This window comes from Microbacterium aurantiacum (genome assembly GCF_021654035.1).
Classification (GTDB): Bacteria; Actinomycetota; Actinomycetes; order Actinomycetales; family Microbacteriaceae; genus Microbacterium; species Microbacterium aurantiacum.
Genome location: NZ_JAJPDW010000001.1, coordinates 852,390 through 907,500, shown reverse-complemented (window position 1 = coordinate 907,500; position 55,111 = coordinate 852,390). Strand labels below are relative to the sequence as shown.

Genomic DNA, 55,111 nt, shown 5'->3' with positions numbered 1-55,111 from the left:
CGACCTCCCCGCCCCACTCCTCCCCGGCATCGCCGAGCAGGTCTCTGACGCCGTCTCGGCGGTCGAGAAGCGCGTGGATGCGGTGCGGACCGACCTCGAAGCGGCGCAGAAGGCCGAGGCCGAGCGCCTCGCCGCCGAGGCGGAGGCCCAGCGCATCGCCGAGGAGGAGGCCGCTGCTGCCGCCGCCGCCGCCGAGGCCGCTGAGGCTGCGACGTCGACCGGTTCGTCCTCGGCATCCGCTGCCCCCTCCCGCCCCGCGGGCGTCTACACGCCGGCCGGCGACGCACAGTCGATCGCCTACGGCATGCTCGGCGGCTACGGCTGGGGCGATGACCAGTTCGGCTGCCTCGTGGAGCTGTGGAACAAGGAGTCCGGCTGGAACTCGCAGGCCTACAACGCCTCGAGCGGCGCGTACGGCATCCCGCAGGCCCTCCCGGGCAGCAAGATGGCTTCGGCCGGCGCCGACTGGGAGACCAACGCCGCCACCCAGATCTCGTGGGGCCTCGGCTACATCGCCGGTCGCTACGGCTCGCCGTGCGGCGCGTGGCAGCACTCGCAGTCGGTCGGCTGGTACTGATCCCACGCACTCTCCGCGCACCGTGAACGGCGCCGGGGGACGCCGCGAGTCGGCGTTTCCCGGCGCCGTTTTCGTTTCCGGGCGGGAGCCGGGCGTAGCGTGGGACGCATGGCCGCCCCCGGATCCCGTCGCGCGCGAGCGGCGCGTCGACGCACTCACCGGGTCGCGGCATCCGGGAGCGATCTGACGGATGCCGAGTGGCAGAGGATCCTCGACGCGTGGCGTCGCTGCGCCTACTGCGGCGTCGACGGCGTCGCCCTGCAGCGGGACTGCGTGCTGCCCATCTCGCGCGGGGGCCGCTACACGCTCGAGAACGTCGTCCCGGCGTGCCGCTCGTGCAACGCGTCGAAGTGCAACGCGGAGGTGACCGGGTGGATGCGGCGCCGACGCCTCGACGAGCCGGCGTTCCTGCGCGCGTGGGTCGAGATCGGCCGCGAGCTCCGCGCCCCGATCGCCTGAACGCCCGCGCGTGCCCCGCGTCAGCCGTCCGACGTCCGGGTGTGCAGCCGCTCTCCCTCGGCGTTGAAGATGCTCAGCACCTCGGCGCGACGCGGCCCGGGCGCCCACATCGCGTGCGGCTCGCGGGTGTCGAACTGCGCCGCCTCCCCGCGTCCGAGATCGAGCTCCTCGTCGCCGAGACGCAGCCGCAGTCGCCCCGAGAGGACGTAGAGCCACTCCCAGCCGTCGTGCACGCGCGGCTCGGGCGTCTCGCTCCGCGGCTCGTAGACGATCTTGAAGGCCTGCACGGGCGATTGCTCGACGGTGAGCGGCGCGATCGTCATCCCCTCCGCGCGGCGTGCGGGGCGGCGCACCCGCGGATCCCGCGCGGGTTCGACGAGGAGATCGTCGATGCGGATGCCGAGTGCCCGCGTCACCGGGAGCAGGAGCTCGAGGCTCGCCTGGCGCTTCCCGGACTCCAGCCGCGACAGGGTGCTGGGCGAGATCCCGGCTGCGCGCGACAGGTCGTCGAGCGTCCACTCGCGGGCGCGCCGGGCTTCACGCAGGCGCGGCCCGAGTCGGTCGAGTTCGCCCACGACATCCCCCTCTTGCTGATTTCGCATACTGGCTTGCCATCATTGCACTCCTGCTCGCACGATGGGCACATGCACACCTGGGATGCCCTCATCGTCGGTTCCGGACCCGCGGGCCTTGCCGCGGCTCTCATGCTCGGCCGCGCGCGCCGCCGCGTGCTGGTCGTGGACGACGACCTGCCGCGCAACCGCTTCGCCGCCCATATGCACGGCGTCGTCGGGTTCGACGGTGTGCCGCCGGAAGACCTCGCCGCCCGCGGTCGCGCGGAAGCCGAGGGCTACGGGGTCGTCTTCCGGAGCGCCCGCGTCACGGGCGTCGCGGACACAACGCCGGGGCAGGATGCAGGGCTCCGTGTGACGGTCACCGGCGGCGACACCCTGACGGCGCGCGTCGTGATCGCCGCGAGCGGCGTCGTCGACGAGCTCCCGGCGATCCCGGGCCTCGCCGAGCACTGGGGGACGCACGTGCTGCACTGCCCGTACTGCCACGGCGGGGAGGTGCGGGACCGCAGGCTCGGCGTGCTGCTGACGTCGCTCTTCGGTCTCCATCAGGCCGACCTCCTCCGGCAGTGGAGCGCCGATCTCACCGTGTTCACGCAGGGCCTCGCGCTCGACGACGATGCGCGACGCCGCATCGAAGCGCGCGGCACCCGCATCGTCGCCGCGCCCGTGACGGCCCTCACGAGCGCGGACGGAGCCCTCACCGGCGCCACCCTCGCGGACGGCACGACCGTCCCGCTCGACGCGCTCTTCGTCGCGGCGGTCCCGCGCCCGCGCGACGCGTACCTCGATGCCCTCGACCTTCCCCGCGACGAGAACGTACCGGGTCGCCCGATCGCGACCGACCCGCAGGGCCGCACCGCGCACCCGCGGGTGTGGATCGCGGGCAACATCGCCCAGCCGTACGCCAACGTTCCGCTGTCGCTCGGGCAGGGATCGATGGCGGGCGCCGGGGTGAACATGGTCCTCGTCGAGGACGACATCCGGACGGCGCTCGCCACGGATGCCGCGCCTCCGGCCGACCCGGCGGCCCGCTGGGAGGCGCGCTACGCCGAGCGGCCCGCCATCTGGTCGGGCCGGGTCAACGCCGCCCTCGCCGACGTGGTGGCCTCCCTTCCGCCGGGTCGCGCGCTCGACCTCGGGTGCGGGGAAGGCGGAGACGCGGTGTGGCTGGCCCGCGCGGGCTGGCAGGTCACGGGTCTCGACATCTCTCCGACGGCGGTCGAGCGTGCCCGCCGCGCCGCAGATGACGCCGGAGTGGGCGAGCGGACGCGGTTCGTCGCGACCGACCTCGCTGAGGTCTCCGCGTTCGAGCCCGCCGACCTGGTGATGGCGAGCTTCCTGCACTCCAAGGTCGACCTCCCGCGCACGGCTATCCTCCGTCGCGCCGCGGCCGCCGTCGTCCCCGGGGGCCGTCTTCTCGTGATCGGTCACGCCGAGCCGCCGCCGTGGGCGGGCCACCACGGCCGGCACGCGCCGATGTCCACGCCCAGCGAGGATCGCGCGGCACTCGCCCTCGACCCGGCGGAGTGGGAGGTCGAGATCGAGGACCTCCGCGCGCGCCCCGCGACCTCACCCGACGGCGAGGCGGTGACCCTCCGCGACGGCGTCCTGCTTCTCCGCCGGCGCTGAGCCGGCATCCGCGCCGTGCGAAAGACGACGCGATATCGAGGGAAGGGTTCGCCCGTCAACCCCCTCCGGCCGGACGCTCGGATTTGGTGGACTACCGCCATGACCGACGCTTCGATCCCGCCTCGTTCGCCCGGCCCCGAACCGGATACCTCCACCGCCGCCCAGTCGGTGCACGTCGACGACGACCTCGACCCCGAAGACGCTCCCGCCATGGTCGACGAGGGCGACGACGTCGAAGAGGTCGAGCCGTGAGCGCCCCGAAGCCCCTCCAGAAGGGCGACCGCGTCAGCTGGAACACGCCGCAGGGGCGGACGCAGGGCCGCATCCTCGAGCGCCGCACGTCGGACTTCACGTTCGCCGATCAGGACTTCATCGCCACCGAGAAGGAACCGGCCTACATCGTGGAGTCGGAGAAGTCCGGCAAGAAGGCCGCCCACCAGCGCGCGGGCCTGCGGAAGATCGCCGCGAGGGACTGACCCGCGGCGCCATCTGACCCGCGGCGCCGCCTGACCCGCCGTGAGGGCCTGACCCGCCGCGAGGGCCTAGCCCGCCGCGCCCCCGTCAGCGAGGAGCGCCGCGGCATCCTGCGCGAAACCGAACACCGTCGCGAGCGCCGGCATGTCCACGGGATCCTCCGCGGCGGCCGTCACGACCACGACCGTCGCCGGCCGCCCGGGGGCTTCCAGCACCCACGACCCCGCGAGCACGCCGACCGAGCTCCCGCCCTTGTAGGCGGCGACCTCCCAGGCGTCGTCGAACGCGACGCCGGGATTCGCCGACAGGATGCCGCGCACGGGCGCACCCGCTTCGGTCTCGGCCGCGGCCTGCAACGCCGCATGGACCGCGACGACATCGGCGTGCGTGGCGAACCAGTCGGCACCGCCGGTCCAGACCGCCTGCGCCGGGTCGATCGCCGACACCGGCGGCACCCCCGCGGGAAGGTCCGCCAGCACGGCCTCCCGCGCGGCGGGATCGGATGCCGCACTCCAGCGCTCGGCGAGGGCGTCGTCTCCCCATCCGAGCCAGAAGAGCGCGCGCGTGGACGGGAAGGGCACGTCGGTGTCGAGCCGCGAATACCCGGTCTCGGCGAGGGCGGCGGTGACGGCATCCGTGCCGACCGCGCGCATGAGGGCATCCGTGGCGGTGTTGTCGCTGATGGCGATCATCTTCTCCGCCGCCTCCTGCACGGTGACCTCGGCGCCATCGGGGAGGTTCTGCAGCTCCCCGCTCGGGAGGCTCCGCACCTCGGGGTCGATCGTCACGGTGTCGTCCCACGCGAGCGTGCCGTCCTCGACGGCGTCGACCACCGCCAGGAGCACCCACAGCTTGAACACCGATCCGATCGGATGCGCACCTCCCGGTCCGATCTCGAGCACGGATTCGTCGGCGCCGAGCTCGGTCACCGTGAGCGAGACGACGCCTGTCTCCTCGACGTCCGCACGCAGCGCGTCGAGGTCCGCCGCGGGGGTCCGGTCGGGGGCGGGCTCGGCGAAGAGGAGTCCGGTCATCCGCCCAGCGGCGCTGACGGCGACCGACATGTCGAACGCCGTCGACTCGGCGGCGATGCCCGCGACGGCCTGCGCGTCATCGCCCTCGTAGGAGGTCACCGTCCACGGCCCGAGCGTCCGGAGCTCGGCGAACACCGCCAGCAGGTCGTCGGCCGACAGCTCCGCGAGCGCCGTCTCGTCGAAGCGGGCTTCGATCTCGCCGGCGCTGCTCGGCTCGCCCGCGTTGATCTCGTCGAGCACCCACTGCGCCTGGGTGCCGACCGGGGTGTCGGGAATCGTCACCGCGGTCGGGGTCGGGTCGCCGCCCCCTCCCGCCGGTGAACAGGCGCCGAGCGCGAGGGCCGCCGCGGCGAGCGCGGCCCCGATGACGAAGCGGACAGGACGACGAGACGGATGCCGGGGAGTGGACATGCCTCCAGCCTGTCGCGCCGGCGGTGCCCGCACCTCCCCCGCACGTCGGAGATCGCTCCCTCGGGCGAGGGGCACCCGCGCACGCGCACGCGCACGGACCCGCGCTCCACTCAGGCGGCGGGCAGCTCGGCGCTGGCTCGGCGACCGACGGACCCGGATCGGATGCCGCGAGCGAAGCGATCCCCGCCCCGGTGACGACGCCGATCTCGCTCGCCGAGATCGAGGCCAACCCCGCCGGCTTCTCCGCCGACTCGCACACGGCCGACTTCGCCGCGGGTGTCGTCCGCGGCCAGCTGACGGCGATCCCCGTCGGCGGCGTCGACACCGGCGCGGGCGGCACCGCTGCGGCCTCGTCGTCGACGGGCCTCGTCACCGGCGTCGCCGTGGGCGGACTCGTCTTCGCCGCCGCCGCGGGTGTCGTCGTGTGGCGTCGCCGCACCACCACCTCGTGACCGCATCCCCCGTATCGCCGGGGCGCTCCGCGCACACGCGCGGGGCGTCCCGGCGCGGTCGTGCCCACAGCGCCGCTCTCGCGGCGGCGGTGCTTCTGCCGATCGTCCTGACCTCGTGCACGACCGGGGACACGACGGATGCCGCGCCCGCCCCGCCCGCGACGGCGTCCGCCTCCCCCGCCCCGGCGCAGCCCACCGGCCCGGCGCCCGCGCCGTCCCCGAGCGTCGCGCAGGCTCCGCCGACGCAGGTGACGATCCCCGCGATCGATCTCGACGAGCCGCTCATCGACCTGGGGCTCCAGGCGGATGGGTCGATGGAGGTGCCCGTCGACTTCGACGACGTCGGCTGGTACACCCCCGGCGGCCGCCCGGGCGGGCGCGGCCCCGTCGTCATCGCCGGGCACGTGGACTCCCCCACCTGCCCGGCGGTCTTCCTCCGCCTGAAAGAACTCGTCCCGGGCGACACCGTCACCGTGACCGCCACCGACGGCACGCCCCACGACTACGTCGTGACCGAGGTCCTCGACGTCGCGAAGAACGCGTTTCCCACGGCCGAGGTCTTCGGCGCCACCGCGACCGACACCCTGCGACTCATCACGTGCGGCGGGATCTTCGACTCCGCCGCGGCGTCCTACACCGACAACCGCGTCGTCTTCGCCGAGCACGTGTGAGTCATTCCCACAAGACCACGCGCCGCCCCTCGACCTCGACGACCCGCGCGGGCGTCTCGTAGAGCGCCGAGAGCTTCTCCGCCGTCACCACCTCGGTGACGGGGCCGTGGTGGACGACCCGGCCGTCGCGCATGGCGATGACGTCGTCGGCGAACTGCGCCGCGACGTTGATGTCGTGGAGCACGACCACGACGGTGAGCCCCCGCTCCGCGGCGAGCTCCCGAACGAGGCGGAGGAGGCCGACGGCATGCCGGGGGTCGAGGTTGTTCAGCGGTTCGTCCAGGAGCAGGTGTGGTGTGTCCTGCGCGATCGCCATTGCCACGAACGCCCGCTGGCGTTGCCCGCCGGACAGCTCGTCGAGGAACCGCGTGCGCACCGCCTCGAGGTCGAGGAGGGCGATCGCGCGCTCGACGTGCACGCGGTCCTCCGCGGAGCGACCCGACCCGCCGTGGGGGAAGCGGCCGTAGGCGACGAGGTCCTCGACGCTCAGCCGGATCGCCAGGTGGTTGTCCTGGCGGAGGATCGCCAGCAGTCGGGCGATCTCGCGGGTCCGGGTGCGGGCGACGTCGCGCCCGTCGACGGCGATGGCTCCGGCATCCGTTCCCACCAGACGCCCGACGGCGGCGAGGAGGGTCGATTTCCCGGCACCGTTCGGGCCGATGATGGCCGTCACCCCCGGACGGATGTCGAGGGTGACGTCGTCGACGGCGACGAGCGCGCCGTGGGTCTTGGTGACGGCATCGATCGTGATCATGTCAGCGGGCCCTTCCGGTGAGGACGAGGAGGAGGAAGAACAGCCCGCCGGCGAACTCGATCACCACGGGGAGCTCGGTGGCGAAGCCGAGGACGTGCTGGAGCAGCAGCTGCCCTCCGACGAGGGTGAGCACTCCGATCAGGACGGCGGCGGGGATGCTGAGGACGTGGCGGTGCCCGACGAGGCTGTACGCGAGGTTCGCCACGAGGAGTCCGAGGAAGGCGACGGGACCGACGAGCGCCGTGGAGGCGGCGACCAGCGCGGAGACCACGAGGATCACGTGCACCGAGGTCGCCCGGTGATCGACGCCGAGGGAGATCGCCCGGGTCTCGCCGAGGCTCATCACGTCGAGCGCGCGGCGGATCGGCCAGAGCGACGCGATCGCCACGGCGATGACGATGCCGGCGGGGAGGAGGAGCTCGCGGTCGATGGAGGTGAAACTCGCGAAGAGCAGGTTCTGCACGATGGCGAACGTGTCGGGATCCAGCAGGCGCTGGAGGAACGCCGTGACCGACCGGAAGAGGACGCCGAGGACGAGGCCCGCGAGGACGATGACGTGCAGATCGAGCCGGAGGCGGACGAACAGCCACAGGTACAGCGCCGTGACCGCACCCGCCATCAGCACGAGCTGAACGCCCCACGACGCCAGGGGCGGGGCGGCGACGAGCAGCGCCGGACCGATCGCGAACGCGGTCACGACCTGGATGGCCATGTAGACCGCGTCGAAGCCCATGATGCCCGGGGTGAGGATGCGGTTGGCGGTGATCGTCTGGAACAGCACGGTCGAGACCCCGACCGCCGCCGCGGCGAGGATCATACCGATGACCGTGCGCGAGCGGAGACCCACGACGTACTCCCACGCCGCAGGGAGGTCGACGAGGAGGTACAGGGCCACCGCGGTCAGCGCGAGGAGCGCGAGGAGGGTCAGGCGGAGCCGCGGCGAGCGCAGCGTCGCGCGGACGGGAACCCGCGAGAGGAGGGCGGTCATGCGTCCACCCGCGCTCTGCGCTGCCGCGCGATCGGCCGTCGGACGGCGTCGGTGGGGCGGGCGGTGCGCAGGAGGATCGCGAGGAAGACCACCCCGCCGATCACCCCCATCACGACAGAGATCGGCAGCTCGAATGGAAAGCGCACGACGCGGCCGATGATGTCGCTGAGGAGCACCAGCGCGGCGCCGAGGAGAGCGACGAGCGGCACCGCCCGGCGCATGTTGTCGCCGATCAGACGGCTGACGACGTTCGGGGCGATGAGGCCGAGGAAGGGGATCGCCCCGGTGACGACCACCATCACGCCGGTGACGATCGCGATGATGCCGACACCGAGCGTCCGGACGCCGCGGGTGTCGAGTCCGAGCCCGCGCGCGGCGTCGTCGCCGAGGCCGGCGACGGTGAACCGGTCCGCGGCGATCCAGGCCACCAGCGCCGCCGCCGCGGCGACGTAGAGCATCTCGTAGCGTCCGCGGAGGATGCCGGAGAAGTCACCGATGCCCCAGCTCAGCAGCTCCTGGAGCGCGTCGGCACGATAGGCGAAGAAGGTCGTGACCGCGCCGATCACCCCGCCGTAGAGGATGCCCACGATCGGGACGAGCACGCTCGATCGCGACGGGATGCGGTGGACGAGCGCGAGGAAGCCGAAGACACCTGCGAGGGCACCGAGGGTCGCCGCGACCGCCTTCAGCCACAGCGGTAGGCCGGGGGTCGTCAGCAGCACGACCAAGAGCGCGAGGCTCGCGGCATCCGTCGCTCCCGTCGTTCCCGGTTCGACGAAGCGGTTACGCGTCAAGAGCTGCATGATCAGCCCGGTGATCGCGAAGGCCACCCCGGCGAGGATCAGCGCGAGGGTGCGCGGGAGCCTGCTGGCGAAGAAGACGAAGCCGTCGAGACGGGCGACCCCGATGGACAGCGACATCGTCGCGAGAGCGGTGACGATCACCACCCCCGCGACGATGAGTGCGGTGGGAGAGAGGCGTTTCAGGACTCGGCGCTCCCGCGGATCACGCGGCGAGCGCGGTGTCGATCGTCGTCAGCACGTTCTCGATGGCGGTGAGGCCGTTGATGACGATGTAGAGCTCGCTCGCCGGCAGGAGGATGACGTGGTCCTCGGCGCCCGCGGTGGTGCGCTCGACGAGCTCGTTGTCGAGCGTCTCGGCCGCGCTGGAGCCCTCTCCGGTGGCCGCGCCGCGATCGAACGCGATGATCCAGTCGGGGTTCGCCTCGAGGAGGAATTCGTTCGTGACGGTGTCGCCGTGCGGCGAGGCCTCGGCGCCCGGGAGTTCGAGGGCGGGGACGGCGGGGGTGAAGCCGAGGGTGTCGAAGAAGTAGCCGAAGCGCGAGCCCTCACCGAAGGCCCCGTACTCGCCGCCCGAGACCGACAGGACGAGCGCGGTCGCATCGACCCGGTCCTCGATCGCCGCTTCGAGCTCCTCGATGCGCGCCGTCGCCGCCTCGACGGCCTCGTCGGCGCCGAAGATCACGCCGAGCTGCGCGGCACGGCGCAGGCCCGCGGCGGGGTCGAAGGTGCCGCCGTAGGTTCCGGTGAGGTCGATCGTGGTGGCGATCTCGGCGAGCGCGTCGTACTGGCCGGTGCTGCGGGCCGCCGTGACGATGAGGTCGGGCTCGAGCCCCGCGACGGCTTCGAAGTCCGGCTCGAAGAGCGTTCCCACCTTCGGCAGGTCGGCGTACTCCGAGAGGTAGTCCGGCAGGGCGATGTCGGGGATGCCGACGACGGCGTCCCCGGCGCCGATGGCGTCGAGGGTATCCAGCGTCGCGATGTCGAAGGTCACGACCGCGTCGGGGGCCGCGGCGACCTCCACCGCCTCGCGGGGGATCTCGGTGTCCTCTTCGAAGTAGGTCTCGCCGCCTTCCTCGAGCTGCATGAGCGTGGGGCGGGCGTCCTCCACGACGATCGCGGTGGCGTCGGCGGATGCCTCGGGGGCGGCGTCAGCGGATGGCGAGGCGCATCCGGTGACGACCAGCGCGAGGGCGGCGAGCGACGCGGCGGGGAGGAGCAGACGAGGGCGGGGAGAAAGGCGGACGTTCATGAAGGTAAGGCTAACCTAACCGTTCTCGCGGTAGGCAAACCGGTGACGCATCCCGGGCGCGTCGCGCGGGCGTCGCGCGGGTCAGGCGTCGGGTCAGGCGTCGGGGAACATCCCGTGCACCGACCACCCCGCACCGTCGCGGAGGAGGGCGATGACCGCTCGCGCCTGCGCGCGGGCGATGGCCTCGTCGGCGGCGTGGACGTCGATCGCGAGCGGCGGGGCCTCGCCGAACTTCGGGATCTCGATCTCCGCCCACGCCCCGTCGGCGAGCGGCACGCGGGGGGAGGCGGTCCGCTCCCCCACGATCCGGGCGCCGGTGAGCACCGACAGGGTCTGGAGGGCGTCCACCTTCGTCACGGCATCCGACACGACGACGGTCGCGACCGCGGAGGGGGCGACGGGCTCCGGCGCGGGTGAGGGTGAGGCGGGCGCGGTCGTGTCCACGGCGTTCTCCGCTCGTTCGGTTCAGTGGGGTCGGGGCGACCCGTGCCGGTAGCGTACCGACGCTGCCTAGCGGCAAGGGCCGAGTTCGCGAATGGGGCGATCGCGGGCAACCGCCGGCGCCGTCAGCGCGGCCTCGGCAAACTCACCCCCATCGAGTTTGAGATGATCTACACGGACGCGAAAGCGGCCTGATCACCCCAAACCCCGACTGTCAACCAGACTCGGGGCAGACCCATGGTCCCGTTGCGGGCGGTGAACTCTGAGCCTTGCCTGTGCGTGCATGTCAACCGGCATCCTGGCTGGATGGTCCCGGAGCGGGTGTGGGGCGGCCGTGCATGTGGCGCACGCCCACACCCGTTACGCGGTGACGATCGACTCTGTGGCGGGATCGTGAGGGCGGCGGTAGGAGGTTAGCCGTTGATCGAATCGCGAAGGTCGTGTTCGATGTCCCGCAACCACCGGTGGATCCGTGTGATGCTCCGGTCCGCTCCGTAGTTGTCAGGACCATTGATGTGTCCGTGCACGGTTCCACGTTCGTTGATCACCTGGACGTCCACACCTGCGGCCGCGAGCTCGGCTGCGAATGCTTCTCCCGAGGCTCGCAGTGAATCGCTGTCACTGTTCAGAACGAATGTCGAGGGAAGGCCCTCCAGGTCGTGGCCCCCGGCGAATGCGTAGGGGCTGCTGAGCGCCTCGGCATTCCCGCCGACGTAGTGCAGGTTGAGGTCCGCGACCGCTGCGGGTCCCGACTGGGACGCCTCGGGAAGCTGAGCGACTTTGGCCGCGAGCTCGGGCCGGAACGCGGGGAGCTCAGCATGAAGCAGCGGATAGACGAGCAGGAGCCCGAGTGCGGTGGCGCGTTCCTCATCTCGCAGTCGCATCGCCACGCCTGCCGCGAGGTTCCCGCCGGCGCTTGCACCGCCCACCGCCCAATCCGTCGTTGTGGCGGCGAGATCAGTGGACACCAGTGCTTCGAAGAGAGCGGTCAGTTCCTCCGAGGCGACGGGAAAGTGATGCCCGGGACGAGGAGGAACGTGCGCAGCCAGAGTCTCGGGGATGGGCGCGAGTCGATAGTCGGCGGCGACCACGATCCTGTCACCGTCGGCGAGCTGTTGTGCAACCCAGTGGCTCTCCGGCATCTCGAGATCGCCGAACATGAAGGCCCCGCCATGCAGCCAGAGCAGCCCGGATCGCGGCTCCGTTCCCGGGACCTGATAGATGCGGATGGGTACGGTGCCGTGGGGTCCGTCGAAGGTTGCGTCGGTGATTTGGAGCTCGGTCGCTCGGTCGATTGCTGTCGATTCGGTCACGTGGGTTCTCCTGCCGTCGGTTCGATGTCGTGGTGTGGGAAGGCGAGCGACTGCAGAGGTCAGCCCTTGAGGCCGCCGGCGAAGCCTTGAACGATGTATTTCTGCATGAAGAAGTAGGCGATCAAGATCGGCAGGACGCTGATGATGATGCCGGCGAAGATGAGATTCCAATCCGAACCGTACTGCCCGACGAAACCGTAGATCGCGACCGTCATCGTCTGCTGCTCCGTTCCCGAGAGGTAGAGGAGCGGGATGAGGAAGTCGTTCCAGGTGCCTACGGCAGTGAGGATCGCGATCGTGCCGGTGATCGGCCGCACGAGGGGGAACATCACCTGCCAGAACGTCTGAAATGCGTGTGCTCCGTCGATGGCGGCGGCTTCTTCGTACTCGGACGGCAACGCTCGCATGAAGCCCGCGTAGAGGAAGATCGCGAAGGGCATCCCGCCGCCGACGTAGACGATGATGACGCCGGGAAGTGTGCCCAGCAGACCGAGGTCGCGGATGCTCTGATAAAGAGGCAGTAGGGCGAGTTGCACAGGCAGCAGAAGGCCAGCGAGGAAGCCCACAAAGGTCCATTTGGACCATCGTGATCCGAGTCGCGAGAGCGGATACGCCGCCGCAGAAGCCAGCACGACGGTGAGGACCACCACAGTGACGGTGACGATCACGCTGTTCAACAGCGCCTCGCCGAAGCCGCCCTGCTGCCAAGCGGTGATGAAGTTGTCGAAGGTTGGCTGGAGTGCAGGTGTGAGCGCTGCGCTCTGGTCGCCGGGCGACTTGAGTGCCAGGTTCACCAGCATGTAGACGGGGAAGAGGAAGATCAGTCCGACGAGGATCATGACGGCCTCGAGGATGCCCGTACGCCAGGTGTACCGGTTCATGTCAACGCTCCTGACGGGTGAGCAGGCGGTACTGGATGATGGCGGCGATCGCGACGAAGACACTGAGCACGAGCGCCAGCGCAGCTCCGTAACCGAACCGCCCCAGGTTGAACGCGTTCGTGTAGATCAGCGTGGAGATCGTGGCTGTGGCCCCACCCGGCCCGCCTCCGGTCATCGCCAGCACCTGGTCGAACAGTTTTAGGCCGGAGATGAGGGAGAGCATCACGTTGATCGTGATCGCCGGGGTGAGCAGCGGACGCACGACGGACCAGAATCGTCGAATCGGTCCGGCTCCGTCGATGGCGGCGGCCTCGAGAATTTCCTGCGGGATTCCCTGCAGACCGGCGAGGAAGATGACCATCGAGTAGCCGACGAACTGCCAGAACACCACGATGATTACTGACCAGAGGGCGGTGTCGGGGTTGCCGAGCCAGTTCTGCTGCAGAGCGCCCAGTCCGATCGCTTCTAGAGCCTGATTGATTGCGCCGTCCGGCGCCAGCAGGTTCTTCCACAGGAATCCCACGGCGATCGACGTGATCACGACGGGGGCGAAGATGACGACTCGGAGAACGTTGCGCGACTTGATGCGGGAGTTCAACCCCAGCGCGATGAGAAGACCCACCACGTTCTGGATCAGGGTGACTGCAACGGCGATGATGACGGTGTTTGTGATGGCGGTCGATCCGGCGGGGTCTGACCAGATGCGGACGAAGTTGTGCCATCCGACCCACTGCGGATCGGGCGAGAGTCCATCCCAGTCCGTGAAGGCGTACAGGCTGCCTCGGACGGACGGGTACACCACTACGAACAGGTAGAGAGCCGCGGCCGGGAGAACAAACCACCAGACGCTGTGGGCGAAGCCACGGTACCGGCGGCGCTTCGTCTTGGTGGATGGTGGTGTGGTCATGCTTGCGGCTGTGGCGATGGCCATGACGGATCGGTTCCTCACCTAGGTCTGAACGAAAAGCTGTCGTGGTGCGACGGTGACCCCGTCGCACCACGACGGAACACGGGAGGGTGAACTGCTAGCCGGTGAAGGCCGCGTCCATGCGCTGGAGGATCTCGTCGCTCGAGAACTGGCCGGTGAGGAATCCCTGGATGCCGTCGCTGTAGGCCTGGCCTACGGAGGCGTTGGGCCAGGTCGCGTCGAAGAGAGGCTGCGCGCTGTCGCCGTGCGCAAGGTCGGCGATTCCCGCGAGGGCATCGGGGGCCGTGTAACCGTCGACGGGAATGCTGGGGTAGATCGACCCGCTCGCAAGCGCGATGTTCAGACCTTCCTGCGACATGTAGAAGTCGACGAACTTCTTCGCGAGGTCGATGTTCTTCGACTTCGCGTTGACCGCGTAGCCGGCACCGAAGCCGACCGGCAGCTTCGTGTCGGCGGGGTCGTTGGTGGCGGGGAAAGGCGCCGTTTCGAAGGTGCTGCCCTCGGGTGCCAGGGTAGCGATGTTGGCGATCGCCGGCGTGACGTCCACGATTCCGACGGCCTCGCCCTTTGCCATCTGTCCCTGCGCGATGTCGAGGCTGACGCCGGTTGCGTCGGCTGTGAAGCATCCGGCGTCGTTCATCTCGCCGAGCTTGTCGAAGACCTCCGTCCAGTCGCTGTCGCTGAAGGTCGCATCGCCGGCCTCTTGCTGCTCGGTGAACTCGGGGTCAGCGCCGTAGACAAGTGTGGTCGCCATCGCCATCGTCAGGCTGGTGAAGTTGCCACCGGCCAGGGCAGCAAGCGCGTACGCGACCTTCCCCTGGGACTTGGCAGCTGCACACAGATCGAGGACCTCGTCGAAGGTGGTGGGGGCGGTTGCGCCGACCGCTTCCAGCGCCTGCACGTTGTAGATCGCGGGAACCATGGTTAGTGCGTTGGATCCGAAGAGCACCTTGTCGTCCACGCCCATAACTGACCGGGTGGCGCCGGTGAAGGCGTCCGTCCAGGAGGAGTCCGAAAGGTCCTCGATGTAGTTGCCCTTGGCGAGATTCTGCACCCCGAGCGCGTTTCCTCGGCCGGAGAACGCCACCACGATGTCGGACGCGGTCCCGGAGGTCATCTCGGTGCTGATCTGGGTGAGGATGTTCGGCCACGGCAGCCCGGTGTAGTCGATCGTCACGCCCGGGTTGTCCTTCTCGAACTGCTCGATCAGAGCGGCGGCCATGGGGTCGTCGGCCCACGCCGACATCGTCAGGACGGTCTCACCGTCGCTGGAGTCGCTCTGCGAACCCGCGGAGCACCCCGTCAGGGTCAGCGCAGCGGCTGCTACGAGCGCGAGGGATCGGGCAAGTGATTTCTGCATGAAACTCTCCATTGGGTTCAAGGTGAAGTCGATCGAGGTCCTTCGACTCGCCGCGGGGCATTCAACTCCCGCCGCATCGAGCCCGTGGGTTCAGGCTGTGTTCGACATGGCGAGAGTACATCTTGATTGTCTTGAGGACAATCCCCTAATTGAATCGTTATACGAAGCGCTGATGCAGGCAACTCAGCGCACTCCCACGATCGACCGTGAGGGCGCAGCAAAGCTGAGCTCCAGGGCCAGATGGCACGGAGCGTGCGACGTTGGACCTCACTAGCCGGCGGCAGCCTCGACGGAGTCCGCGAACTCCGCGCCGGCTGCGCGACGGATGCGCACTCCCGCGGATCTCTCTACTACGTGGTCGAGTCGCTCGTCGATGTCGGCGACCAGTCGCACCACCAGCTGCTCGAGCTGGTCGAACTCGGCATCGCTCCAGTCGTAGAAGATTGCCTCGTAGCCGCCGCTGGAGACCCCAACGATGCGTTTGGCGACCTCCTGCCCCTCTTCCGTGAGGCCGATCACGCTCTGGCGACCGTCTTCAGGGTCCGGCATCCGACCGACCAGCCCAGCGGCCTCGAGGCGGCGGACGATCTTGCTGATGTTCGAGCGGCCCGTCCCGATCGCGTCGGCGACTTCTGTCGGACGAGCGGTCTTGCGATAGATGAGTTGATTCACGAGGAGGAACGCAGGCATGTCGTCGGGCAACGGGAAGTCGCTCTGTTTCATCACGCTCTCGCGGAGGGTCGTCGAATTCATCGCTGTGATCAGCGCTTGCAAGGCGATCGAGAAATCTGCGCCGCGCCCGTGCAGGAGAGGTGCCTCCGGTGCGGGGACCGCGCGGAGGTCGACGCTACTGAGTGGTCGGCGAGGCATGAGGGTCGCGTCCTGTCTATCGGCGTTGATTGTCTCTAGGACACTCTACCGATAACCCCTGGATTGTCCTGAAGACAATCATCGGTTAGCATGGGCCATCCCACGAGCCTGGCGAATGTCGCCAGCTCCTTCACGTCTTCAAAGGGGAAGTTCATGTCATACGCCACCGCGCAACGCGCGCCCGGCGCCTGGTGGACAGCCATCGTCTCCGGGATGGCGTCGTATATCGACGCCGCCGCCATCGTCAGTTTCGGCACCGCGATGGTCATCTACCAGGGTGCCCTCGGTCTGAACGAGGCGGAGATCGGACTTGCCTCTGGTGGTCTCACCCTTGGAATCGCCGTCGGAGCCCTCGTTGGAGGCAGACTCGGCGATCGGTTCGGGCGCCGCCCGATTTTCACGGTCACGATGTTCATGATCGTCGCCGCGTCGGTCGCGCTGATCTTCGCCCCGTCTTTCCCGATCGTTCTCATCTCGGCTGTGGCGCTCGGTCTGGGATCTGGCGCCGACCTCCCGGTCTCTTTATCCACCATCTCCGAGGCCGCCTCTGACGACAACCGCGGCAAGCTGCTCGGTTTCTCCAACCTGCTGTGGAGCGTCGGCGGGATCGCGTGCGCACTTCTGGCCGCGGCAGTCGCCAGTCTTGGGCTGCTGGGCGGTCAGATCCTGTTCGCTCACATCGCCGTTGTTGCCACCCTGGTTCTACTCGGCCGGCTGACCATTCCGGAGTCCGACGACTGGCGGGCTGCGCGTGCAGAGCAGCTCGCTGGCATCAAGACGGTGCGCGCGGATCGCTCCTCGATCCGTGAGCTGCTGCGGAGCCCCTATCGGACACCATTTCTCGCCCTGATTGCGTTCTATGCGCTGACGAACATGGCCGCCAACACGGGCGGGCAGTTCGGAAGCTATCTGCTGGTGAACGTCGGCGGCGTGGACCTGCAGACGGCGACGCTCATCGGCCTCCCGCTGATCCCGCTCGGGATCGTCGGCGCACTGTGGTTCATGAAGATCGCAGACTCTCCCAAACGATTCGTGTACTTCACGATCGGGGCGGTCTGCACCGTGACTGCAGCCCTCATCCCCGCGGTCTTTGGGATCAGCGTGATTACCGCGTTCATCTCCGGGCTCATCGGGTTGGTCGGCGCCTCCTTCGCCTTCGAAGGGATCATGAAGGTTTGGACGCAGGAACAGTTCCCCACGCTGCTGCGCACTACCGCGCAAGGAACCATCATTGCCGTCGCCCGCTTTTTCGCCGCTGGACTGGCGAGCGTCACCCCGATCCTTCTGACCCTCAGCCCGACAATATTCTACGTCTTCCTCGCGGTCAGCACCGCGACCGGATGCGCCATCGCGTGGTTCGTCTTCCGGACACGTGACCGCCACAACGAATTCGCCACAGAGACCGAACTGGAGACCGTTCCCGCATGAACGCCCCCTCGCACATCCACCCTGACACCGCGTCGGCCGCCGATGCCAGCCAGACCCCCTGGTCGAGCACCTTCATCGTCCAGCCCGACACCGCGGCAGGCATCGCCCCTTACTTCCGCCGAGAGTTCACCGTCGACGATGAGCTCGTGAAAGCCACGCTGCTCGTCTCGGCGCTCGGCATCGTCGACCCGTACGTCAACGGGAATCGCGTCGGTGATGACGTGCTCTCCCCGGGATGGACGTCGTACCGCCACCGTCTGATGGTGTCCTCTCACGATGTGACCGACCTCCTCGACGTCGGCACGAACGCCGTCGGCGCCATCGTGGGCGAAGGGTGGGCTGTCGGCCGGCTGGGCTGGGAGGGCGCGAACAAGATGTACGCAGAGCGGCCCGCTCTGTTCCTGCAACTCGTGCTCGACTACGCCAACCGCACCGACGTCATCGAAGCTGACGACTCGTTCCGCGTCGGCACCGGCGCCGTCCTGGCCAACAGCATCTATGACGGCGAAACCTTCGACGCCCGCCTCGAGCCTGCAGGATGGGCTGAGCCCGGGTTCGACGACACGCATTGGAAGGCCGCCGAGCATTTCCAGTGGGACCAGAACACGCTGCAGACACCCACCGCTCCGCCGATCCGACGGATCGAGGAACTCACCCCAGCGACCATCCTCACGAGCCCCTCAGGCAAGACGATCGTCGACTTCGGGCAGAACATCTCCGGGTGGGTGCGTCTGAACGTCACCGGCGAACCAGGCCGTGAAATCACGATTCGTCACGCCGAGATCCTTACCCCCGACGGCGAGCTCGAAACGGAGACCAACCGCACCGCCGAAGCCACCGATCGCTACATCCTGCGCGGTGGCGGCATCGAGACGTGGGAGCCACGATTCACCTTCCACGGCTTCCGGTACGCGCAGATCGACGGGTGGCCGACCGAGCTCGTCCCCGAAGCGATCACGGCAGTAGTGGTGCACAGTGACATGGTCCGCACCGGCTGGTTTGAAACCTCTAACCCGCTCCTGACCCAGCTGCACTCCAACGTGGTGTGGTCGATGCGCGACAACTTCGTCGGTGTCCCCACCGACTGCCCCCAGCGAGACGAGCGACTGGGCTGGACGGGCGACATCAACGCGTTCGGACCCACCGCCGCCTACCTCTACGACGTGCGCGGCGTGCTCGGATCGTGGCTGCAAGACCTCGCCGCCGAACAGGCTGCCGTGGGCTTCGTGCCCTGGGTGGTGCCGGACGCCCTGTCCCAGCCCGCATCTCCCACCGCGTTGTGGAGCGACGTCGCCGTAAGCCTTCCCTGGACGCTGTACCAGGAGTACGGCGACCTCGACATCCTCCGCGACAGCTACCCGTCGATGACCGCGCTCACCCGGCAGATCGCCGGCCTCCTGGACGACGCCGGCCTGTGGAGCAGCGGATTCCAGTTCGGCGACTGGCTCGACCCGGACGCACCGGCAAACAACCCGGCCGCAGCAAAGACCGACCGGCACCTGGTCGCGACCGCCTTCTTCTACAAGACCGCCCGCGAAATGGCCGACACCGCCCAACTGCTCGGCCACGCGGACGACGCGACCGAATTCTCGGCACTCGCCACCCGGGTGCGCGACGCATTCCGCCGCGAATACGTCACCGCTTCGGGCCGTCTCGTCAACGAATCCGCCACGGGCTACGCTCTCGCGCTCACCTTCGGCCTCCTCGACGACGACCAGCAACAGAAGGCCGGCGATCAACTCGCGGACATCGTCGCCAAACGCGGCTACCGCATCTCCACCGGCTTCGCAGGCACGCCCCTGGTGACCGACGCGCTCAGCAGCACCGGCCACATCGATACCGCGTACCGGTTGCTCCTCGAGGAGGAGTCCCCCTCCTTCCTCTACCCGGTCACCATGGGTGCCACCACGATCTGGGAAAGGTGGGACTCGGTCCTTCCCGACGGCACCGTCAACGCCACCGGAATGACCTCCCTCAACCACTACGCGCTCGGCGCCGTCGCCGACTGGATGCACCGTGTGATCGGCGGGCTCCAGCGCGTCGAACCCGGCTATGCCCGAGTGCGGATCGCTCCCGAACCTGGTGGCGACATCACCTGGGCCCGTGCCGCACATGACACTGTGCGCGGGCGCATCGAAGTCGACTGGAAGATTCAGGACGGCGAGATCAGCGTCAACGTCTCGATCCCGGACGGGGTCAGCGCCGACGTGGTCCTCCCGCTGCACCCAGACGGCGCCACCCACGCGGTCACCGAGGGACAGCACTCGTGGCGATACGCCGCGCCCGCGGGATACGGTGCGCCCACCGGTATGACGATGGACTCCCCCATCCGCGAGGTGGCGAAGGACGCGCAGGTCTGGCAAGCCGTCTCCGATGTGCTGCAGAGCTACTTCCCCGGGCTGCCGCTGGACGCCTCCGCGCCTGACGCCGCCGCGATGTCGCTCAACGTGGTGCTCCAGCACGTGCCAGGAGTCTCCGCCCAGCTGGAAGAGGACCTCCGGAACGCCCTCGAAGCGACGCCCACACCCGCCTGAGCCTCGTCCCAGGCGTCCCCGCACCCACCACACACGTCCGCCGGAGCGCCCGGCGAAAGGAGATGCGTCCATGCGCGAGATCGTTTCGCAGCTGACCATCGAGGAAAAGGCCGGCCTGGTCTCCGGAGCTTCGTTCTGGACGACCCGGCCCGTGGAGCGGCTCGGTATCCCGGCCGTCACGATGACCGACGGCCCGCATGGCGTCCGGCTGCAGCTCGCCTCGGCCGATCACCTCGGACTCAACGCCAGCGAGCCTGCCACCAGCTTTCCGACGGCCTGCGCGACCGGCTCTTCGTGGGATCCGGCGCTACTGACAGAGATGGGGCGGGCGTTGGCTGCGGAAGCCCGCGCACTTGGTGTCGATATCCTTCTTGGCCCGGGGGTGAACATCAAGCGTTCTCCGCTGTGCGGACGCAACTTCGAGTACTTCTCCGAAGACCCGTTCCACTCCGGTGTTCTGGGCGCAGCCATCGTGCAAGGCCTCGAGGGCGGTGGTGTCGGCGCCTCCGTGAAGCACTTCGCGGCCAATAACCAGGAGACCGACCGGATGCGGGTCGACGTGGACGTCGACGAGCGCACGCTCCGGGAGATCTACTTTCCCGCGTTCGAGCGGGTCATCGCCGAAGGCAAACCGTCGACGGTGATGTGCTCCTACAACAAGGTGAACGGCACCCACGCGTCGCAGAATCGTTGGCTGCTCACCGACGTGTTGCGCGGAGACTGGGACTACGACGGGTACGTGGTATCCGACTGGGGTGCGGTCGTTGACCCGGTCGCTGCCGTTGCGGCCGGCCTGGATCTGGAGATGCCGAGCACCGGCGAGCGCAGCACCCGGGCGATCGTCGCTGCCGTTCGCGCAGGGGTGCTGGACGAGACCGCTCTCGATACTGCCGTGGCACGTGTTCTCACCGTCCACGAACGTCTCGTCGAATCCCGAACGAACACCGGCCGAGCCGATCTGGACGCGCATCATGCGCTCGCTCGCCGGATTGCCGTCGACAGCGCCGTCCTTCTATCCAACGACGGCGACATTCTCCCGCTGTCCCCCACCGACGGCGGATCGATTGCGGTGATCGGCGAGTTCGCCCGCACGCCGCGATACCAGGGCGCGGGGAGTTCGCACATCAACCCCACTCGTCTGGATGACGCGCTCACCGCTATCCGGGAGGCCAGCAGCCGCGACGTGCAGTTCGCTGCCGGGTTCAGCTTCGACGCCGAGGACGACACTGCCCTCCATGACGAAGCCGTCGCCCTCGCGGGCGACTCGGCTGTCGTAGTCGCGTTCCTCGGCCTGCCACCCAATGAGGAATCCGAAGGGTTCGATCGCTCCCATCTGAATCTGCCCGAGACACAGCGAGTCCTCCTCGAGCAGATCCTGCGGGTCAACTCGAACGTGGTCGTGGTTCTCAGCAATGGCGGCGTCGTAACCCTCGACGGGATCGCGGGAGTCGTTCCCGGCATCCTCGAAATGTGGCTGGCCGGTCAGGCCTCCGGCAGCGCCGCCGCCGAGATTCTCTTCGGCGCAGAACCAGGAGGCAGGCTTTCCGAGACCATCCCCGCAGCGCTCTCGCACACTCCCGCCTTCACCAACTGGCCCGGAGAAAACGGTGTGGTCCGCTACGGCGAAGGGGTCTACGTCGGCTACCGCTGGTACGACAAGACGGACCGGGCCGTGCAATACCCCTTCGGTTACGGACTGAGCTACGCATCCTTCGCATACACGGATCTCACCGTCAGCGTCCCGGACCCCACAACGGCGTACGCCAGTGTCGACATCACCCTGCGAAACACGAGCGACCGAGCCGGGTCGGAAGTGGTGCAGGTCTACGTCGGGGACGAAGCGTCGTCGGTTGACCGACCGAACCGGGAGCTGAAGGGCTTCAAGAAGGTGCGTCTGGAGGCGGGAGAGCAGCGAACAATCCGGATCGAGCTCGATAACCGCGCCTTCGCCTATTGGGGTGCGGACGGTTGGACCGTCGAACCAGGCGAGTTCACGATCAGCGCCGGCTCTCACTCCCGTGACCTTCCGCTCGCCGAAACGATCACTCTCAACGTTCCTGCGCCCGTTGCCGCACTCGATCGGGACTCCACCCTCAACGAATGGCTCGCACACCCGGTCGGAGCGCCTGTACTCACCGGCGCCCTTTTAAGCATGGGAGACGCAGCACACGCCCTGACGAACCAGGAAGCTCTTCCTTTGTTCGGCTCGATGCCGTTACGTACGATCTTGAGCTTCGCGGAGCAGGCCTCACCCACCTCGGTCGGCTCCCACGACGCTCTCACCGCGTTGCTCGCACACGCTCAGACTGAAGCGCCTCGCGTGTGATGGAGGCTATGAAACCTGTGAAAGATGAGAGTGATGGGCGCGCTTAGCCCGCGTGCCGGTCCCCCAACGGGACACACAACAGCAAGCGCCGTGACGCCGAGCACCCGCGAGTATCTGCTGAGCACCGATTCCCGTAAAGCCCGCCCGCAAGAATGCCCGATGAAGGGCCGCCAAACGGCTGCAGTCAGGCCATGCTTCTCGGCTACGCCCACGTGTCCACCAGCGTGCAAGATCTCACCTCCCCACTCAACGCCCTTCACGCGCTCGGCGTCCAGCCCGACGCCATCTACGACGACCACGGACTCACCGGCACCAGCCGGGCCCGACGAGGTTCAGGAAATTCTCGCCGCCACTCGTGCCGGCGTCGTCGTCGTCACCGAACTCGAACGCCTGGCCTGCTCATGCTCCGACGCACGCGACACCGCCGACGAACTGACCCGCACAGGCGTCTCGCTCAACCTCGGCGGCAGCGTCATCTAACAGGAGACCCCCAGGTTTCGATCGGCGGATGGGCGCGGGCTCCTATGCTCGCATCATGCGCGCGCACGACGTGGTGGTCATCGGGGCGGGGCTCGCCGGACTCCGCTGCGCGCTCGAGCTCGCTCGCGCCGGGCGCGAGGTGGTCGTCCTCGAGGCGGCCGACCGGGTGGGCGGGCGACAGCGTACCGACGTGGTCGACGGATTCCTCCTCGACCGCGGATTCCAGGTGCTCAATCCCGCGTACCCGGCCCTCCGCGGCGTGGTCGAGCTCGACGACCTCGAGATGCGTTCGTTCCCGGTGGGCGCACGCGTCCGCCGGGCGGACGGCGTCGCGACCCTCGCGCACCCGCTGCGGCATCCGCAGCATCTCGCGGCCACCCTCTCCAGCGGACTGCTCTCGGTGTCGGAGATCACCGCGCTGGTGCGCTGGCTCGCCCCGGCGCGGACGACGCGCGCCTTCGCGGACGCCGCCGACGACGAGCTCTTCGCGGGATGGGATGCCGCGGGGGTGCGCGGCCCGCTCCGCCGGGAGGTGCTCGAGCCGTTCCTCGCCGGGGTCATCGCCGACGACGACGGGCGCACGAGCCAGAACTACGTCCGGCTTCTCCTCCGCCTGTTCGCCCTCGGCCGGCCGGGGCTCCCCGCGGGCGGCATCGCGGCCCTTCCCGCGCAGATCGCCGACACCGCCCGGCGCGCCGGCGCCGACATCCGGCTCTCGCACGCGGTGCGGCGACTCCGTCACCGCCGCGGCGTATGGGAGCTGAAGGTCGCCGGCGCCGATGTCGTCCGCACGCAGGAGGTCGTCGTCGCGGTCGATCCCGGAGCAGTCGAGGCGTTCACGGGACTCCCCGCGCCCGCGGTACGGGGACTGCAGACGTGGTGGTTCGCCGGCACCGAGGCCCCGGCATCCGCTCTGCTGTCGGTGGACGGCACACGGTCGGGCCCGCTCGTCAACACCGTCGTCATGTCGCGCACCGCCCCCTCGTACGCTCCTCCGGGCCGGCACCTCATCGCCGCGACCAGTCTGTACGGCGCGCGTCCCGCGGCCTCCGAGGGCGAGGTGCGCGCCCACCTGCGGCACATCTGGGGACCGGTGGCCGAGGGGTGGGACCTCCTCCGCCGCGACGACATCGCCACCGCGTTGCCGGCCCTGCCTCCGCCGATGCGACGCGCGGCCCCCTCGCGCATCGGCACCGGACTGCATGTCGCCGGCGACCACCGCGACACCCCCTCGATCCAGGGGGCGCTGACGTCCGGCGTCCGGGCCGCGCGCGGCATCCTCGGCTGAGGACGCGCGGCACGTCATTCGGGCCTCGCGTCAGACGGCGGCGCCCTCCAGCGGGGCGACGTCGACGGCCACGCGGAGGGTCGAGCGCTTCGCCTCGGTGAAGATGACGCCCTTCACCGGTGCGACGTCGCCGTAGTCCCGGCCCCATGCGGTCGTGACGTGGCGGTCGCCGACGACCTGGTCGTTCGTGGGGTCGACCGCGAGCCACTCCCCCGACAGCGGCAGCCAGACCGCAAGCCACGCATGCGAGGCGTCCGCGCCGAAGACGCGTTCCTTGCCGGGCGGCGGCTGGGTGGCGAGGTAGCCGCTGACGTAGCGGGCGGCGAGGCCGTGGGTGCGCAGGCACGCCAGGGCCAGGTGCGCGAAGTCCTGGCACACGCCCGCGCGGGCGGCGAGCACGTCACCGACGGTGCTCGTGACGGTCGTGGCCTTCCCGTCGTAGCGGAAGTCGCGGAAGATCCGGTGGGTGAGGTCGACCACGGCGTCGCCGATCGCGCGTCCGGGGAGGAAGGATGCCGCGGCGTACTCCCGCGCCGCCGCCGCGTGCTGCGCCTTCGGCGACTCGACGACGAACTCCGCCGCCGCCCACGCATCGGGGAGGTCGCGGTGCACCATCGGGCGCGCCGCCTCCCACGGCTGCGCGAGGGCGGCGGGGTCGTAGGCCGGGGCGAGGACCGTGACCTCGCTCTCGGCGTTCACGCGTAGCCGACGGTGCGCCTCGGTCACGTGGTAGTAGGTCGAGAGATTGCCGTAGCCGTCGACGTCGTCGGTGGTATCGGCGGGCACGGGCTCGATCTCCACCCCGCGCGAGTGGACCTGCTGCCAGGGCAGCTCGCGGGGGACGACGTGGGCGATGCCGAAACTGTCGCTGACGTCGGCGTCGTACTCGTAGGACGTCCGGTGGATCACGCGGTATCTCACGGCCCCACCCCCACGAGCTCGGTCGTCGACAGGGCCGACAGGGCCTGCGGCTGCGGGCCGGCGGAGAAGTGCAGCAACGCGATCGCCTCGCTGATCTGGTGCAGCTGCGCGCGGGTGTCGGAGAGGAAGCGGTCCAGCTCCTCGCGGCGGTCGCCTTCCGCGCGGGCGAGCGCGACGACGTCGGTGGTGGCCAGGGTCTGCTCCAGCTCCTCGATCATCCGCTCTGGACGCGTCGAGCCGGTCGAGGCCGAGAGGCTGCCGATGTGCTCGCGCACCCGCGCGAAGGCGAACGCGAGCGAGCGCGGGTTCTCCCCATCCGCGATGAGGAGCTCGAGCACACCCGCCTCGGCGAGGTCGCCGCGGTAGCGACGCCGGTGGGTGACCGCGCTCTCTGCGGCGAGGAGGACGCCGCCCATGACGGCGCGGTCCACACCCCGGCGTGCCGCGGTCGTGGTCACCGTGGCATCCAGCAGCACGCACAGCTGCACCGCGCGCTCGAGGTAGCGGCCGGCCTCGATCGCGTGCCAGCCGTCGTCGCGGATCATGCTCGCCGTCACTCCCTGGAGCGACAGGATGCCGGTGAGCATGCGCCCCGCCGACTCCGCGATCTGCCGTGCCCGCGGCGTGGCGCGCAGGCTCGCCGCGGCGCGGTCGGTCACGGCGAAGGCGCGCCACGTGTCACCGGAGAGCTGGTCGCGGACGCCCTCGAGGGCCTCGCGGAGATGACCGAGCGAGTGGGCGGCACTCCCCGGGCGATCGGCATCCGTCAGCAGCGAGCGAAGCTCGGCGGTCGGGTCGTCGTGGCGGTGTCCGCACAGACGCTGGAGCGCCGCGATGAGGGCGGAGAGCGTCGCCGCCCCGTCCCGCGACGACCCGAAGTCGAGCTGCTCGGCGTAGCTCCGGGCGGTGAGGACCAGACGCACCAGATCCTCGGCGCGCTCGGAGTACCGACCGGCCCAGTACATGTCCTCGACCGCGCGGGGCGAGAGCATCGGCGCAGCCCGCCCGACGGGGAGGAACGAGGGGGCGGCCACACCCTGATCGGGATCGTCCTCGGCGGCCTTCAGCACCCAGACGTCCTTCGTCACCGGCGCCTGGGTCGGGTCGCCGCCGACGTGGGTGGCGAGCCCGCCGACGAGCGCGCGGTAGGCGCCGCCGTCGCGCACGGTGAACGCGCGGAGGGTCACCGGGAGCGCCCCGATCGCGGTCTCGATGGCACCGCTCTCGTCCGGTGCCCAGCCTGGCGCGTGTGAGAGGGGCAGACGCTGCTGGCCGACGTAGCGGTACGGGGTCTCGAGGATGCGGCGGCGGAGGTCGGCGGGATCGGCGCCGTCGAACTCGCTCGCGCGCCCATCGATGGTGCGGACGATGACGGAGTCGGGATCCTCGTCGAGGGCGGTGAGGACGGCGTCCCGGCCCTCCGGATCGCCGCACCACCACGTCGGCACCGACGGCAGGCGCAGCTGTTCACCGAGGAGCCGTTCGCACAGGGCGGGGAGGAAGGGCATGAGGCCCGGGTTCTCGAGCACCCCGGCACCGAGGCCGTTGACCAGGCGCACGGTGCCGCGGCGGACCGCCTCGGTGAGGCCGGCGACCCCGAGGCGGCTGCCGGCGCGCAGCTCCAGCGGATCGCACCAGTCGGCGTCGACGCGGCGGAGGATCACGTCCACCCGCTCGTGCGGGGCGTTGGTCGGGAACCCCGCGGGCTTCATCCACACCGCGCCGCCGCGCACGACGAGGTCCTCCCCCTGCACGAGCGGGAAACCGAGGAGGTTGGCGAGGAAGGCCTGGTCGAAGGCGGTTTCGGAATAGGTTCCGGGGGTCAGGACCACGATGCGCGGGTCGGTGACGCCGGCGGGGGCCGCCTGGAGGAGGGCCGCGCGGACGCTGCCGAAGTAGGGCTCGAGCCGGTGCAGCCCCGCGCCCTGGTAGAGCTCGGGGAGGACGCTGGAGAGGACGCGCCGGTTCTCCAGCGCGTAGCCGAGACCCGCGGGGGCCTGGACGCGGTCGGCGAGGACGTGCCACTCGCCCGTCGCGTCGCGTCCGAGATCGGTGCCGGTGAGGATCAGCGGGTGGGCCTCGGCCGCGGAGGTGCGCGCCAGGGGGCGGGTGAATCCGGCGTGGGCGAAGACCGTCTCGGCCGGGATGAGGCCCTCGGCGAGGGTCCGCTGCGCGCCGTAGAGGTCGCCGAGGAGAGCGCCCAGGAGCTCGGCGCGCTGCGCGAGGCCGACGTCGAGCCGGGCCCAGGTGGCCGCATCCATCACCAGGGGCAGGGGATCCAGTCGCCACGGGACCGAGCCGCGGACCGAGTGCTCGTACCCGACCCCGTCGTCGGCGAGGAGGGTGGCGATCTCGGCGTCGACGCGCGCGAGGTCGAGCGCGGTGAGGTCGGCGGCGGCGGCCATGCCCTTCCACGCCGCGCGAAGGGTGCCGTCAGGGGCGACGACCTCGTCGAACCGCACGCTCGGTCCGGTGTCGGCGCCGAAGGCGAGGGTCGGCTGCGCCTGTGCCGCGGCGTACTCGCGCAGAAGGCTCATGCGCGGCATCCGTTGGAGTGGGCGCGCCGTGCGGCCGCGCGACGCTCGGCGGCGAAGCGCGCGGCGGTACGCCGGCCGGTCGGGAACTGCGGCATGGGACCACTTTGGCACGCCCCGGGGTGTCCTCCGACCGACGAACCCGGTTCACTTGTCTCGTGATGCGGGTGAGCGGATGCCGCACCCGCAAGAGAAGACGAGTGAACCGGGGCGCGCGGCGGCGCGGCCGGGACGATCACGACGAGGAGGACCACGATGGGCGAGAAGGCGGACGGGAAGAACGCGAGCGAGAAGAACGCGGACGGGACGTGGAGCGACGCCGAGCGCGCCGCGATGGCCCAGCGAGCGGCCGAGCTGCGTGAGGCGCGCGCGGGCGGAGCCGGTTCGGCGAAAAAGAAGCGCGAGGCGCAGGCGTGCGTCGACGCCATCGCGGAACTCCCCGACCGCGACCGCGGCATCGCCGAGCGGCTCCACGAGATTGTGCGCGAGGAGGCCCCGCACCTCGATCCGAAGACCTGGTACGGCTTCCCGTCCTACGCCCGCGACGGCAAGGTCGTGGTGTTCTACCAGCCCGCGTCGAAGTTCGACACGCGCTACGGATCGATCGGCTTCAACGAGGACGCCCTGCTCGACGACGGCGTCTTCTGGCCGACCTCCTTCGCCGTGCTGGAGGTCACCGACGAAGTGCAGCAGACCCTCCGCGACCTGGTCCGACGCGCCGCCGGCTGATCCCACTCCCCTCCGGACGACCGGGTCTGCCATGACGTGTGACATCCTGCTCCGCCTGCCCGAAAGGCGCCGATGGGTTCACTCTCGCGACGTCAGTTCCTCACCCGTGCCGCCGTCCTCGCCGCCGCCCTCGGCGTAGACGTCGACGACCTCTCCCGGGTGCTCGCGTCCGCCCCGGCCGGCGTCGCCGACATCCCCTCGCATCTGAACCAGATCCTCGCCCACCCCCGGCCCGCGGGTGCCGGTCACGACCGCCTCCTGCATCGACTTCCCGCACCAGCAGCAGGTGATCGGGATCGTCGACAACCTGTCGCTGTTCACCACGGTGCTCGACCACGCCTCGCCGGGGGACGCACGCCGGACTCGCCCTCGCCTGGGCCGCGGTGCTCGTCCTCATCGGCGCGGTCCTCTCAGCGCTGTTCGCTCCGGCGGGGCTGCTCGCCGCCGTCGCGGCGACCTTCGTTCTGCCGGCGGCTGCGGCCGGGCGCGCGGGGGCGCTCACGGGCTTCGGCGTCGTGCGACGGCATCCGTGGCGTGCGCTGCTGCTCGTGCTCGGCGTCGTCGTGCTCGGCGGGGTGAGCCTCGTCGTCTCGATCGCGACCGGGCTGTTCCTCACGGGGATGATCGGCGGCATCGTCGCCTGGCTGTGGTTCGGTGTCGTCATCGCCTGGCTGCTCCTCTGGGGCACGCGCCGGCCGTGCGCGCGTCCGCGGCCCGGCCTACGCTGGCCGGATGAGCGAGCCCAGAGTCCTCCGCTACGCCGCGTTCGCGTCGGCCCCCGACGGCGGGAACCCCGCCGGGGTCGTCCTCGACGCACGAGGGCTCTCCGCCGAGACGATGCAGCGCATCGCCGCCGAGGTCGACTATGCCGAGACCGCGTTCCTCACCGGGACGACGGATGCCGGGGCCCGCACCATCCGCTACTTCTCGCCGATCGCGGAGGTGCCCTTCTGCGGCCACGCGACGATCGCCACGGCCATCGCGCTCGCCGAAGATGGCGACGCGCTCGGCCCTCTGCCGACGACGATCCGGTTCGCGACCCCGGTCGGGGATATCCCGATCACGGTGACGTGCGAGCCCGACGGCGTGCGGGCGGCGTTCACGAGCAGGCCGCCGGTGATCACGCCCCTTCCGGGCGAAGATCTCGACGCGATCCTGGGCCTCGTCGGCCTCGCCGCCGATGACCTGGATCCCGCACTCCCGCCCCGCATCGCCGACGCCGGGAACCCGCATCCGCTTCTCGTGATCGCCGAGCTGGAGGTCTTCGACCGGTTCACGTTCGACCCGATCGCAGCGCGCACCCTGATGGACGCCCGCGGGTGGCCGGCGACGATCACCGTCGTGCACCGCCTCGGCGACAGCGCGTTCGCCGCGCGGAACATCTTCCCCGTCGGCCGCATCACCGAAGACCCCGCCACGGGCTCCGCCGCCGCGGCGCTGGGCGGCTACCTGCGCGAGCTCGGCGCGGTGCCCGTTCCCTGCCAGGTCGAGGTGCACCAGGGCGCACACGTCGGCCGCCCCGGCCTCCTGACCGTCGACATTCCCGCATCCGGGGGGATCGTCGTCTCCGGCACCGCCATCCGGATCCCCTGATGGCCGAGACAGCGGAGCTTTTCCCCGGCCCGGTGCGGTCATTGCCCGACGCCGTCTCCGCCGCGTCGTTCAGCTGGCCGGGCTCAGCGCCTGTTCCTGTCCGTTTCGCGGAGGGGTTCGACGAGTTCGTGGCCTACGCACGACGCGAGGGCGAGGACCCCGCAGGTCTGTCGGCGGACATCGCGCGGCTCTGGGAGTTCCTGACCGGTCGCACGGAGGTGGTCGAGACGCCCGCGTTGTGGGCATCGGCCGCGCGCTTTGCGGGCAACGTCCTCGCCGTGGCGCATCCGGCGGCGACGTGGCGTGTGACACCCGAGCTCGAGGTCGGGACCTCCACACGGTCCGTTCCGGTGGCAGGGCTGGTGCGGATCATGGTGGAGCATCCCGAACACCGGCAACCGTTCCTGGACATGATGGCGTCTTGGCCACAGGCTGACGAAGACGATCGGGAGATGGCTGCTCTCAGCCGCGACACACACCCACCGACTCTTCGCTTCCCGCTCGTTGCGTTCGAGCGTCCGGCGTTCCCCGACCAGGAGTACCGCGATCCCGGTGGGCGCGTCATCGACTACGGGAATCGGTGGGAGGGCGGCCAACCACCCGAGGAGGCGTACTCGCGCCTCTCCCACCCGGAGCGGTTCGCCCCTTTGATGATGGATGCCGAGTCTCTCGTCGCGTACCTGCAGGCGTCATACGTCGTGGAGGTCGATCGACAGTCCGCCGACGGCGAGGTGCGGTTCACGTTGCGGCCGTCCTCCGGCGCGACGATGACGATCACGGCGACGAAGGAGAGCGTGCAGGTCCGAGCTGGTGCACTTTTCCGGGCGAGTGCCCCGGAATGCGCCTGCGACGCGTGTGATGAATCCGCAGACACGGCCGCCGACCATCTCGAAGAGGTCGTTCTGGCGATCCCGGCCGGCGGGCTCAGAGAGGTGTTCCCGGTCGGGCGGCGACGCTGGCAGCACGTCCAATTGCTGAGGCGCGAAGGGGCCGGCTCGAGCGGCGGCCCACCCGATCCTCACCTCAGCGCGAGCGAGCTCGAACACGCCGTCGACACACTCCGCGGTCTCGATCGCGGGTGGTGGCCCGCGTGGACGTTGCGCGAGAACTGATCTCGTCGCACGTCAACCGCCTCTTAGCGACCGCGTTCAGTCGGACGCGTCGGGCGGCAGCACCAGCGGCAGCTCGCGCTCGTGATCCCACGGCTCGGTCCACCCCAGCCGGTCGAAGAGGGCGTCGAGCAGCATCCCGGTGAATCCCCACACCAAACGCTCGCGTTCCGCGCCGGGCAGCACGAACGCGGGCCCGCGCCATTCCTGGCCGTCGCGTCGGATCACGGTCACCCCGCGGTGCGCCGGGTCGAGCAGGTCGGCCACGGGCGCACGGAAGACCTCCGCCGACTCCGCCTCGTCCATCACCCGCACGGGCGACGGATGCCGCCACCACGCCAGCACCGGCGTCACGACGTGCCGCGAATAGGCGAGCGGCACCGCGGGCAGAGCCCCCAGCACCTCGACGCCGGAGACGTCGAGACCGGTCTCCTCGCGCGCCTCGCGAAGGGCGGCGGCGACCGGGCCGTCGTCCCCGGCATCCTGTCGTCCGCCGGGGAAGGCGATCTGCCCCGGGTGCGAGCGGAGCGTCTCGGCGCGCGACAGCAGCAGCACATCGAGGTCGCGCGAGACCGCACCATCGGCCGCCGCATGGTCGCTCAGCACGGCGTCGAGCACACCGAAGAGCATGAGCACGGATGCCGGTCGCGGATTCGGCACCGAAGGAAGGTCGATCAGCGCCGCGCCGAGCGACCCGTCGCGGGCACCGGCGGCCAGCGCCGCCAGCTCGGCCCGCGCGGGCGACGGCGACACGAACGGCATCCGCTCAGCGTACGCCGCGACACTCATGCCGGCCGCCGCACTCCGCTCAGTCGAGCCCGCGGCTGCGCGCCGCGAGCCCCGCGAACGTCGCGTGCAGGAGCGGCGGCACCGAGGCGAGCACGATGATCGTTCCCCACACCACGTCGTCGGCGCGGAGGACGAGGCCCCCGATGAACAGCCCCACGAAGACGACGGCCGACACCACCCGGCGGACGGCCCGCTCGACGGCGCCGACGCGGCGGTCCAGCCTCGGTGTCTCGAAGGACAGCCGCCCCTCCTGCGCACGGTCCACGAGGTCGTCGATGCGCCGCGGCAGTCGCGCGGCGATCCGCACCGAGGTCACCGCATCCTGCGCGAAGCCCTGCACGACGTTGCCGCGCTCTTCGCGCAGCAACTGCGCCGCGTACGGCTCGACGGAGTCCCAGATGTTGAAGTCGGGATCCAGCGCGCTGCACATCCCCGATACGAGCGAGAGCGCGCGGATGATGAGGAGGAAGTTCTCCGGCAGCTGGAACGGCAGCGACCGCACGACCTCGCCGAACTCGATCGCGAAGCGACGGAGCTCCCGTTCATCGACCTCGGCGAGTTCGGACACGCCCATTCCGCCGAAGCGCGCGAACAGGGTGCTCATGGCCCGCTCGAGCTCCGCGGTCTCGGCCGACGGCAGCAGCACGCCCACATCGCGGATGCTGTCGACCAGACCGCGCCCGTCGCGCGAGGCCACCGCGATCAGGAGGCGTCGAAGCCCGCGCCGCAGGGTCGGCGGAACCTGGCCCATCATCCCGAAGTCGATGAAGGTGAGTTCCCACTCGCCGTCTGGGAGGGGGGTGACGAAGATGTTGCCGGGGTGCGGATCGGCGTGGAAGAACCCGTTGCCGAAGAGCTGGTCGAACATCACCGCGGCGAAGCGCTCCGCGACCTCGGTCGGGTCGATGCCGGCGGCGCGGAGCCCGTCGCGGTCGTTGATCTTGATCGCCGTGACGTCCTGCAGGGTCAGCACGCGTCGCGTCGAGCGCTCCCACGCCACCTCGGGGAGGCCGACGCGGGCGTCGCCGGCGAACATCTCGGCGAAGCGCTCCCCGTTCTGCGCCTCGTGGAGGTAGTCGATCTCCTCCTCGCTCGTGACGGCGAACTCCTCAACGATCGTCGGCAGGTCGACGTGATCCGACACGAAGCGGACGCGGTCGAGCCAGCCGGCGACCTTCCGGAGCGCCGCGAGATCGACCGCGACGATCTGCTCGATCCCGGGACGCTGGACCTTCACCACGACGGCGTCGAGTCCGGTCTGGGCCGCATCCTCCGGCGCGAGCCGCGCCCGATACGCCTGACCGAGGGATGCCGCGGCCACGGGGTTCGGGTCGAACGCGGCGTAGGCGCGCTCGAGGCTGACTCCGAGCTCAGCTTCGGCGAGCGCGCGGATCTGCGCGAACGGCACCGGGGGCACCTCGTCCTGCAGCCCCTCGAGCTCTTTGGTGATCTCCGGCGGGAGCACGTCCAGGCGCGAGGACATGAACTGCCCCACCTTGATCATGAGCCCGCCGAGGTCGACGGCGAGACCGTGGAAGCGTCGCGCGATCCGCTGCATGCGTCGCGCGCGGGTGCGCGTGGCGATCGCGGAGAGACCGAAGCGCGGCAGGAACAGCTCGTACCACCACGACTGCACCATGTAGCGCAGCGCGAACCGCAGGATGCGGCGGTAGCGGGCGCGCATGTCGGCGGCGTCGGGCATCAGGCCTCCCTGATCCTGACGCGGGCGCCCGGGCGCCGGCGGCACCCGGCTCAGTCCTGAGCGAGGATCGAGTAGAGCTTACGGCGCGCGTCCTCGAGGACGGCGACGGCCTCCGCCTGCTGGGCGGCGGTGCCCGATCGGCCCACCTGGGCGGCGGCCTGGGCGAGCTCGAGGCCGGCCTTGGGGAGGGCGGTGAGGTCCTTGCGCTCACGCGAACCCGACTCCCACGGCGCGGAGCGGTCGGCCGACTCGGCCTCGAGGCGCCCGGCATCCGTCAGCGCGTAGGTCTTGCGCCCGCCGGACTCCTCGGCGACGACGAGTCCTTCGTCGGTGAGGAGCTGCAGGGTCGGGTAGACCGAACCGGCGCTCGGCTTCCACGACCCGTGGCTGCGCTCCTCGATCTCGCGGATGATCTGGTAGCCGTGCATCGGGGCTTCGGCGAGCAGGGCGAGCACAGCCGCGCGGACATCGCCGCGACCCATGCGCGACGAACCGCCGCCGACACGCTGCTCGAACGCCGAGCGGAGCTGGTCCATCGCCTCCCAGAGCTGACCTCCGGGCTGCATCGGACCGAATCCGCGCGAACCGCCGAATCCTGCACCCATGAACGAATCACTCATGACGACCTCCTGGCGTGAGACGGATGCCGAACGACACCCCGACGACACATAACGATATATCGCTGAGAGGTCGCAGGGGCGGTTCCGCGCGACTCGGAGGGAACGCTCAGCCGGCGTTCTGGGCGACGAGGTCCCGCAGCTGCGCCGCGTCCACCCGACCGATGTCTTCGCCGTTGATCCGCACCGTCGGCGTGGAGGTGATGCCGGCGTCGCGGGCCGCGCCGGCGTTCTGCGCCACCCAGTCGCCGTAGCGGGCCTGCCCGATGCACTCGAGGGCCCCCTCGTCCGTGACCCCGGCGGTCTCCAGGTACGACTCCAGCTGCTCGGCCGAGTACTCGTCCTCGGCGTTCTCGCGGATGGCGAAGAGGGTCGCGTGGACGGTGAAGAACACGTCCGGCTGCTCGGTCGCCACACACGCCGCGGCGCTTCCGGCGACCGCGCTGTAGTCCGAGACGAAGTCCAGCAGGTGGTACTCCACCGCGAGCGAGCCTCCGGCGACGAGCTCCTGCACCGTGGGTCCGATCTGGGTCTCGTACTCGCGGCAGTGTCCGCACGCGAAGTCCTCCCAGATGGCCATCGTGGTGGCGGCCTCCGGAGCGCCGACGCGGATGCGGTCGCCGCTGACCTCCACGACCACCGATGCATCGCCGATCTCGGCGGACGCCGTGGCCTCGGGAGTCGCGGCGATGACGTCGCCCGCCTCGCCGAACGCGAAGAAGACGCCGACGAGGAAGCCCGCGACGAGCACCGTCGACCCCGTCGCGACGGCGACGTTCCGCAGCGCCTGCCGCCTCCTGCGTTTCGCCGCCGCGGCCGGATCTGCCGCGGTGCGGGTGTTCTGCGCCGTCATCCTCGAAGTGCCCCCCAGATCTCGCTCCGCACGTGCTCCCCCAGCCCGTGTCCTCGCACGCTACCCGACCGACGCGCGAGTCTCCAGCATCCGAACTCACACCGCACGTCCAGCTTCACGGGACCAAATGGCCGGCATCCGTCGTTGACTCTGACAGCGCCCACCGACCGTGGCACGCGAGAGAATCGACCGAGAGACAAGAAGGAGAATCCGATGACCAGCGGACCCACCGACACCGGAGAGATCACCCGCACCCCCGGCACCGAGACGGCAGTCCTCGCCGGAGGCTGCTTCTGGGGCATGGAAGACCTCATCCGCCGCCAGCCCGGCGTCCTCGACACCCGCGTCGGCTACACGGGTGGCGAGAACGACCACGCCACCTACCGACGCCACCCCGGTCACGCCGAGGCCGTGGAGATCGTGTTCGACCCCACGAAGACGACGTATCGCGACATCCTCGCGTTCTTCTTCCAGATCCACGACCCGTCGACCCTGAACCGCCAGGGCAACGACATCGGATCGAGCTACCGCTCCGCGATCTTCCCGCTGGACGCCGAGCAGGAGCGCGTCGCGCGCGAGACGATCGCCGACGTCGACGCGTCGGGCCTGTGGCCCGGGAAGGCCGTCACCACGATCGAGCAGGCGGGCCCCTTCTGGGAGGCCGAGCCCGAGCACCAGGACTACCTGATCACCTACCCGAACGGGTACACGTGCCACTTCCCGCGCGCCGGGTGGGTCCTCCCGAAGCGCTCGGAGGCCACGGCCTGACGTCCACCGTCTGACGCCCGCGCGTCAGCAGCACGACCGCCGACCCGGCATCCTCACCACCCGAGGCTGCCGGGTCCGCCTTTGAACGGACCGCGGATGCCGGGGGTCACCCACCCGCCGTAGAAGCCGCCGGGCTGGGGCTCGACCTCGACGCCGTTCAGGGTGCACCGATCCATCGGGCCGGCGTAGACCGCGACGCGGCCGAGGAGCTCGCGGAACCCGGGGGTCGGGTCGGGGTAGCACCACGCGACACGCTCGCGGGTGACTCCCCCGCCGCCGTGCACGTCGAAGTAGCGGGCCGCACCCTTGAACTCGCAGAAAGACGATCCCGCGGCGGGGGTCAGCGCTCCCGGCACGAAGTCGGCCTCGGGCACGTAGTAGGTCGGCGGGTGGCTCGTCTCCAGCACGCGCACCACGTCGTCGGTCGCGAGGATCACCTCGCCGCCGAGTTCGATCGTGACGCGCCCATCGACCCGCTCGAGGCGGGGAGGACGAGGGTAGTCCCAGACGGACTCCTCGCCGGGGCCGACGGGATCGGGAACCGGGTGCCTGCTCATGCATCGAGGCTAGAACGCCCCGACCGGGTCAGGCCCCGGGGCGGCCGAATTGCTCGAGGAGGCGCAGCCAGACCTCGCTGACGGTCGGGTAGGCCGGCACCGCGTGCCAGAGGCGGTCGATCGGCACCTCACCGACGACCGCGATCGTGGCGGCCTGAAGGAGCTCGGCGACGTCGGGACCCACGAACGTCGCCCCCACCAGGACCCCGCGCGCGGTGTCGACGATCGCGCGCGCCGCGCCCGAGTAGGCGTCCGAGTGCGCCGAGGCACCGGCGACCCACGACAGGTCGTAATCGAGGACGCGGATGTCGAGACCGGCGTCACGGGCGGCCTGCTCGGTGAGCCCGACCGAGGCGACCTCGGGTTCGGTGAAGGTCACCTGCGGGACCGCCGCGTGATCGGCGGTCGCGACGTGCGCTCCCCACGGCGCGTCGTCGGCCGGGGTGCCGTTCGCGCGCGCGGCGATGACGTCGCCGGCGGCCCGCGCCTGGTACTTCCCCTGGTGGGTGAGGAGCGCGCGGTGGTTGACGTCGCCGACGGCGTAGAGCCACTCGGATCCGGGGACGCGGAGGGTGTCGTCGACCTCGATCCATTCGCCCGGCGCAAGGCCGACGGATTCGAGCCCGACGTCTCGGGTGTTCGGCGTGCGACCGGTCGCCACGAGGACCTCCGCCGCCCGCACCTCGTCGCCGCCCTCGAGCGTCACCGTGACCTCACCGCTGTCGGCGCGCGAGGCCTTCACCGGGGTCGCGCCCAGGCGGACGTCGACGCCGGCATCGCGGAGCCCGTCGGCGACGGCATCAGACGCGAAGGGTTCGACCTTCCCGAGAAGGCGCGAGCGGGAGAGCACCGTCACGGCGCTCCCGAGCGCGGCGAACACCGTCGCCATCTCGCACGCCACCACCCCTCCGCCGATGACGACGAGGGAGTCGGGGACCTCCTGCGCGGCGGTGGCCTCGCGCGACGTCCACGGGGCGGCCTCCCCGAGACCCGGGATATCGGGGATCGCCGCCGAGGTGCCGGTGCAGACGGCGACGGCATGCCGGGCGTGGAGGGTCGCGACGACCTCGCCCGCGGCATCCGTCACCTCGACCTGCTTGTCGCCGGTGAGACGACCGTGTCCGCGCACGAGATCGATGCCGGCGCCCTGCAGCCACTCGACCTGCCCGCTGTCGTCGAAGTCGTGGACCGCGTGGTCGCGGCGACGGAGCACGGCCGCAACGTCGAGCCCGCCGGTGACCGCCTGCTTCGCACCGTCGACGTCGCGCGCCCCGCGGAGGGCGGCGATCGGACGCAGCAGCGCCTTCGATGGCGTGCAGGCCCAGTACGAGCACTCGCCGCCGACGAGTTCGGACTCGACGATGACGGCAGTGAGGCCCCCGGCGACGGCGCGGTCGGCGACGTTCTCCCCGACGGGTCCGGCGCCGATGACGATCAGGTCGTACGAGGAGGTGCCCATGCGCACACGCTAGACCCGTGCGCGCACCGGGGCGACCTCTTGCGCACGCTTCGCGGCGAGGGTACCGAGACCCCGGTCGATGGCCACCAGGAGGAACCCGAAGGCCTCGAGCACGACCACGAGGGCGAGGATCCACAGGGCGACGCCCCCGACGCCGAGCGCGCCGACGTCCATGAACGGATAGGGATGGTTCACCCCGGGCTCGAACTCGCCGCCGAGAGCGCCGTAGATGAAGGCGAGCGCGAGGTAGGCCAGGGGAAACAGCGCCCACGCCAGCGGATCGAGCCACCGCATCCGCCCCTTGGTGCGCAGCAGCAGCCACTCGCCGACGATGAGCAGCGGCGAGATGACGTGCACGAGCGAGTCGGTGAGCGTGTAGGCCTCGTAGGCGGGGTCCTGGGTGAGGCTCGGCACGAGCACGACCGTGTAGACGAGCATCGTCACCACGAGCGCCATCATCACCGCGCCCTGGATCCGCGGGAGCGGCTCGGTCGTGCCGCGCGCCCCGTGGCGGGTCAGGTCGCGGACGGTCGCGACGACGAGGAACAGCATCCAGACCGTCGCGGCGACGTTGCTCAGCGCCGTGAAGTACAGCAGGGTCTTCCAGCTCGGGTCGGCGGTGAACAGATCGAGCAGGCGGATGACGCCGGTTGCGATGAGGCCGAGTGCGACCAGCCGGTACGCCAGGGCCACGGGGCGGAGCGTGATCGCGGTGGGGCGGGGGTGCGTTCGGTGAGCCACCCGCCGATGGTACGTAGTTCCGTGTGATGTGCGGACACTTCCCATTCACGGGAATGGATGCCGCGACTGTGACGTTCGGACGAGCATGCAGCGATTCGGCACCCTCTCGTTCGGCCACTACGGCCCGCTCGGCGGCGGACGCATCCTCACCGCCGGGGACTCCATGCTCCAGGCCATCGACCTCGCCCAGGGGATGGATGACCTCGGGGTCGACGGCGCGTACTTCCGCGTCCACCACTTCGCCCGGCAGCAGGCCGCACCCATGCCGCTCCTCTCGGCGATCGCCGCTCGCACCGAGCGCATCGAGGTCGGCACCGGCGTCATCGACATGCGGTACGAGAACCCCCTCTACCTCGCGGAAGAGGCGGCAGCCGTCGACCTGATCTCCGGCGGACGCCTCGCCCTCGGCGTGAGCCGCGGGTCACCCGAGACGGTCGTCCGCGGGTACGAGACCTTCGGCTACACCGGATCGGCCGACCCCCGCGGCGCCGACCTCGCCCGCGAGCACATGGACCTCTTCCTCCGCGCGATCGACGGCGAGGGTCTCGCCGAGCGCGACCCCGCGAGCCCGTTCAGCCGCGGTGCGACCGGGATGCAGCGCATCGAGCCGCACTCCCCCGGTCTCCGCTCCCGCGTGTGGTGGGGTGCCGGCAACCGCGACTCCGCCGAATGGGCGGGCCGCACCGGTGTGAACCTCATGTCGTCGACGCTGCTGACTTCTGCCGACGGCCGACCGTTCGACATCCTGCAGGCCGAGCAGATCGACGCGTTCCGCGCCGCGTGGCGCGAGGCCGGCCACGCGGGCGAGCCGCGCGTGTCTGTGAGCCGCTCGATCATCCCGATCACGACCGCCGAGGAGCACATGTACTTCGGCGGCCGCCAGGACGGCGACCAGATCGGCATGATCGACGGGATGACCTCGACGTTCGGGAAGTCCTACGCTGCCGAGCCCGACGTGCTCGTCGAGCAGCTGCTGCAGGATGCCGCGATCGCCGCTGCCGACACGCTGATGATCACCATCCCCAGCCAGCTGGGCGTGGAGTTCAACCTGCGGATCGTCGAGTCGTTCGCGAAGTACGTCGCGCCGGCGCTCGGCTGGGTCGGGGCGCGGGCGGGCGCGCAGGCCTAAGCGCCTCGCGCGTGGACCAGTCGAAGGTCCTCGCACACGATCGGCATCCGTCGGTCGAACCCGCGCGTGCTGGTGGAGAATCGGCGCCAGTACTTCTCGTGTTCGTCGCGCCATGACGCGAGCGAGCGGTCGTCCTCTCCTTCGGCGTATGCGTGGGCGGCGGTGACCTCGTCGAACGGCACGATCGTGATGCCGACGGTCTGCACGAGGGCCGTCGGCCGCCCGCTTCCGTCGAGGATGATGTTCCAGCTCCCGACCTCCGGGACCTCTTCCCCGTCCGCTTCGAAATCCCAGAGCGCCGACGAGGTCGCCGTCTTGGTTCCCGCGAGGACGAGCGCGAGGAGCTGGTCCGCATGCTCGGGCGTCGCACCGAACGCCCACGCCTCCGGCGCGGCATCCGGCAGCCCGTCGACGACCGCGCGGCACTCGCCCCAGAAGTCGGCGATCGTGTCATCGTCGGCGGTGATCATCCGTCGAGCCTACGTGGGGCGTTGGGCTCCTGGAGGTTCAGGCGGCATTCACTGCTGGTTGCGTCCCCGTTGCGGCGAGCCAGGCGCGGTAGCTGCCGTCGATCTCGATGACGTCGTGACCGGCGCGGCGCAGGGCGCTGGCGACGACGCTGTTGCGCACACCGCTCTGGCAGTAGGTGAGGATGACGCCCGAAGCCGGGAGCTCTTCGGTGTGCCAGAGAGCGCGACCGCCGGAGAGCTGCGTGGCACCGGGAATGTGTCCCGCGTTGTACTCGGTGCGGTTGCGCACATCGAGGAGGAGGGCGTGCTCCGTCTGCTCGATGTCCGTGGGGGCGATCGTCTTCGGCTCCGCGAGTCGCAGTCCGTCGAGGGTTGCGGTGAAGCCGTGGACGGCGTCGATCCCCACCCGCAACAGGTGGTCGCGGAACCGCCCGGCCGCATCGGTCGAGTCAGCCAGAACGACGATCGGGCGCGTCTCCGTTTCAGGGTCGTAGACCCAGGCGGCGTAGCTGGCGGCTTTCCCTTGGCCGGGGACGTTGAGCGCGCCAGGCACGGTGCCCTGGTGCACCTGCGAGTGGTGGCGGGTGTCGAGGAGGATGACGCTGTTCTCGTCCAGTGCGGCGGACAGTTCCGAGGCGTCGATCTGCGGCAGGGGTGCGAGCTCGCCCAGCAGAGCGGGCCCGGTGCGGTTCTGCCGCTTCATCCGGGCGAAGTATGCGTGCGCGTCAGGCTGGTCGCCCAGGAGGGCGTCGATGAAGCCCTGCTCGTCGCCGGCGGCCAGGTACGGTGCCCACCAGGCGAAGCGTCGCTCGTATCCGACGGTCGAGGTGGGGACTGCGCCGAGGGCCTTGCCGCATGCCGATCCGGACCCGTGCGCGGGGAGGACCTGCACATAGTCCGGGAGGGTGAGGAAGCGGTCGCGAAGGCTGGCGAACAGATCGCGCGCGCCCTGGAAGCGGGTGTCGATGCCGCCGGCGGCTTCGTCGAGCAGGTCGGGACGGCCGATGTCGCCGACGAAGACGAAGTCGCCGCTGAGGAAGTAGCCCGGATCGGAGGCGGCGGCTCCATCGGTGACGAGGAACGAAAGATGCTCCGGGGTGTGGCCGGGGGTGTGCACCCCCTCGACAGCGAGGTTGCCGAGGGCGATGCGCTCACCGTGCAGCATCCGGATGGCGTCATCGAATCCGGGACCGTACTGCCAGCCGGGCCCACCCTCGGCGGAGACGTACATCGTCGCTCCCGTGCGGGCGGCGAGTTCGCGGGTACCGGAGAGGTAGTCGGCGTGGATGTGAGTCTCGGTGACGGCGGTGATGGTCATACCGTGGTTCGCGGCGAGGTCGAGGTAGACCTGCACGTCGCGGCGGGGGTCGACCACGATCGCTTCACCGGTGCGCTGGCAGCCGATCAGGTAGCTGGCGTGCGCGAGATCGTCGTCATACAAGCGTTCGAGGAGCATGGGTGTCTGCTTTCAGGCTTCCGTCTTGGCGGCGGCGATCTGGCGGCGGACATCATCCATGTCCAGCTCGCGCGAGGGATCAATGGTCGTCATCGTCGATCACCGCCCGAACAGACGCGAGAAGAACCCGCTCTGCGTCGTCTGCGCCGCCTGAACTTCACCGCGTGTGTGGTTGCCGTTGCACCACTGTGACGCGGGCACGGACGCGCGTACGGAGGACACGTGCTGGCCGCAGCCCGCCCAGGTCGTCTTCCCGCAGGTTCGGCACTTCGTGGCTCGACACATCTTCTCTCCCTTTCCATCGATACCCAAGGGGGTATTCTGAACCTGGGCACAACTATACCCCCAGGGGTATTCTGATCGTCAACGCGACGGAGAATTCATTCATGAGCAGTGACGATCAACGCGCCGACCGGCTGTCGAGTACGCAGTCTCGACGGGAGGATGCAGTCTCGATGAAAACTACTAGGTAAATGTCGGAGCCTGTCGCTAGTCTTCGAATATGAATACGAGCCGGTTGATCGAGTTCAGCGAAGAAGACCTCGCCGAACTCGACGAGGTCGCGCAGTATGCGGAGACCATGACACCGGCGCTGGGTGCCATGGAGGTCGGCAACGTCCGCAATCAGGCCCGGGCGGGGGCGATTGCGGAGCGGGTGTCGCGGCGCCAGGCGGCGTCAGTGCGGTCGCAGGAGATGGTCTACCGCTCCGTCGCGGCGGAACTTGCCGGGGTGACGTTCACGACCGACCGGTCGATGCAGGCGCAGATCACCCAGGCGGTGGAGTGGGTGGAATGCTACCCCGCGACTCTCGCGGCGTGGGAAGCGGGGCGGATCACCCGTGGTCATGCCACCGCCGTGCTCCGGTGCGGGACGGCGCTGCCCCGCGATGGGCGGGCGGAGTTCGACGCGGCCGCCGCGGAGCTTTGCGTGGGTCAATCGGTCGGGCGGGTGAAGGATCGCCTCGAACATCTCGCGCAGGAGCTGCACCCCCGCACTTTGGCGGAGCGGCATGCGAAGGCTCGCGAGGAACGGCGGGTGAGTGTCACGCCGTTGCGGGATGGGATGTCCGAACTCGTCGCGACCCTCCCGACCCTGTTGGCGGAGGGGATCAGCGACCGCCTCACCGAGCAGGCGTCGTCGATCATCGACGCCCGCAACACCCCCGCTCCTGGCGAGACGGATCCCGACGCGGATGACGCCGAGGCAGAGCCGGACTGCCGCACACGGGATCAGATCCGCGCGGACATCCTCTGCGACATGCTCCTCACCGGATCCCCCCTCGCCGACCCCACCATCGACGGAGACGGCAACGGGACGCTGGGGATGATCCGCGCGAAAGTACAGGTCGTCGTCCCCGCGTTGGCACTGCTGGGTCGAGATGACGATCCGGCGAACGACACCACCACCGCTGACCTCGTCGGATCCGCACCGATCGACCCCGCGACCGCCCGGGCGTTGGCCGGAGCCGTCGCGACCTGGGAGCGCCTGGTGGTGCACCCGGTGTCGGGGCAGGTTCTGTGCACCGACTCCTACCGGCGCACCGCCTCCATGGCCAGACTGCTGCGGGCACGGGACCGGCATTGCCGGTTCCCCGGATGCCGACGGCCCGCGATCCGCTGCGAACTCGACCACACCCTCGACTACGCCCTCGGCGGCCCTACCGACATCCGGAACCTCTGCCACCTATGTCAACGACACCACTCGATGAAGCAATTCACGTCCTGGGGCGTCCGGCAACTCGGCGGCGGAGTCCTGGAATGGACCTCACCGACCGGGCGGATCTACATCGACCATCCACCGGCACCCTTGGTGAGATTCATGCCGTCCGGAAGTGGGGCACCACCGCCGGACGAGAGTGGCGGCGCACCGCCGCCCGAACCCGCACCCTTCTGACACTCCCCGGCGACCTACTCGCCGCCGGCCTCCTCGCCGTCGATGAGCACGACGAGCACACCACCGCCGCCCGCGGTCCGCTGGCCGGTCACACTCACGGCATCCACACCCTCGGACGGCGTCGCCGGTGCCACGCGCGTCTCCTCGCCGTCGCAGCTCACCTCCGCCGCCTCGCCGCCCACCCACGACGAGTTCTGCCGCACGGTGTACCCGAAGAACACCACCGACGCCGGATCGCCGAAACAGGCGACCGTGAAGCCGTCGACGCGGCTCGGCTCGGCGAGCTCCAACCGCACGACCGGTTCCTCCTCAGGCCCGGACCCACCCGACGAGATGCGCGTCGAGGTCACGCCGAGCGGCGCATCCGCGGCACGCTCCTCCTGGAACGCCGCCGCCTGCGCCTCCGCATTGACCCAGTCGACCTCGGGAGGCGCGCACGCGGCCAGAACTCCGACGCAGAGAGCGGCAATGGTGACGGTTCCGATCACACGACGCATGGTCCGAAGCCTACGGGCCGTGAATCCCCCGCAGGCCCTCCACAGATCCGCCGCATCCACCGCCGACCGGCACATCTGCCGCCTACGCTGGGCGAGGCATCGACGCACAGGAGAGGAGGACGACACCATGGGCCGCACCCCGACGAGCCGCTCGACGAGCGGGGCGAAGAGCCGTTCGTCGAAACGGCGCCGACGCGGCCGTCACCGCGGCCGCCGGATCGCCGGCATCCTCGCCCTCGTCCTCGTCCCGGTGGCCCTCCTCAGCGGATGCCTCTTCCTCGCCGCTGCCGCGATCGACGCCTTCGCCCCGCGCGACGACGACCGCCGCGTCGCCGGCTACGGCGCCGAACAGCTCACGAACGCGTGCACCATCATCGGCGCGGGACGCGACCTCGGCTTCGGCGAGCGCGACCAGACCATCGCCGTCATGACCGCGATGGGTGAATCGTCCCTGCGGAACCTGCCCTACGGCGATTGGGAAACGAACGGCGTCCGCAATCCCGACGGCACACCCACGACCTCCATCGGCCTCTTCCAGCAGCAGGACGGCTGGGGCACCCGCGACCAGCGCCTCGACCCGTACACGGCCGCCACCCTCTTCTACGCGGCCCTCTCCGAGCACGCACCCGACCGCGAAGAGCTCACCCCCACCGCTGTCGCCCATCGCGTCCAGGTCAACGACGACCCGAATCACTACGCGCGCTACTGGGACCGCGCCGTCCAGGTCGTGGCCGCGGTCACCGCTCCCGTCCCCGAGGGGGAAGAGCCCGGCATCCCGAGCTGCCCCGCCTGACCCAGCGTCAGCGACCGGCTCTGTCCCCCGCCGACCGCGGCGGCGCCGCCGCGACGTCGAGACGCTCGAGGCCGCGGAGCGAGGTCCAGATGAGCTCTTCGCCCTTCGCCGCGTGCATCGACGCGCGGACCGCGCGCTCATCCGCCCACGAGTTGAGCACGTGCCCGCTGTGACCACGCACGTGCTCGAGGATCACGTCGGGAAGCCCGGCAGCCCGCCGCGCGTCCCGCGCCTCGATGAGACGCTCGAGGATGTCGCGATTGGCGACCGGCTTCTTCGCGCTCGTCACCCACCCGCGTCGGCGATGCCCGTCCATCCACGACGCGTACGTGTCGATGGCGTACTTCGAGTCGGCCTGCACCACGAGTTCCCGCACATCCGCGTGATCGGTGATCGCGTAGAGGAGCCCGAGCAGCTCGCCGATGTTGTTCGTCCCCTGGGGAATCGAACCCGCTGCCCAATGCCCGTCCTCCCCGACCCATGCCCAACCCGCCGGCCCCGGGTTGCCCTTGCAGGCACCGTCCGTGGCGACGACGTAGCGATCGGAGGAAGCGGACGACGAAGAGGGGGAAGAACTGCTCACCCGACCATTCTCCCCGGCGCGGCCGGCATCGCCGTCCCTGCGAGAATGCCACGGTGCCTCCTCGCGTGAACCCCCGCATCATCGCCGTCGCCGCGCTCGTCGACGGCGTCGCCGTCATCGCCTTCGCCGCCACCGGCCGCGCCAGCCACGGCGAAGCGGTCCTCGCGGGCCTCGCGATCACCGCGTGGCCGTTCCTCGTGGCTCTCGCCGTCGGCTGGCTGGCCGCCCTCGCGTGGCGTCGCCCTCTCGCGCCGATCCGCACCGGCATCCCGATCTGGGTCATCACCGTCGCGCTCGGGATGCTGCTCCGCGCCGCCTCAGGGCAGGGGACGGCCCTTGCGTTCGTCATCGTGGCCACCCTCACCCTCGGCCTGCTGCTCATCGGCTGGCGCGCCCTCGCCACCCTCGTCACCCTCGTCACCCGCCGAGCGCGGACGCGGCACCCGGAATAGACATCACCCACCGGGGCTTGGACCGAGGCATGACCACACTCGGTACCAGCGATCTGTCCGTGTTCCCCCTCGCCCTCGGCGGCAACGTCTTCGGCTGGACGGCCGACCGCGACGCCTCGTTCGCGATCCTCGACGCCTTCGTCGACGGCGGCGGAGACTTCATCGACACCGCCGACTCCTACAGCGCGTGGGTGCCCGGCCACACCGGCGGCGAGAGCGAGCGCCTCATCGGCGAGTGGCGCGCGGCGCGCGGACACCGGAACATCGTCGTGGCCACCAAGGTGAGTCAGCACCCCGACTTCCGAGGCCTCTCGGCGGCCACCGTGCGCGCGGCGGCCGAGGCGTCCCTCCAGCGCCTGGGCACCGACACCATCGACCTCTACTACGCCCACTTCGACGACGCCGACACCCCGCTCGAGGAGACCGTCCAGGCCTTCGGCGCCCTCGTCACCGACGGCCTCGTACGCCACGTGGCGGTGTCGAACTACACCCCCGCCCGCGTCGCGGAGTGGCTCCGGATCGCCGACGACCTGGGCGTCGCGCGTCCCGTCGCGATCCAGCCGCACTACAACCTGATGCACCGGAGCGAGGTTGAAGCCGACCTCGTCCCGCTCGCCGAGCGCGAGAACCTCAGCCTCGTGCCGTACTTCGCCCTCGCCAAGGGCTTCCTCACCGGCAAGTACCGGTCGACGGATGCCGCAGCCCACGACACCCCGCGTGCCGCTGCCGCGGCGGAGTACGCCACCGACGCGGGCCTCGCCGTCATCGACACCCTCGCGCGTATCGGCGACGCCCACGGCGCCTCCATCGCCTCCACGGCCCTCGCCTGGCTGAGGATGCAGCCGGCCGTCGCCGCCCCGATCGCCAGCGCGTCGCGCCTCGACCAGGTCGCGTCGCTCCTCGAAGGCGGACGCCTCGAGCTCACCGCGGAGGAGCTCGCCGAGCTGGATCGCGTCTCCACCGCCGCCGGAGCCTGACCGCCGGGGGGATTCTCGAGCACCGACCCGAAGACCCGCGAACGCTGGTTGACTGAGGAACATGGCCGACGTGGCGATGTTTCCTCTGGGGTCGGTGCTCTTCCCCCATACGCCCGTCGTGCTGCGCGTGTTCGAGCCGAGGTATCTGACGATGGTCGGACGGCTCCTCGACGAGGAGGACCCCCAGTTCGGGATCGTCCTCATCGAGCGCGGACACGAAGCCGGAGGCGGCGACCAGCGCAGCGGCGTCGGCACGATGGCGCGCCTGATGCAGGTGCAGGCCGGCGCCGAGGACATCCAGATCGTCGCCGTCGGCGGCGATCGCGTCCTGGTCGAGGAGTGGCTCGAAGACGACCCGCACCCGGCCGCGCGGGTCAGCGTCCTCCCCCGCCTCACCTGGGACGACGCCCTGATGCCCCTGCTGACCGAAGCCGACCGGATCGTCCGCCGCGTCCTCGGTCGGGCCGCGCAGGTCGGTCCGACGGCGTGGGATGCCGACACCGAGATCTCCGACGATCCGGTCGAGGCGGCGTGGCAGCTCGCCGCGATCGCACCGCTCGGCGAGTTCGACCGCTTCACCCTCCTTCAGTCGACCTCGATGGGTGCTCTCCTACGCGAACTCATCGATCTGTCGCTCGACATGGAGCCGCTGCTTCAGCCGTTCGCCGACTGATCCGCCGCGGCACCGCAGGCCGATCGCCTCGTCCTGCTGACGTCACAGGAACATCCACTCGTCGCCGGATGACCCGCGAGGCGGCTCGGCGAGGATCGGAGCGGGGTTCCAGCGGGCGCGGAGGCGCCGGATCGGCCACGCCGTCACCGCGGCGAGCGCGCCCCGGCGCCCCGCGCGCAGGCGGACGAGGCTCGCCACCGACGGTCCGGTCGGGACGACCTTGGGCAGGTGCGCCGCCCCCACCACCCACTCCGGCAGCCCGAGCACCCGGAGCACGTCCCGCAGGCGCTCGGATTCGAAGGTGCTGTCCGGGTCGTGCTCGTCGTCGAGGATCTCCTCGAGGCGCTCCGCAGCCTCCTCACGACCGAACAGCTTCGCAATCGCGGGCGCCTGCTCGGCACCCACCGGCTCGGAGATCACCTCGCGGTCGGCATCCGGTTCGCGGGAGGGGTCGCTGTCGTAACGGGCGACCTCGTCGGCGCCGGAGAAGGCGACGAGGCCGAGCTGACGGTCGCGCCGCACCCGCGCGGCCAGCGCCCGCGCTCCGGTCGCGGCGGCGAGATCGCGGCTCGTCTCGACGATCCCGCGGTGCCCCGCCGCGACGACGCCGTCGCCGGGGTCCCCCACGATGACGGTCACTCCGCCCTCCGACGGAGCGATCCAGCCGCTGAACCGCATCGCCGCGAGCGCCTCCTCGACCTGCGCCGAGGGTGCGGCATCCGTCATCAGCAGAACGGCGCCGTACGAGAAACCGTCGGGGCCGCCGATCTCGGACTCGGCACCGGCGGGAGGGGGCATGTACATGCGTCGATCCTCCCGCACGGGCGCCCGCGTAGACACCCCCGGTGCGACTGTCAAGCCCCGGCGCCGTGGACACCCAATCCGTAGCGTGGAACACATCACCACCGGCGAACGACGGAAGGAGACCCTCATGGGACTCGGAGACGACATCAAGCACAACGCTGAGAGCGCCAAGGGTTCGGCCAAGGAAGGCCTCGGCAAGGCCACCGGCAACGACGAGATGGTTGCCGAAGGCAAGGCTGACAAGACCAAGGCTGACGCCAAGAAGGTCGGTCAGGACATCAAGGACGCCGTGACCGGCGAGTAATTCTTCACCGAGAGGCCCGGGATGCGCATCGCGTCCCGGGCCTCTCGCGTGTCCGCAGGCGACGGGACCTTCGACCTCCGCCCGCGCACTCCCCCTCGCGTTCACTGGGAGCATGACGTTCGTCCCCGGCGCCCTCTCCACGTTCTCCGCGGTCTCCAGCGACAGCCGGGTGGAGATCCTCCGGCTTCTGCAGGACCATCCCGATCGGCCGATCGCCGACCTCGTCGCGGCCACCGGGAAGCACCCCAACACCGTGCGGGAGCACCTGCAGCGGCTGGTCGCCGCCGGCTACGTCGTCGAACGCACCGAGCACCGGACCCGGCGAGGCCGTCCGCGCGTGCTCTACTCCGCCGCCGCGGATGTCCCCGCGGTGCACCCCGTCACCCGGCGCCGTGCCGACGAGGCCGCTCGGCGCGGTGATCTCCTCCGCCGGCTGTACGCCGTGCCCGCGCCGTCCGGTCTCGGCATCGACGCGGTCCATCAGCTCGACGCGATCGTCGAGGATCTCGCGGATGCCGGCTTCGACCCCGTCGTCGACGAGCGCGACCTCACGCTCGACCTCGGCCCCTGCCCGCGACGGCTTCCGATCGGCACCGCGGAGGATCGCGCCGAGAACGCCGCCGTCTGCCGCGTGCATCTGGGACTCCTGCGGAACCTCCTCGCCCAGGCGGGCGGCCCCCTCACCGTCGCCGACGACGGGATCACCCAGGAGCACGGATGCGGCGACCGGTGCGTCATCCGGCTCCGCACCGACGACGCGGCATCCGCGGTGTCGGCGTTTCAGTCCTCGCCGGGAACCCGCACCCTCTGCGCACCGGTGTAGACGTTCAACGAGGATCCGCGGACGAAGCCCGCGAGCGTGAGTCCGCGCGCCTCGGCGAGCTCGACGGCGAGCGAGGAGGGAGCCGACACCGCCGAGAGGACGGGGATCCCCGCCATCGCCGCCTTCTGGACGAGTTCGAAGCTCGCGCGACCCGAGACCTGCAGCACCGTTCCGGACAGCGGCAGACGATCGGCCAGCACCGCCCAGCCGACGACCTTGTCGACGGCGTTGTGGCGACCGACATCCTCCCGCGCGACGAGCAGCTCACCGCTCGCGCCGTCGAAGAGGGCTGCGGCGTGAAGCCCCCCGGTCTTGGTGAAGACCGCCTGCTCATCGCGCAGCCGATCGGGGAGGGAGAGGAGGAAGGCAGCGTCGACCTCGAGCGGATCGCCCGCGACGTCGTGGGCCGACACCGTCTCGACCGCGTCGATGGAGGCCTTGCCGCACACGCCGCACGAGCTCGTCGTGTAGAACCGGCGCGCGGCGTCAGCGGCGGGCAGCGCCACGCCCGCCGCGAGTGCCACGTCGAGCACGTTGTAGGTGTTCTCGGTCGTACCGGCCGCGCCCGTGCCCGGGCCGCCGCAGTGGATCGCCGAGCGGAACTGCCCGCCTTGGGCGATGACCGCCTCGGAGACGAGGAATCCCGCCGCCAGCTCCACGTCGTGTCCCGGCGTGCGCATCGTCACCGCGAGCGGCTCGCCGCCCACGCGGATCTCGAGCGGCTCCTCCGCTGCGAGGGTGTCCGGGCGGCGCCGCGTGCGGGCGGCATCCGCCTCCAGGGTCACCGTCAGCACGGGTCGCCGCGCCGTGAGCCGTCCCATGTCCGTCGTCCCCCTCAGCCGCCGATGGCGTTCATGCCGCGCAGCGGCTGCAGGAACGACGGATCGTCGATGGCGTGACCGGGGAGCTTCCCTGCGACGCAGGCGCGGAGCACTCCGCCGATCGTGGCGGCGTCGTCCTCGCTCCCGGCGCGCAGCACGGGGAGGAGGTCGTACTCGGACGTGGAGAACAGGCAGTTGCGCAGCTGTCCGTCCGCGGTCAGGCGGAGGCGGTCGCAGTCTCCGCAGAAGGGCGCCGTCACGGACGCGATGATCCCCACGGTGTCTGCGGTGCCGTCGATCGACCAGCGTTCGGCCGGCGCCCCGCCGCGCCCGGGGATCGGGTCGAGCGTCCACCGCGCCGACAGCGCGGCGAGGATCTCCTCGCGCGTCACCATCTGCGCGCGATCCCACGTGTGCCCGGCATCCAGCGGCATCTGTTCGATGAAGCGCATCTGCGCGCCCTGCTCGCGCGCGAAGGCGACCAGCTCGACCAGCTCGTCGTCGTTGACGCCGCGCATCGCGACGGCGTTGAGCTTGAGAGGACGGAGGGGGGATGCCGCGGCGGCGGCGATGCCGCGGAGGACGTCGGGCAGCCGGTCGCGGCGCGTCAGGGCGTGGAAGCGATCGCGACGGATCGTGTCGATGGAGATGTTCAGGCGCGACAGACCCGCAGCGATGAGATCCGGAAGGACCTCGTCGAGGCGGATGCCGTTCGTCGTCATCGCGAGCTCCACGCCGCTCCCGTCCGGGCGGCGGATCGCGGCCAGGCGCCGCACGACCTCGACGATGTCGGGACGGAGGAGCGGTTCGCCGCCGGTGAGACGGAAGGTGGACACTCCCGCGTCAGCGGCCACGCGGGCGACCCGCTCGATCTCGTCGAGAGTGAGGATGCTCGTCTTGGCCAGCCACTCGTTGCCCTGCTCGGGCATGCAGTACGTGCAGCGGAGCGAGCAGCGATCGGTGAGGGAGATCCGGAGGTCGCGGTGCACGCGCCCGAACCGGTCCACGAGCGGCGTGCGCGGATCGCTTTCGTGATCCGCTGCGCCGGATGCCGCGAGCCGCGGCATCCCGATCATCACCGGCGTGGCCATTGTCCGAGCCTAGACGCCGTCGGTGCGCGAGAGCGCGGGCGGCGACGGATATTCACGGCTCGCGCACCGACGGCGGCACCCGATCGGGAGCATCCTGATCTCGACGGAGGGGGGAGATCTCCCTCCCCGCATGGTCTGACCACATGCTACTCTGTGGTCAGACCACTCAGGCCGACCCAGACGATCGGAGAGCGCATCGTGGAATTCCTGGACCCCCTGCTGCTGGCACGCTGGCAGTTCGGTCTCACGACGCTGTACCACTACCTCTTCGTCCCGCTGACGCTCGGCATGGCCCTCGTCGTGGCGATCTTCCAGACCGTCTGGCACCGCACCGGCCAGGTGAAGTACCTGCACCTGACGCGGCTGTTCGGGAAGATCTTCCTCATCAACTTCGCCATGGGCGTCGTGACCGGCATCGTGCAGGAGTTCCAGTTCGGCATGAACTGGTCGGCGTACTCGCGATTCGTCGGCGACGTGTTCGGCGCCCCGCTCGCCTTCGAGGGCCTCATGGCCTTCTTCTTCGAGGCCACCTTCATCGGGCTGTGGATCTTCGGCTGGAACCGGCTCCCCCGCGCCCTCCACCTCTTCTCCGCGTGGATGGTCGTGTTCGGCTCGACCCTGTCGGCGTACTTCATCCTCGCCGCCAACGCCTTCATGCAGAACCCGGTCGGCTACCAGATGGCCGCCGACGGCAGCCGCGCCGAGCTGATCGACTTCTTCGCCGTCCTCACCAACCCGGTCGTCCTCGCCGCCTTCCCGCACACGATCTTCGCCGCGTGGATGTTCGCCGCGACGGTCGTCGTCGCCGTCTCCGCGTGGCACCTCTCGCGCAACCAGCACATCGACACGATGCGCACCTCGCTCCGCTTCGGCCTCTGGGCCGTCGTCGTCTCCTTCGTCGGCGTGGCGATCTCGGGCGACCAGCTCAGCCTGGTCATGGTGGCGACCCAGCCGATGAAGATGGCGGCCGCGGAAGCCATGTGGGACACCGCCTGCGGAGCGGATGCCTCGTTCTCGCTGGTCTCGCTCGGCACACCCGACGGCTCCGAGGAGATCTGGTCGCTGCGCGTGCCGTACCTGCTGTCCCTGCTGTCCACGCACAGCCTCGACGGCTGCGTCGAAGGCCTCAACGACCTCCAGGCCCAGTACACCGAGCAGTTCGGCGCCGGCGTGGACTACATGCCCATTGTCTGGGTCACCTACTGGTCGTTCCGCTGGATGATCGCCCTCGGCGGCGCCGCGGCGCTCATCGCGATCGCCGGCCTGTGGGTCACGCGCAAAAAGGCCACGCGCCCGGTCGCGGGCTGGATGTGGAAGATCGCGATCTGGTCGGCTCCGCTCCCGCTCCTCGGCAGCCTCGTCGGCTGGGTCTTCACCGAGATGGGCCGGCAGCCCTGGATCGTCTTCGGCCTCATGCTGACCGAGGACGGCGTCTCGCCCAGCGTCCCCGGATGGACGGTGCTGATCTCGCTCCTGTCGTTCACCGCGATCTACGCGATCCTCGCGGTGGTGGAGTTCGGCCTCATCGTCAAGGCCGCCCAGAAGGGTCCGGATCCACTGCCGGGCCCCGACGACCCCGACCCGCGCGACCGCGCGGTCGAAGACACCCCGACCACGGTCTACTGAGCACCCGGAGCACATCATGGATCTCGCCTACCTCTGGTTCTGGATCGTCGGCATCTTCTTCATCGGCTACTTCGTCCTGGACGGCTTCGACTTCGGCGTCGGGATGTCGCTCCCCTTCCTCGGGAAGAACGACGTCTCCCGCCGCCAGATCATCAACACCATCGGCCCGGTGTGGGACCTCAACGAGACGTGGGTGATCGTCGCGGGCGCCGTCCTGTTCGCGGCCTTCCCCAACTGGTACGCCACCCTGTTCAGCGGCTTCTATCTGCCGCTCCTGCTGATCCTGCTGGCCCTCATCGTCCGCGGGGTCTCGTTCGAGTACCGCCACCAGCGCGACTCGCTGCAGTGGAAGCGCCGCTTCGACACGATGATCGTCGTGGGCTCCGCCGTGCCGTCGCTGCTGTGGGGCGTGGCCTTCGCGAACATCGTCCAGGGCGTCCCGATCGACGCCGACATGGAGTTCACGGGAACCCTCCTCACCCTCCTGAACCCCTACGGACTGCTCGGTGGCGTCACCACCCTCCTGCTGTTCTTCACGCACGGGCTGTACTTCATCGCACTGAAGACCGACGACCCGGTCCGCGGCGACGCGCGCCGCCTCGCCGGCCGCGCCGGGATGCTGACGATCGTCGTCGCGGCCGCGTTCCTCGTCTGGACGATCTTCATCGCCGCCGGACGCGAGGCGCCGCTTCTGGTCTCCGTCATCGCCGCGGCAGCGGTCGCCGCGGTGTGCCTGATCATGTCGGTGCTCTTCAACGCCCGCGACCGCGAGGGCTGGGCGTTCGGCTTCGGCGCCGCCACGATCGTCACCGCCGTGCTGAGCCTCTTCTTCGCCCTGTTCCCCTACGTCATGCCCTCGTCGACCGACCCGGCGTACAGCCTGACCATCGACAACGCCTCCAGCACCGACTACACGCTGACGATCATGTCGTGGGCGGCGCTGATCTTCCTGCCGATGATCGTGCTCTACCAGGGCTGGACGTACTGGGTGTTCCGCAAGCGGGTCACGCGCGCGACGATCGAGCGCGCCGCCGCGGAGGTGCACTGAGCGCGCAGCGAACGTGGCGCGGACTCAGCGCGGGGCGGCTAGTGTCGACAGCGGTATGAACGAATCGGATGCCGAGGGCCCCACCCGCGCGGGAGGGCCGCCCGTGGATCCGCGGCTCCTGCGTTACGCGACCGCCTCGCGGGGCTTCTTCGTCGCCCTCGGCGTCCTGTCGCTCGCCCAGACCGCGGTCATCGTGGCGTTCGCGTGGCTCCTCTCGCGCGCGGTCGTCGGCGTCATCGACGGCGTCCCCGTCGCAGACCTCACGCAGACCCTCGCGCTCCTCGCCGCGGTGATCGCCGTCCGCGCGACGCTTCTCGCCGTCCGCGAGCGGGTCGCGGCCCACGCCGCCGCGCGCGTGCAGTCCCAGCTGCGCGAGGGCCTCCTCGCCGCCGTCGGCCGGCTCGGTCCGGGGTGGCTCGCGGGCCGCAACTCGGCGGCGCTCGCGGTGACCGCCGGGCGCGGCCTCGACGCGCTCGAGGCGTACTTCGGGCGCTACCTGCCCCAGCTCGTGCAGACCGCCGTGGCGACGCCGCTCATCATCGCGGTGATGTGGTGGCAAGACTGGATCTCGGGCCTCACCGTCATCCTCACCCTGCCTCTGATCCCGCTCTTCATGGTGCTGATCGGACTCGCGACGCGCAGCGTCCAGCGGAAGCAGTGGGCGACCCTCGGCCGTCTCGCCGCCCGCTTCTCCGATACCGTGCAGGGGCTGTCGACGCTGAAGGTGTTCGGACGTCAGCACCGCGCGGCATCCTCCATCGAGCGGGTCACCGAGGACTACCGGCGCGAGACGATGCGGGTGCTGCGCGTGTCGTTCCTCTCGGGCTTCGCCCTGGAATTCCTCGCCTCCCTCTCGGTCGCCGTCATCGCCGTCACGATCGGCTTCCGCCTCATCGACGGCTCGCTCCTGTTGTCGGTCGGACTCTTCGTGCTCCTCCTCGCCCCCGAGGCCTACCTCCCCGTGCGCCAGGTCGGCGTGCAGTTCCACGCCGCCGCCGAGGGCGTCGCCGCGACCGACGACGTCTTCGCCGTGCTCGACGCCGCCCGCGCGCTTCCCGCCGACCTGACGGAGGGCGCCGCGACGGGCGGCCCGACGGAGACCGCATCCGTGGGCGACCTGGTGCTCGACGACGTCGCCGTCCACTACGGCGAGCGCGTGCTGCCCCCGGTGAGCCTGCGCGCCACCCCCCGCACCGTGACGGTGCTGGCGGGGCCGAGCGGCGTCGGCAAGTCCAGCGTGTTCGCGGCCCTGCGCGGAGCGGTCGTCTTCGACGGGTCCGCGCGTCTCGGTGACACCGACCTCCGCGCCCTCGCCCCCGCCCGGTGGCTCGCGTGGGCCGGTCAGCAGCCCGGACTCATCGGCGGCACCGTCG

Annotated in this window: 56 protein-coding genes and 1 pseudogene (2 of these 57 only partly in view); 28 read left to right on the top strand and 29 right to left on the bottom strand. The window is 70.3% G+C overall.

Annotated elements, in window-relative coordinates; genetic code table 11:
- On the top strand, positions 1–577 hold the 3' portion of the coding sequence (locus tag LTL01_RS04375; protein ID WP_236967555.1) for an aggregation-promoting factor C-terminal-like domain-containing protein. The gene continues 410 nt to the left of window position 1, outside the view; only the last 577 of its 987 coding nucleotides appear in the window; its start codon lies off the left edge, out of view; it ends in the stop codon at positions 575–577.
- A 108-nt stretch (positions 578–685) separates the two neighbouring features.
- Entirely contained in the window at positions 686–1,036 is a 351-nt protein-coding gene (locus LTL01_RS04370) for an HNH endonuclease (protein WP_236967554.1), read from the top strand.
- Between the two features lie 20 nt (positions 1,037–1,056).
- Here the strand turns inward: LTL01_RS04370 and LTL01_RS04365 are convergent, their stop codons facing one another.
- The gene (locus LTL01_RS04365; RefSeq protein ID WP_236967553.1) at positions 1,057–1,611 is read right to left on the bottom strand and encodes a helix-turn-helix domain-containing protein; all 555 of its coding nucleotides are present in this window, start codon (positions 1,609–1,611) and stop codon (positions 1,057–1,059) included.
- Between the two features lie 69 nt (positions 1,612–1,680).
- On the opposite strand from LTL01_RS04365, the gene LTL01_RS04360 reads away from it, so the two are divergent.
- From LTL01_RS04360 to LTL01_RS04350, 3 genes are all read left to right on the top strand, one after another.
- Positions 1,681–3,240 (top strand): bifunctional NAD(P)/FAD-dependent oxidoreductase/class I SAM-dependent methyltransferase, encoded by a 1,560-nt coding sequence (locus tag LTL01_RS04360; RefSeq protein ID WP_236967552.1) that lies wholly within the window; start codon positions 1,681–1,683, stop codon positions 3,238–3,240.
- A gap of 99 nt (positions 3,241–3,339) precedes the next feature.
- On the top strand, positions 3,340–3,492 hold the full coding sequence (locus LTL01_RS04355; RefSeq protein ID WP_236967551.1) for a hypothetical protein: 153 nt from the start codon (positions 3,340–3,342) through the stop codon (positions 3,490–3,492).
- On the top strand, positions 3,489–3,716 hold the full coding sequence (locus tag LTL01_RS04350) for a hypervirulence associated TUDOR domain-containing protein (protein WP_236967550.1): 228 nt from the start codon (positions 3,489–3,491) through the stop codon (positions 3,714–3,716). The genes LTL01_RS04355 and LTL01_RS04350 overlap by 4 nt, the downstream gene beginning before the upstream one ends.
- A gap of 66 nt (positions 3,717–3,782) precedes the next feature.
- On the opposite strand, the gene LTL01_RS04345 is transcribed toward LTL01_RS04350, so the two are convergent.
- Positions 3,783–5,159 (bottom strand): serine hydrolase, encoded by a 1,377-nt coding sequence (locus LTL01_RS04345; RefSeq protein ID WP_236967549.1) that lies wholly within the window; start codon positions 5,157–5,159, stop codon positions 3,783–3,785.
- Positions 5,160–5,182: 23 nt separating this feature from the next.
- On the opposite strand from LTL01_RS04345, the gene LTL01_RS14815 reads away from it, so the two are divergent.
- The gene (locus tag LTL01_RS14815; RefSeq protein WP_236967548.1) at positions 5,183–5,611 is read left to right on the top strand and encodes a GVDTG sorting domain-containing protein; all 429 of its coding nucleotides are present in this window, start codon (positions 5,183–5,185) and stop codon (positions 5,609–5,611) included.
- Positions 5,608–6,282, top strand: a complete 675-nt coding sequence (locus LTL01_RS14810; protein ID WP_236967547.1) for a class F sortase — start codon at positions 5,608–5,610, stop codon at positions 6,280–6,282. Before LTL01_RS14815 ends, LTL01_RS14810 begins: the two co-directional genes overlap by 4 nt.
- Position 6,283: 1 nt before the next feature.
- Here the strand turns inward: LTL01_RS14810 and LTL01_RS04330 are convergent, their stop codons facing one another.
- The 10 genes from LTL01_RS04330 to LTL01_RS04285 form a co-directional block, all read right to left on the bottom strand.
- On the bottom strand, positions 6,284–7,036 hold the full coding sequence (locus LTL01_RS04330) for an iron ABC transporter ATP-binding protein (RefSeq protein WP_236967546.1): 753 nt from the start codon (positions 7,034–7,036) through the stop codon (positions 6,284–6,286).
- A gap of 1 nt (position 7,037) precedes the next feature.
- Positions 7,038–8,024 carry an iron chelate uptake ABC transporter family permease subunit gene (locus LTL01_RS04325; RefSeq protein ID WP_236967545.1) on the bottom strand — a complete coding sequence of 329 codons (987 nt, stop codon included), beginning with the start codon at positions 8,022–8,024 and terminating at the stop codon, positions 7,038–7,040.
- On the bottom strand, positions 8,021–8,971 hold the full coding sequence (locus LTL01_RS04320; RefSeq protein ID WP_236967544.1) for an iron chelate uptake ABC transporter family permease subunit: 951 nt from the start codon (positions 8,969–8,971) through the stop codon (positions 8,021–8,023). Before LTL01_RS04320 ends, LTL01_RS04325 begins: the two co-directional genes overlap by 4 nt.
- A 58-nt stretch (positions 8,972–9,029) precedes the next feature.
- Positions 9,030–10,076 carry a siderophore ABC transporter substrate-binding protein gene (locus tag LTL01_RS04315; RefSeq protein WP_236967543.1) on the bottom strand — a complete coding sequence of 349 codons (1,047 nt, stop codon included), beginning with the start codon at positions 10,074–10,076 and terminating at the stop codon, positions 9,030–9,032.
- A 93-nt stretch (positions 10,077–10,169) separates the two neighbouring features.
- Positions 10,170–10,520 (bottom strand): hypothetical protein, encoded by a 351-nt coding sequence (locus LTL01_RS04310; protein WP_236967542.1) that lies wholly within the window; start codon positions 10,518–10,520, stop codon positions 10,170–10,172.
- Positions 10,521–10,930: 410 nt separating this feature from the next.
- A complete protein-coding gene (locus LTL01_RS04305; RefSeq protein WP_236967541.1) occupies positions 10,931–11,830 on the bottom strand; it encodes an alpha/beta hydrolase in 900 nt (299 codons plus the stop codon).
- Positions 11,831–11,889: 59 nt separating this feature from the next.
- The gene (locus LTL01_RS04300) at positions 11,890–12,711 is read right to left on the bottom strand and encodes a carbohydrate ABC transporter permease (protein ID WP_236967540.1); all 822 of its coding nucleotides are present in this window, start codon (positions 12,709–12,711) and stop codon (positions 11,890–11,892) included.
- Between the two features lies 1 nt (position 12,712).
- Positions 12,713–13,642 (bottom strand): carbohydrate ABC transporter permease, encoded by a 930-nt coding sequence (locus tag LTL01_RS04295; RefSeq protein WP_236967539.1) that lies wholly within the window; start codon positions 13,640–13,642, stop codon positions 12,713–12,715.
- Between the two features lie 94 nt (positions 13,643–13,736).
- Positions 13,737–14,999, bottom strand: coding sequence for an ABC transporter substrate-binding protein (locus tag LTL01_RS04290; RefSeq protein ID WP_236967538.1), 1,263 nt, complete (start codon positions 14,997–14,999; stop codon positions 13,737–13,739).
- 270 nt (positions 15,000–15,269) lie between these two features.
- Positions 15,270–15,752, bottom strand: a complete 483-nt coding sequence (locus tag LTL01_RS04285) for a MarR family winged helix-turn-helix transcriptional regulator (RefSeq protein ID WP_236967537.1) — start codon at positions 15,750–15,752, stop codon at positions 15,270–15,272.
- Positions 15,753–16,022: 270 nt separating this feature from the next.
- Here LTL01_RS04285 and LTL01_RS04280 point away from each other — a divergent pair, with 270 nt between their 5' ends.
- The 4 genes from LTL01_RS04280 (at position 16,023) to LTL01_RS04265 (ending at position 23,925) form a co-directional block, all read left to right on the top strand.
- Positions 16,023–17,297 carry an MFS transporter gene (locus tag LTL01_RS04280; RefSeq protein WP_236967536.1) on the top strand — a complete coding sequence of 425 codons (1,275 nt, stop codon included), beginning with the start codon at positions 16,023–16,025 and terminating at the stop codon, positions 17,295–17,297.
- Positions 17,294–19,831 carry a glycoside hydrolase family 78 protein gene (locus LTL01_RS04275; protein ID WP_236967535.1) on the top strand — a complete coding sequence of 846 codons (2,538 nt, stop codon included), beginning with the start codon at positions 17,294–17,296 and terminating at the stop codon, positions 19,829–19,831. Before LTL01_RS04280 ends, LTL01_RS04275 begins: the two co-directional genes overlap by 4 nt.
- A gap of 70 nt (positions 19,832–19,901) precedes the next feature.
- Positions 19,902–22,157 carry a beta-glucosidase family protein gene (locus LTL01_RS04270; protein WP_236967534.1) on the top strand — a complete coding sequence of 752 codons (2,256 nt, stop codon included), beginning with the start codon at positions 19,902–19,904 and terminating at the stop codon, positions 22,155–22,157.
- 535 nt (positions 22,158–22,692) lie between these two features.
- Positions 22,693–23,925 carry an NAD(P)/FAD-dependent oxidoreductase gene (locus tag LTL01_RS04265; RefSeq protein ID WP_236967533.1) on the top strand — a complete coding sequence of 411 codons (1,233 nt, stop codon included), beginning with the start codon at positions 22,693–22,695 and terminating at the stop codon, positions 23,923–23,925.
- 30 nt (positions 23,926–23,955) lie between these two features.
- Here the strand turns inward: LTL01_RS04265 and LTL01_RS04260 are convergent, their stop codons facing one another.
- Positions 23,956–24,846, bottom strand: a complete 891-nt coding sequence (locus LTL01_RS04260) for a transglutaminase family protein (protein ID WP_236967532.1) — start codon at positions 24,844–24,846, stop codon at positions 23,956–23,958.
- Positions 24,843–27,383, bottom strand: a complete 2,541-nt coding sequence (locus LTL01_RS04255) for a circularly permuted type 2 ATP-grasp protein (protein WP_236967531.1) — start codon at positions 27,381–27,383, stop codon at positions 24,843–24,845. Before LTL01_RS04255 ends, LTL01_RS04260 begins: the two co-directional genes overlap by 4 nt.
- Before the next feature lie 252 nt (positions 27,384–27,635).
- On the opposite strand from LTL01_RS04255, the gene LTL01_RS04250 reads away from it, so the two are divergent.
- The 4 genes from LTL01_RS04250 (at position 27,636) to LTL01_RS04235 (ending at position 30,814) form a co-directional block, all read left to right on the top strand.
- A complete protein-coding gene (locus tag LTL01_RS04250) occupies positions 27,636–28,109 on the top strand; it encodes an iron chaperone (RefSeq protein WP_236967530.1) in 474 nt (157 codons plus the stop codon).
- Positions 28,110–28,181: 72 nt separating this feature from the next.
- Positions 28,182–28,688 carry a twin-arginine translocation signal domain-containing protein gene (locus tag LTL01_RS14915; protein ID WP_372461288.1) on the top strand — a complete coding sequence of 169 codons (507 nt, stop codon included), beginning with the start codon at positions 28,182–28,184 and terminating at the stop codon, positions 28,686–28,688.
- 153 nt (positions 28,689–28,841) lie between these two features.
- Positions 28,842–29,702, top strand: a complete 861-nt coding sequence (locus tag LTL01_RS04240; RefSeq protein WP_236967528.1) for a PhzF family phenazine biosynthesis protein — start codon at positions 28,842–28,844, stop codon at positions 29,700–29,702.
- On the top strand, positions 29,702–30,814 hold the full coding sequence (locus LTL01_RS04235) for a DUF6226 family protein (protein ID WP_236967527.1): 1,113 nt from the start codon (positions 29,702–29,704) through the stop codon (positions 30,812–30,814). Before LTL01_RS04240 ends, LTL01_RS04235 begins: the two co-directional genes overlap by 1 nt.
- Positions 30,815–30,850: 36 nt before the next feature.
- Here LTL01_RS04235 and LTL01_RS04230 read toward each other — a convergent pair whose 3' ends face one another.
- From LTL01_RS04230 to LTL01_RS04215, 4 genes are all read right to left on the bottom strand, one after another.
- Entirely contained in the window at positions 30,851–31,573 is a 723-nt protein-coding gene (locus tag LTL01_RS04230; protein ID WP_236967526.1) for an NUDIX hydrolase, read from the bottom strand.
- Between the two features lie 46 nt (positions 31,574–31,619).
- Positions 31,620–33,302, bottom strand: coding sequence for an ABC1 kinase family protein (locus LTL01_RS04225; protein ID WP_236967525.1), 1,683 nt, complete (start codon positions 33,300–33,302; stop codon positions 31,620–31,622).
- A 50-nt stretch (positions 33,303–33,352) separates the two neighbouring features.
- Entirely contained in the window at positions 33,353–33,922 is a 570-nt protein-coding gene (locus LTL01_RS04220) for a PadR family transcriptional regulator (protein WP_053548050.1), read from the bottom strand.
- A 106-nt stretch (positions 33,923–34,028) separates the two neighbouring features.
- Positions 34,029–34,772 carry a DsbA family protein gene (locus tag LTL01_RS04215; protein ID WP_236967524.1) on the bottom strand — a complete coding sequence of 248 codons (744 nt, stop codon included), beginning with the start codon at positions 34,770–34,772 and terminating at the stop codon, positions 34,029–34,031.
- Between the two features lie 213 nt (positions 34,773–34,985).
- Between LTL01_RS04215 and msrA the strand changes: the two genes are divergently transcribed.
- The gene (gene msrA / locus LTL01_RS04210) at positions 34,986–35,540 is read left to right on the top strand and encodes a peptide-methionine (S)-S-oxide reductase MsrA (protein ID WP_236967523.1); all 555 of its coding nucleotides are present in this window, start codon (positions 34,986–34,988) and stop codon (positions 35,538–35,540) included.
- A gap of 53 nt (positions 35,541–35,593) precedes the next feature.
- Here the strand turns inward: msrA and LTL01_RS04205 are convergent, their stop codons facing one another.
- Genes LTL01_RS04205 through LTL01_RS04195 form a run of 3 tightly spaced genes read right to left on the bottom strand, consistent with a single transcriptional unit; the run spans position 35,594 to position 38,297 of the window.
- The gene (locus LTL01_RS04205) at positions 35,594–36,097 is read right to left on the bottom strand and encodes a DUF427 domain-containing protein (protein ID WP_236967522.1); all 504 of its coding nucleotides are present in this window, start codon (positions 36,095–36,097) and stop codon (positions 35,594–35,596) included.
- Positions 36,098–36,125: 28 nt separating this feature from the next.
- Complete coding sequence (locus LTL01_RS04200; protein ID WP_236967521.1) at positions 36,126–37,556, bottom strand: dihydrolipoyl dehydrogenase family protein; 1,431 nt, start codon at positions 37,554–37,556, stop codon at positions 36,126–36,128.
- Positions 37,557–37,565: 9 nt separating this feature from the next.
- Positions 37,566–38,297 (bottom strand): Pr6Pr family membrane protein, encoded by a 732-nt coding sequence (locus LTL01_RS04195; protein ID WP_236967520.1) that lies wholly within the window; start codon positions 38,295–38,297, stop codon positions 37,566–37,568.
- Positions 38,298–38,382: 85 nt separating this feature from the next.
- Here LTL01_RS04195 and LTL01_RS04190 point away from each other — a divergent pair, with 85 nt between their 5' ends.
- Positions 38,383–39,426 carry an LLM class flavin-dependent oxidoreductase gene (locus tag LTL01_RS04190; protein WP_236967519.1) on the top strand — a complete coding sequence of 348 codons (1,044 nt, stop codon included), beginning with the start codon at positions 38,383–38,385 and terminating at the stop codon, positions 39,424–39,426.
- Here the strand turns inward: LTL01_RS04190 and LTL01_RS04185 are convergent.
- Complete coding sequence (locus tag LTL01_RS04185) at positions 39,423–39,896, bottom strand: ASCH domain-containing protein (protein ID WP_236967518.1); 474 nt, start codon at positions 39,894–39,896, stop codon at positions 39,423–39,425. The genes LTL01_RS04190 and LTL01_RS04185 overlap by 4 nt on opposite strands.
- A gap of 37 nt (positions 39,897–39,933) precedes the next feature.
- Positions 39,934–41,352 carry an MBL fold metallo-hydrolase gene (locus tag LTL01_RS04180; protein WP_236967517.1) on the bottom strand — a complete coding sequence of 473 codons (1,419 nt, stop codon included), beginning with the start codon at positions 41,350–41,352 and terminating at the stop codon, positions 39,934–39,936.
- Here LTL01_RS04180 and LTL01_RS04175 point away from each other — a divergent pair.
- Complete coding sequence (locus LTL01_RS04175; protein ID WP_236967738.1) at positions 41,314–41,544, top strand: hypothetical protein; 231 nt, start codon at positions 41,314–41,316, stop codon at positions 41,542–41,544. The genes LTL01_RS04180 and LTL01_RS04175 overlap by 39 nt on opposite strands.
- Before the next feature lie 30 nt (positions 41,545–41,574).
- Here LTL01_RS04175 and LTL01_RS14970 read toward each other — a convergent pair.
- A pseudogene (locus LTL01_RS14970) lies at positions 41,575–41,637 on the bottom strand (DUF8730 family Cys-rich protein); the annotation flags it as partial.
- Between the two features lie 217 nt (positions 41,638–41,854).
- Between LTL01_RS14970 and LTL01_RS04165 the strand changes: the two are divergent.
- Positions 41,855–43,246, top strand: a complete 1,392-nt coding sequence (locus tag LTL01_RS04165; protein ID WP_236967516.1) for an HNH endonuclease signature motif containing protein — start codon at positions 41,855–41,857, stop codon at positions 43,244–43,246.
- A 14-nt stretch (positions 43,247–43,260) separates the two neighbouring features.
- Here LTL01_RS04165 and LTL01_RS04160 read toward each other — a convergent pair whose 3' ends face one another.
- A complete protein-coding gene (locus LTL01_RS04160) occupies positions 43,261–43,743 on the bottom strand; it encodes a hypothetical protein (protein WP_236967515.1) in 483 nt (160 codons plus the stop codon).
- 127 nt (positions 43,744–43,870) lie between these two features.
- Between LTL01_RS04160 and LTL01_RS04155 the strand changes: the two genes are divergently transcribed.
- Entirely contained in the window at positions 43,871–44,536 is a 666-nt protein-coding gene (locus LTL01_RS04155) for a peptidase M23 (protein ID WP_236967514.1), read from the top strand.
- Between the two features lie 7 nt (positions 44,537–44,543).
- Here the strand turns inward: LTL01_RS04155 and LTL01_RS04150 are convergent, their stop codons facing one another.
- Positions 44,544–45,119 carry a ribonuclease H family protein gene (locus LTL01_RS04150; RefSeq protein ID WP_053548060.1) on the bottom strand — a complete coding sequence of 192 codons (576 nt, stop codon included), beginning with the start codon at positions 45,117–45,119 and terminating at the stop codon, positions 44,544–44,546.
- 53 nt (positions 45,120–45,172) lie between these two features.
- Here LTL01_RS04150 and LTL01_RS04145 point away from each other — a divergent pair, with 53 nt between their 5' ends.
- The 3 genes from LTL01_RS04145 (at position 45,173) to LTL01_RS04135 (ending at position 47,221) form a co-directional block, all read left to right on the top strand.
- Positions 45,173–45,571, top strand: a complete 399-nt coding sequence (locus LTL01_RS04145; protein ID WP_236967513.1) for a DUF3054 domain-containing protein — start codon at positions 45,173–45,175, stop codon at positions 45,569–45,571.
- A 29-nt stretch (positions 45,572–45,600) separates the two neighbouring features.
- Positions 45,601–46,548, top strand: a complete 948-nt coding sequence (locus tag LTL01_RS04140) for an aldo/keto reductase (RefSeq protein WP_236967512.1) — start codon at positions 45,601–45,603, stop codon at positions 46,546–46,548.
- A 61-nt stretch (positions 46,549–46,609) separates the two neighbouring features.
- Positions 46,610–47,221 (top strand): LON peptidase substrate-binding domain-containing protein, encoded by a 612-nt coding sequence (locus LTL01_RS04135; RefSeq protein WP_236967511.1) that lies wholly within the window; start codon positions 46,610–46,612, stop codon positions 47,219–47,221.
- A 42-nt stretch (positions 47,222–47,263) separates the two neighbouring features.
- On the opposite strand, the gene LTL01_RS04130 is transcribed toward LTL01_RS04135, so the two are convergent.
- Entirely contained in the window at positions 47,264–48,025 is a 762-nt protein-coding gene (locus LTL01_RS04130) for a hypothetical protein (protein WP_236967510.1), read from the bottom strand.
- A gap of 85 nt (positions 48,026–48,110) precedes the next feature.
- On the opposite strand from LTL01_RS04130, the gene LTL01_RS04125 reads away from it, so the two are divergent.
- Positions 48,111–48,329 (top strand): CsbD family protein, encoded by a 219-nt coding sequence (locus tag LTL01_RS04125; RefSeq protein WP_308195167.1) that lies wholly within the window; start codon positions 48,111–48,113, stop codon positions 48,327–48,329.
- 112 nt (positions 48,330–48,441) lie between these two features.
- Positions 48,442–49,152, top strand: coding sequence for an ArsR family transcriptional regulator (locus LTL01_RS04120; protein WP_236967509.1), 711 nt, complete (start codon positions 48,442–48,444; stop codon positions 49,150–49,152).
- On the opposite strand, the gene fdhD is transcribed toward LTL01_RS04120, so the two are convergent.
- Together fdhD and moaA are read right to left on the bottom strand one after the other, a co-directional pair.
- Positions 49,110–49,973: a formate dehydrogenase accessory sulfurtransferase FdhD gene (gene fdhD, locus LTL01_RS04115; RefSeq protein WP_236967508.1), complete on the bottom strand. Its 864-nt coding sequence runs from the start codon at positions 49,971–49,973 to the stop codon at positions 49,110–49,112. The genes LTL01_RS04120 and fdhD overlap by 43 nt on opposite strands.
- A 14-nt stretch (positions 49,974–49,987) precedes the next feature.
- Positions 49,988–51,040 (bottom strand): GTP 3',8-cyclase MoaA, encoded by a 1,053-nt coding sequence (moaA, locus tag LTL01_RS04110; protein ID WP_236967726.1) that lies wholly within the window; start codon positions 51,038–51,040, stop codon positions 49,988–49,990.
- Between the two features lie 222 nt (positions 51,041–51,262).
- On the opposite strand from moaA, the gene LTL01_RS04105 reads away from it, so the two are divergent.
- The 3 genes in view from LTL01_RS04105 to cydD are tightly spaced (at most 55 nt apart) and all read left to right on the top strand, a layout consistent with a single transcriptional unit that may run on beyond the window.
- On the top strand, positions 51,263–52,690 hold the full coding sequence (locus tag LTL01_RS04105; RefSeq protein ID WP_053548068.1) for a cytochrome ubiquinol oxidase subunit I: 1,428 nt from the start codon (positions 51,263–51,265) through the stop codon (positions 52,688–52,690).
- A gap of 16 nt (positions 52,691–52,706) precedes the next feature.
- Positions 52,707–53,738 (top strand): cytochrome d ubiquinol oxidase subunit II, encoded by a 1,032-nt coding sequence (gene cydB, locus LTL01_RS04100; protein WP_053548069.1) that lies wholly within the window; start codon positions 52,707–52,709, stop codon positions 53,736–53,738.
- Between the two features lie 55 nt (positions 53,739–53,793).
- Positions 53,794–55,111: the 5' portion of a thiol reductant ABC exporter subunit CydD gene (gene cydD, locus LTL01_RS04095; protein WP_236967507.1), read on the top strand. The gene runs 404 nt beyond the window's last position; only the first 1,318 of its 1,722 coding nucleotides appear in the window; it begins with the start codon at positions 53,794–53,796; the stop codon falls past the right edge of the window.

What these genes read in the sequence shown, in the direction of transcription:
- LTL01_RS04370 (WP_236967554.1), top strand. Translation starts at nt 686, where the DNA reads ATGGCCGCCCCCGGATCCCGTCGCGCGCGAGCGGCGCGTCGACGCACT.
- LTL01_RS04360 (WP_236967552.1), top strand. Translation starts at nt 1,681, where the DNA reads ATGCACACCTGGGATGCCCTCATCGTCGGTTCCGGACCCGCGGGCCTT.
- LTL01_RS04355 (WP_236967551.1), top strand. Translation starts at nt 3,340, where the DNA reads ATGACCGACGCTTCGATCCCGCCTCGTTCGCCCGGCCCCGAACCGGAT.
- LTL01_RS04345 (WP_236967549.1), bottom strand. Translation starts at nt 5,159, where the DNA reads ATGTCCACTCCCCGGCATCCGTCTCGTCGTCCTGTCCGCTTCGTCATC.
- LTL01_RS04330 (WP_236967546.1), bottom strand. Translation starts at nt 7,036, where the DNA reads ATGATCACGATCGATGCCGTCACCAAGACCCACGGCGCGCTCGTCGCC.
- LTL01_RS04325 (WP_236967545.1), bottom strand. Translation starts at nt 8,024, where the DNA reads ATGACCGCCCTCCTCTCGCGGGTTCCCGTCCGCGCGACGCTGCGCTCG.
- LTL01_RS04315 (WP_236967543.1), bottom strand. Translation starts at nt 10,076, where the DNA reads ATGAACGTCCGCCTTTCTCCCCGCCCTCGTCTGCTCCTCCCCGCCGCG.
- LTL01_RS04300 (WP_236967540.1), bottom strand. Translation starts at nt 12,711, where the DNA reads ATGAACCGGTACACCTGGCGTACGGGCATCCTCGAGGCCGTCATGATC.
- LTL01_RS04295 (WP_236967539.1), bottom strand. Translation starts at nt 13,642, where the DNA reads ATGGCCATCGCCACAGCCGCAAGCATGACCACACCACCATCCACCAAG.
- LTL01_RS04290 (WP_236967538.1), bottom strand. Translation starts at nt 14,999, where the DNA reads ATGCAGAAATCACTTGCCCGATCCCTCGCGCTCGTAGCAGCCGCTGCG.
- LTL01_RS04285 (WP_236967537.1), bottom strand. Translation starts at nt 15,752, where the DNA reads ATGAATTCGACGACCCTCCGCGAGAGCGTGATGAAACAGAGCGACTTC.
- LTL01_RS04280 (WP_236967536.1), top strand. Translation starts at nt 16,023, where the DNA reads ATGTCATACGCCACCGCGCAACGCGCGCCCGGCGCCTGGTGGACAGCC.
- LTL01_RS04275 (WP_236967535.1), top strand. Translation starts at nt 17,294, where the DNA reads ATGAACGCCCCCTCGCACATCCACCCTGACACCGCGTCGGCCGCCGAT.
- LTL01_RS04270 (WP_236967534.1), top strand. Translation starts at nt 19,902, where the DNA reads ATGCGCGAGATCGTTTCGCAGCTGACCATCGAGGAAAAGGCCGGCCTG.
- LTL01_RS04265 (WP_236967533.1), top strand. Translation starts at nt 22,693, where the DNA reads ATGCGCGCGCACGACGTGGTGGTCATCGGGGCGGGGCTCGCCGGACTC.
- LTL01_RS04255 (WP_236967531.1), bottom strand. Translation starts at nt 27,383, where the DNA reads ATGAGCCTTCTGCGCGAGTACGCCGCGGCACAGGCGCAGCCGACCCTC.
- LTL01_RS04250 (WP_236967530.1), top strand. Translation starts at nt 27,636, where the DNA reads ATGGGCGAGAAGGCGGACGGGAAGAACGCGAGCGAGAAGAACGCGGAC.
- LTL01_RS14915 (WP_372461288.1), top strand. Translation starts at nt 28,182, where the DNA reads ATGGGTTCACTCTCGCGACGTCAGTTCCTCACCCGTGCCGCCGTCCTC.
- LTL01_RS04240 (WP_236967528.1), top strand. Translation starts at nt 28,842, where the DNA reads ATGAGCGAGCCCAGAGTCCTCCGCTACGCCGCGTTCGCGTCGGCCCCC.
- LTL01_RS04235 (WP_236967527.1), top strand. Translation starts at nt 29,702, where the DNA reads ATGGCCGAGACAGCGGAGCTTTTCCCCGGCCCGGTGCGGTCATTGCCC.
- LTL01_RS04230 (WP_236967526.1), bottom strand. Translation starts at nt 31,573, where the DNA reads ATGCCGTTCGTGTCGCCGTCGCCCGCGCGGGCCGAGCTGGCGGCGCTG.
- LTL01_RS04225 (WP_236967525.1), bottom strand. Translation starts at nt 33,302, where the DNA reads ATGCCCGACGCCGCCGACATGCGCGCCCGCTACCGCCGCATCCTGCGG.
- LTL01_RS04220 (WP_053548050.1), bottom strand. Translation starts at nt 33,922, where the DNA reads ATGAGTGATTCGTTCATGGGTGCAGGATTCGGCGGTTCGCGCGGATTC.
- LTL01_RS04215 (WP_236967524.1), bottom strand. Translation starts at nt 34,772, where the DNA reads ATGACGGCGCAGAACACCCGCACCGCGGCAGATCCGGCCGCGGCGGCG.
- msrA (WP_236967523.1), top strand. Translation starts at nt 34,986, where the DNA reads ATGACCAGCGGACCCACCGACACCGGAGAGATCACCCGCACCCCCGGC.
- LTL01_RS04205 (WP_236967522.1), bottom strand. Translation starts at nt 36,097, where the DNA reads ATGAGCAGGCACCCGGTTCCCGATCCCGTCGGCCCCGGCGAGGAGTCC.
- LTL01_RS04200 (WP_236967521.1), bottom strand. Translation starts at nt 37,556, where the DNA reads ATGGGCACCTCCTCGTACGACCTGATCGTCATCGGCGCCGGACCCGTC.
- LTL01_RS04190 (WP_236967519.1), top strand. Translation starts at nt 38,383, where the DNA reads ATGCAGCGATTCGGCACCCTCTCGTTCGGCCACTACGGCCCGCTCGGC.
- LTL01_RS04185 (WP_236967518.1), bottom strand. Translation starts at nt 39,896, where the DNA reads ATGATCACCGCCGACGATGACACGATCGCCGACTTCTGGGGCGAGTGC.
- LTL01_RS04180 (WP_236967517.1), bottom strand. Translation starts at nt 41,352, where the DNA reads ATGCTCCTCGAACGCTTGTATGACGACGATCTCGCGCACGCCAGCTAC.
- LTL01_RS04165 (WP_236967516.1), top strand. Translation starts at nt 41,855, where the DNA reads ATGAATACGAGCCGGTTGATCGAGTTCAGCGAAGAAGACCTCGCCGAA.
- LTL01_RS04160 (WP_236967515.1), bottom strand. Translation starts at nt 43,743, where the DNA reads ATGCGTCGTGTGATCGGAACCGTCACCATTGCCGCTCTCTGCGTCGGA.
- LTL01_RS04155 (WP_236967514.1), top strand. Translation starts at nt 43,871, where the DNA reads ATGGGCCGCACCCCGACGAGCCGCTCGACGAGCGGGGCGAAGAGCCGT.
- LTL01_RS04140 (WP_236967512.1), top strand. Translation starts at nt 45,601, where the DNA reads ATGACCACACTCGGTACCAGCGATCTGTCCGTGTTCCCCCTCGCCCTC.
- LTL01_RS04135 (WP_236967511.1), top strand. Translation starts at nt 46,610, where the DNA reads ATGGCCGACGTGGCGATGTTTCCTCTGGGGTCGGTGCTCTTCCCCCAT.
- LTL01_RS04130 (WP_236967510.1), bottom strand. Translation starts at nt 48,025, where the DNA reads ATGTACATGCCCCCTCCCGCCGGTGCCGAGTCCGAGATCGGCGGCCCC.
- LTL01_RS04120 (WP_236967509.1), top strand. Translation starts at nt 48,442, where the DNA reads ATGACGTTCGTCCCCGGCGCCCTCTCCACGTTCTCCGCGGTCTCCAGC.
- fdhD (WP_236967508.1), bottom strand. Translation starts at nt 49,973, where the DNA reads ATGGGACGGCTCACGGCGCGGCGACCCGTGCTGACGGTGACCCTGGAG.
- moaA (WP_236967726.1), bottom strand. Translation starts at nt 51,040, where the DNA reads ATGCCGCGGCTCGCGGCATCCGGCGCAGCGGATCACGAAAGCGATCCG.
- cydB (WP_053548069.1), top strand. Translation starts at nt 52,707, where the DNA reads ATGGATCTCGCCTACCTCTGGTTCTGGATCGTCGGCATCTTCTTCATC.